54 protein-coding genes (1 of these 54 cut by a window edge) are annotated in these 57,671 nt (G+C 43.9%); 12 read left to right on the top strand and 42 right to left on the bottom strand.

The genetic code is table 11. The annotated features are described in order from the left end of the window. The 19 genes from KSP24_RS01220 to KSP24_RS01130 form a co-directional block, all read right to left on the bottom strand. Positions 1-455 carry the 5' portion of a nitrate/nitrite transporter gene (locus KSP24_RS01220; protein ID WP_025679251.1) on the bottom strand. Its footprint begins 742 nt before the window's first position, so the window shows 455 of its 1,197 coding nt (coding positions 1-455); the start codon lies at positions 453-455; the stop codon falls past the left edge of the window. Positions 456-661: 206 nt separating this feature from the next. Then, the gene (locus KSP24_RS01215; protein WP_040103856.1) at positions 662-1,309 is read right to left on the bottom strand and encodes a response regulator transcription factor; all 648 of its coding nucleotides are present in this window, start codon (positions 1,307-1,309) and stop codon (positions 662-664) included. A gap of 7 nt (positions 1,310-1,316) precedes the next feature. Then, positions 1,317-2,381 carry a PAS domain-containing sensor histidine kinase gene (locus KSP24_RS01210; protein WP_040103190.1) on the bottom strand — a complete coding sequence of 355 codons (1,065 nt, stop codon included), beginning with the start codon at positions 2,379-2,381 and terminating at the stop codon, positions 1,317-1,319. A 1-nt stretch (position 2,382) separates the two neighbouring features. Beyond that, positions 2,383-2,835, bottom strand: a complete 453-nt coding sequence (locus KSP24_RS01205) for a GAF domain-containing protein (RefSeq protein ID WP_013372380.1) — start codon at positions 2,833-2,835, stop codon at positions 2,383-2,385. A gap of 45 nt (positions 2,836-2,880) precedes the next feature. Continuing rightward, positions 2,881-3,564, bottom strand: coding sequence for a respiratory nitrate reductase subunit gamma (gene narI, locus KSP24_RS01200; protein WP_013372381.1), 684 nt, complete (start codon positions 3,562-3,564; stop codon positions 2,881-2,883). Next, a complete protein-coding gene (gene narJ, locus KSP24_RS01195; RefSeq protein ID WP_013372382.1) occupies positions 3,561-4,127 on the bottom strand; it encodes a nitrate reductase molybdenum cofactor assembly chaperone in 567 nt (188 codons plus the stop codon). Before narJ ends, narI begins: the two co-directional genes overlap by 4 nt. Then, a complete protein-coding gene (gene narH / locus KSP24_RS01190) occupies positions 4,120-5,709 on the bottom strand; it encodes a nitrate reductase subunit beta (protein WP_016324613.1) in 1,590 nt (529 codons plus the stop codon). Before narH ends, narJ begins: the two co-directional genes overlap by 8 nt. Further along, on the bottom strand, positions 5,699-9,373 hold the full coding sequence (locus tag KSP24_RS01185; protein WP_216974268.1) for a nitrate reductase subunit alpha: 3,675 nt from the start codon (positions 9,371-9,373) through the stop codon (positions 5,699-5,701). Before KSP24_RS01185 ends, narH begins: the two co-directional genes overlap by 11 nt. Before the next feature lie 198 nt (positions 9,374-9,571). Continuing rightward, the gene (modB, locus tag KSP24_RS01180; RefSeq protein ID WP_043886027.1) at positions 9,572-10,249 is read right to left on the bottom strand and encodes a molybdate ABC transporter permease subunit; all 678 of its coding nucleotides are present in this window, start codon (positions 10,247-10,249) and stop codon (positions 9,572-9,574) included. Further along, entirely contained in the window at positions 10,246-11,097 is an 852-nt protein-coding gene (gene modA, locus KSP24_RS01175) for a molybdate ABC transporter substrate-binding protein (RefSeq protein WP_216974267.1), read from the bottom strand. The genes modB and modA overlap by 4 nt, the downstream gene beginning before the upstream one ends. A gap of 44 nt (positions 11,098-11,141) precedes the next feature. Then, positions 11,142-11,849 carry a DUF542 domain-containing protein gene (locus KSP24_RS01170; protein WP_025679265.1) on the bottom strand — a complete coding sequence of 236 codons (708 nt, stop codon included), beginning with the start codon at positions 11,847-11,849 and terminating at the stop codon, positions 11,142-11,144. A 109-nt stretch (positions 11,850-11,958) separates the two neighbouring features. After that, a complete protein-coding gene (gene hemY / locus KSP24_RS01165; protein ID WP_216974266.1) occupies positions 11,959-13,380 on the bottom strand; it encodes a protoporphyrinogen oxidase in 1,422 nt (473 codons plus the stop codon). Next, a complete protein-coding gene (locus KSP24_RS01160) occupies positions 13,373-14,479 on the bottom strand; it encodes a TIGR04053 family radical SAM/SPASM domain-containing protein (protein WP_025679268.1) in 1,107 nt (368 codons plus the stop codon). The genes hemY and KSP24_RS01160 overlap by 8 nt, the downstream gene beginning before the upstream one ends. A gap of 15 nt (positions 14,480-14,494) precedes the next feature. After that, a complete protein-coding gene (locus KSP24_RS01155) occupies positions 14,495-15,283 on the bottom strand; it encodes a YwiC-like family protein (protein WP_043886028.1) in 789 nt (262 codons plus the stop codon). A gap of 123 nt (positions 15,284-15,406) precedes the next feature. Continuing rightward, positions 15,407-16,204 (bottom strand): hypothetical protein, encoded by a 798-nt coding sequence (locus KSP24_RS01150; RefSeq protein WP_064961992.1) that lies wholly within the window; start codon positions 16,202-16,204, stop codon positions 15,407-15,409. Positions 16,205-16,238: 34 nt separating this feature from the next. After that, positions 16,239-16,709 (bottom strand): hypothetical protein, encoded by a 471-nt coding sequence (locus KSP24_RS01145; RefSeq protein ID WP_025679271.1) that lies wholly within the window; start codon positions 16,707-16,709, stop codon positions 16,239-16,241. 50 nt (positions 16,710-16,759) lie between these two features. Continuing rightward, the gene (locus KSP24_RS01140) at positions 16,760-17,230 is read right to left on the bottom strand and encodes a DUF6097 family protein (protein WP_025679273.1); all 471 of its coding nucleotides are present in this window, start codon (positions 17,228-17,230) and stop codon (positions 16,760-16,762) included. 24 nt (positions 17,231-17,254) lie between these two features. Beyond that, a complete protein-coding gene (locus tag KSP24_RS01135; protein WP_231124499.1) occupies positions 17,255-17,965 on the bottom strand; it encodes a DUF1963 domain-containing protein in 711 nt (236 codons plus the stop codon). A gap of 11 nt (positions 17,966-17,976) precedes the next feature. Then, complete coding sequence (locus tag KSP24_RS01130) at positions 17,977-18,903, bottom strand: cell division protein ZipA C-terminal FtsZ-binding domain-containing protein (protein WP_216974265.1); 927 nt, start codon at positions 18,901-18,903, stop codon at positions 17,977-17,979. Positions 18,904-19,060: 157 nt separating this feature from the next. Here KSP24_RS01130 and KSP24_RS01125 point away from each other — a divergent pair, with 157 nt between their 5' ends. The 4 genes from KSP24_RS01125 (at position 19,061) to KSP24_RS01110 (ending at position 22,519) form a co-directional block, all read left to right on the top strand. Next, the gene (locus tag KSP24_RS01125; protein ID WP_025679277.1) at positions 19,061-19,810 is read left to right on the top strand and encodes an MORN repeat-containing protein; all 750 of its coding nucleotides are present in this window, start codon (positions 19,061-19,063) and stop codon (positions 19,808-19,810) included. 274 nt (positions 19,811-20,084) lie between these two features. Then, positions 20,085-21,170, top strand: a complete 1,086-nt coding sequence (locus tag KSP24_RS01120) for a WXG100 family type VII secretion target (protein ID WP_216974264.1) — start codon at positions 20,085-20,087, stop codon at positions 21,168-21,170. A 34-nt stretch (positions 21,171-21,204) separates the two neighbouring features. Next, positions 21,205-22,041: a hypothetical protein gene (locus tag KSP24_RS01115; RefSeq protein ID WP_216974263.1), complete on the top strand. Its 837-nt coding sequence runs from the start codon at positions 21,205-21,207 to the stop codon at positions 22,039-22,041. Then, positions 22,034-22,519 (top strand): DUF5381 family protein, encoded by a 486-nt coding sequence (locus KSP24_RS01110; protein ID WP_025679280.1) that lies wholly within the window; start codon positions 22,034-22,036, stop codon positions 22,517-22,519. The genes KSP24_RS01115 and KSP24_RS01110 overlap by 8 nt, the downstream gene beginning before the upstream one ends. A gap of 193 nt (positions 22,520-22,712) precedes the next feature. Here KSP24_RS01110 and KSP24_RS01105 read toward each other — a convergent pair whose 3' ends face one another. Both KSP24_RS01105 and KSP24_RS01100 read right to left on the bottom strand, forming a co-directional pair. Then, positions 22,713-23,888 carry an aminotransferase class I/II-fold pyridoxal phosphate-dependent enzyme gene (locus KSP24_RS01105; protein ID WP_013372403.1) on the bottom strand — a complete coding sequence of 392 codons (1,176 nt, stop codon included), beginning with the start codon at positions 23,886-23,888 and terminating at the stop codon, positions 22,713-22,715. Between the two features lie 66 nt (positions 23,889-23,954). Then, positions 23,955-24,794, bottom strand: a complete 840-nt coding sequence (locus KSP24_RS01100; protein ID WP_013372404.1) for a MetQ/NlpA family ABC transporter substrate-binding protein — start codon at positions 24,792-24,794, stop codon at positions 23,955-23,957. Between the two features lie 288 nt (positions 24,795-25,082). Here KSP24_RS01100 and KSP24_RS01095 point away from each other — a divergent pair, with 288 nt between their 5' ends. Beyond that, a complete protein-coding gene (locus tag KSP24_RS01095) occupies positions 25,083-25,640 on the top strand; it encodes a YdhK family protein (RefSeq protein ID WP_216974262.1) in 558 nt (185 codons plus the stop codon). Between the two features lie 114 nt (positions 25,641-25,754). Here the strand turns inward: KSP24_RS01095 and KSP24_RS01090 are convergent, their stop codons facing one another. Genes KSP24_RS01090 through KSP24_RS01075 form a run of 4 tightly spaced genes read right to left on the bottom strand, consistent with a single transcriptional unit; the run spans position 25,755 to position 27,949 of the window. Next, a complete protein-coding gene (locus tag KSP24_RS01090) occupies positions 25,755-26,042 on the bottom strand; it encodes an antitoxin Xre/MbcA/ParS toxin-binding domain-containing protein (RefSeq protein WP_058710296.1) in 288 nt (95 codons plus the stop codon). After that, a complete protein-coding gene (locus KSP24_RS01085; RefSeq protein WP_013372407.1) occupies positions 26,014-26,541 on the bottom strand; it encodes a methylated-DNA--[protein]-cysteine S-methyltransferase in 528 nt (175 codons plus the stop codon). Before KSP24_RS01085 ends, KSP24_RS01090 begins: the two co-directional genes overlap by 29 nt. A gap of 23 nt (positions 26,542-26,564) precedes the next feature. Then, positions 26,565-27,125, bottom strand: a complete 561-nt coding sequence (locus tag KSP24_RS01080; RefSeq protein ID WP_058710297.1) for a bifunctional transcriptional activator/DNA repair enzyme AdaA — start codon at positions 27,123-27,125, stop codon at positions 26,565-26,567. 20 nt (positions 27,126-27,145) lie between these two features. Then, on the bottom strand, positions 27,146-27,949 hold the full coding sequence (locus KSP24_RS01075; RefSeq protein ID WP_216974261.1) for an isocitrate lyase/PEP mutase family protein: 804 nt from the start codon (positions 27,947-27,949) through the stop codon (positions 27,146-27,148). A gap of 420 nt (positions 27,950-28,369) precedes the next feature. Here KSP24_RS01075 and KSP24_RS01070 point away from each other — a divergent pair, with 420 nt between their 5' ends. Next, positions 28,370-29,371, top strand: a complete 1,002-nt coding sequence (locus KSP24_RS01070; protein ID WP_025679287.1) for a chitosanase — start codon at positions 28,370-28,372, stop codon at positions 29,369-29,371. A gap of 210 nt (positions 29,372-29,581) precedes the next feature. Here the strand turns inward: KSP24_RS01070 and KSP24_RS01065 are convergent, their stop codons facing one another. Beyond that, complete coding sequence (locus KSP24_RS01065; RefSeq protein WP_025679288.1) at positions 29,582-29,953, bottom strand: hypothetical protein; 372 nt, start codon at positions 29,951-29,953, stop codon at positions 29,582-29,584. A 453-nt stretch (positions 29,954-30,406) separates the two neighbouring features. On the opposite strand from KSP24_RS01065, the gene KSP24_RS01060 reads away from it, so the two are divergent. After that, on the top strand, positions 30,407-31,096 hold the full coding sequence (locus tag KSP24_RS01060; protein ID WP_216974260.1) for an acetyltransferase: 690 nt from the start codon (positions 30,407-30,409) through the stop codon (positions 31,094-31,096). Here the strand turns inward: KSP24_RS01060 and KSP24_RS01055 are convergent. From KSP24_RS01055 to KSP24_RS01045, 3 genes are all read right to left on the bottom strand, one after another. Then, positions 31,052-32,224 carry an MFS transporter gene (locus KSP24_RS01055; RefSeq protein ID WP_216974259.1) on the bottom strand — a complete coding sequence of 391 codons (1,173 nt, stop codon included), beginning with the start codon at positions 32,222-32,224 and terminating at the stop codon, positions 31,052-31,054. The two genes, KSP24_RS01060 and KSP24_RS01055, sit on opposite strands and share 45 nt — an antisense overlap. Positions 32,225-32,304: 80 nt before the next feature. Further along, the gene (locus KSP24_RS01050) at positions 32,305-32,583 is read right to left on the bottom strand and encodes an ArsR/SmtB family transcription factor (RefSeq protein ID WP_013311367.1); all 279 of its coding nucleotides are present in this window, start codon (positions 32,581-32,583) and stop codon (positions 32,305-32,307) included. A 228-nt stretch (positions 32,584-32,811) separates the two neighbouring features. Continuing rightward, positions 32,812-33,549, bottom strand: a complete 738-nt coding sequence (locus tag KSP24_RS01045; protein ID WP_216974258.1) for an SDR family oxidoreductase — start codon at positions 33,547-33,549, stop codon at positions 32,812-32,814. 349 nt (positions 33,550-33,898) lie between these two features. On the opposite strand from KSP24_RS01045, the gene KSP24_RS01040 reads away from it, so the two are divergent. Further along, positions 33,899-34,828 (top strand): AraC family transcriptional regulator, encoded by a 930-nt coding sequence (locus KSP24_RS01040; RefSeq protein WP_216974257.1) that lies wholly within the window; start codon positions 33,899-33,901, stop codon positions 34,826-34,828. Between the two features lie 96 nt (positions 34,829-34,924). Here the strand turns inward: KSP24_RS01040 and KSP24_RS01035 are convergent, their stop codons facing one another. Together KSP24_RS01035 and KSP24_RS01030 are read right to left on the bottom strand one after the other, a co-directional pair. Further along, positions 34,925-35,560 carry a hypothetical protein gene (locus tag KSP24_RS01035; RefSeq protein WP_216974256.1) on the bottom strand — a complete coding sequence of 212 codons (636 nt, stop codon included), beginning with the start codon at positions 35,558-35,560 and terminating at the stop codon, positions 34,925-34,927. 87 nt (positions 35,561-35,647) lie between these two features. After that, positions 35,648-36,685: a LacI family DNA-binding transcriptional regulator gene (locus tag KSP24_RS01030; RefSeq protein WP_216974255.1), complete on the bottom strand. Its 1,038-nt coding sequence runs from the start codon at positions 36,683-36,685 to the stop codon at positions 35,648-35,650. 341 nt (positions 36,686-37,026) lie between these two features. Here KSP24_RS01030 and KSP24_RS01025 point away from each other — a divergent pair, with 341 nt between their 5' ends. Beyond that, positions 37,027-38,079 (top strand): 2,3-butanediol dehydrogenase, encoded by a 1,053-nt coding sequence (locus KSP24_RS01025; RefSeq protein WP_216974254.1) that lies wholly within the window; start codon positions 37,027-37,029, stop codon positions 38,077-38,079. Between the two features lie 118 nt (positions 38,080-38,197). On the opposite strand, the gene KSP24_RS01020 is transcribed toward KSP24_RS01025, so the two are convergent. Next, complete coding sequence (locus KSP24_RS01020; RefSeq protein WP_216974253.1) at positions 38,198-40,192, bottom strand: ABC transporter substrate-binding protein; 1,995 nt, start codon at positions 40,190-40,192, stop codon at positions 38,198-38,200. A 272-nt stretch (positions 40,193-40,464) separates the two neighbouring features. Between KSP24_RS01020 and KSP24_RS01015 the strand changes: the two genes are divergently transcribed. Next, positions 40,465-41,808, top strand: coding sequence for an amino acid permease (locus tag KSP24_RS01015; protein WP_013372423.1), 1,344 nt, complete (start codon positions 40,465-40,467; stop codon positions 41,806-41,808). A 7-nt stretch (positions 41,809-41,815) separates the two neighbouring features. Then, entirely contained in the window at positions 41,816-42,973 is a 1,158-nt protein-coding gene (locus tag KSP24_RS01010) for a VanZ family protein (RefSeq protein ID WP_216974252.1), read from the top strand. A 143-nt stretch (positions 42,974-43,116) separates the two neighbouring features. On the opposite strand, the gene KSP24_RS01005 is transcribed toward KSP24_RS01010, so the two are convergent. The 7 genes from KSP24_RS01005 to KSP24_RS00975 all read right to left on the bottom strand — a co-directional run bounded on the left by KSP24_RS01005 (position 43,117) and on the right by KSP24_RS00975 (position 51,335). Continuing rightward, positions 43,117-43,770, bottom strand: a complete 654-nt coding sequence (locus KSP24_RS01005; protein ID WP_064961978.1) for a nitroreductase family protein — start codon at positions 43,768-43,770, stop codon at positions 43,117-43,119. Positions 43,771-43,820: 50 nt separating this feature from the next. Next, positions 43,821-44,213 (bottom strand): MarR family winged helix-turn-helix transcriptional regulator, encoded by a 393-nt coding sequence (locus tag KSP24_RS01000; RefSeq protein ID WP_058711620.1) that lies wholly within the window; start codon positions 44,211-44,213, stop codon positions 43,821-43,823. Positions 44,214-44,506: 293 nt separating this feature from the next. Next, positions 44,507-45,883, bottom strand: coding sequence for an NADP-specific glutamate dehydrogenase (gene gdhA, locus KSP24_RS00995; RefSeq protein WP_216974251.1), 1,377 nt, complete (start codon positions 45,881-45,883; stop codon positions 44,507-44,509). A gap of 419 nt (positions 45,884-46,302) precedes the next feature. Continuing rightward, the gene (thrC, locus tag KSP24_RS00990) at positions 46,303-47,694 is read right to left on the bottom strand and encodes a threonine synthase (protein ID WP_216974250.1); all 1,392 of its coding nucleotides are present in this window, start codon (positions 47,692-47,694) and stop codon (positions 46,303-46,305) included. Positions 47,695-47,907: 213 nt separating this feature from the next. Then, entirely contained in the window at positions 47,908-49,251 is a 1,344-nt protein-coding gene (locus KSP24_RS00985; RefSeq protein ID WP_216974249.1) for a TldD/PmbA family protein, read from the bottom strand. A 3-nt stretch (positions 49,252-49,254) separates the two neighbouring features. Continuing rightward, the gene (locus KSP24_RS00980; RefSeq protein ID WP_216974248.1) at positions 49,255-50,649 is read right to left on the bottom strand and encodes a TldD/PmbA family protein; all 1,395 of its coding nucleotides are present in this window, start codon (positions 50,647-50,649) and stop codon (positions 49,255-49,257) included. 419 nt (positions 50,650-51,068) lie between these two features. Then, positions 51,069-51,335, bottom strand: coding sequence for a hypothetical protein (locus KSP24_RS00975; RefSeq protein ID WP_025365530.1), 267 nt, complete (start codon positions 51,333-51,335; stop codon positions 51,069-51,071). A gap of 108 nt (positions 51,336-51,443) precedes the next feature. Between KSP24_RS00975 and KSP24_RS00970 the strand changes: the two genes are divergently transcribed. Then, complete coding sequence (locus KSP24_RS00970; RefSeq protein ID WP_028542234.1) at positions 51,444-51,671, top strand: helix-turn-helix domain-containing protein; 228 nt, start codon at positions 51,444-51,446, stop codon at positions 51,669-51,671. 439 nt (positions 51,672-52,110) lie between these two features. On the opposite strand, the gene KSP24_RS00965 is transcribed toward KSP24_RS00970, so the two are convergent. The 3 genes from KSP24_RS00965 to KSP24_RS00955 are packed head-to-tail and all read right to left on the bottom strand — an operon-like array spanning position 52,111 to position 57,481. Continuing rightward, positions 52,111-54,654, bottom strand: coding sequence for a DEAD/DEAH box helicase (locus KSP24_RS00965; protein ID WP_216974247.1), 2,544 nt, complete (start codon positions 54,652-54,654; stop codon positions 52,111-52,113). A 3-nt stretch (positions 54,655-54,657) separates the two neighbouring features. Next, entirely contained in the window at positions 54,658-56,163 is a 1,506-nt protein-coding gene (locus tag KSP24_RS25535; protein ID WP_367949277.1) for a Hachiman antiphage defense system protein HamA, read from the bottom strand. A gap of 43 nt (positions 56,164-56,206) precedes the next feature. Then, positions 56,207-57,481, bottom strand: a complete 1,275-nt coding sequence (locus KSP24_RS00955; protein WP_216974245.1) for an MBL fold metallo-hydrolase — start codon at positions 57,479-57,481, stop codon at positions 56,207-56,209. Positions 57,482-57,671: the final 190 nt, after the last annotated feature.

Here is a 57,671-nt window from a genome sequence, read left to right as displayed (position 1 = left end):
GTCGCTACAATCGGAGCGGAGAAGGTCGTTACCGCTGTCCCCAGGTTGCCCACACCATACATCCCGTTGACAAAGCCATGTCTTTCCTTCGGATAATACTTTGGCAACGAAGTCACCCCAACCGAGAACACCGCTCCCCCAATTCCAAGGAACAAGCCACCGATAATTAAATCCGTCATCGTAGAAGCTTCACTGATATAGTAGACCGGAAACAAAAGCAAAACAAAGCTAACGAGAAAAACGATTCTTGCCCCGAAAATATTGGCATAATAACCAAGCGGAATGCGCAAAATCGATCCAAGCACGACCGGAATCGCCGTAACCATAGCCAATTTTCCGGGTGGAATAGCAATATCCTCCGTAATGAACGGCATGAGAGATGAAATGATGACCCATACCATAAATCCAAGAATCAGGTTCAATGTTTGTAGTGGCAACTGCATTTTTCTAATCATTTAACTCACCTTTTCAACTTTATTCTGTCGAATGTTTGATTTGTATTTTTCTGTTCCCATTGTAGCCGCTAGCCTTCCTTTCGAATATAGGGGACTCCCCTTTCCCGGTCAGGGGAGTCCCTGAAAATAAAAAAGCAGCTTCTCGTAAGAAGCTACTTGATTTATTCCAGGTATATTATTGGATGAAAGATGATCTTCTTCATCGGCTAAAAATCCAGCATTTTTTTCTTTAAGGCATATTGAACCAGTTCAGGCCGGCTTTTTAAATTCAGCTTTTCCATGATTTTAGCTTTGTTTGCTTCCACGGTCTTGACAGAGATGAACAGCTTTTCGGCAACTTCCTTGTTACCGTATCCCTTTGCGACCAGAGGGAGAATCTCCAACTCACGCTTGGACAGGATCTCATACGGATCCTCTGTTTGTGATGTTGTATCTTTTTTGATGAACTCACGCACGAGAGAAGTGGCCATTTTAGGATGGATATACGTCCCGCCCCCATGAATGGTGCGTATGGCAAGCAATAGCTCCTCATCGGGTGCATTTTTCAAAACATACCCTGAAGCACCGTTCTTCAAAATATGAAATAAATATTCTTCGTCATCATGCATTGTTAAAATCAGAATTTTAGTATCGGGGTGGTCCTCTTTAATTTTGCCTGTAGCGATCAATCCACTTTCGCCTGGAGGCATACTAAGGTCCATAATGAGAATATCCGGCTTATGTTTAGCTACCATAGTATACGCTTCAATACCGTCCGCAGCCGTTCCCACAACCTCCATATCCGATTGGAAGTTGAGGATCATGGAAAATCCACTTCGTACAATGGCATGGTCATCCGCTAATACAATTTTGATCAAGTTTCTATTCCTCCTCATGCCCAATCGGAATTTGTAAAAAGACTTTGGTTCCTTGACCAACATTAGAAAGGACGCCAAAACTTCCGCCTACCAGCTCTGCTCGCTCCTGCATACCATACAGACCAAGTCCCGTTCCAATAGGTTTGCCCCCTTTATCAAAGCCAATCCCATCATCCTCTACAGTTAAACGAAGCGAATGTTCATGCTCGGACAAAGAAACTTTAATGGTGTCGACCTGGGCATACTTCAACGCATTGAGCACAGCCTCCTGGCAGACGCGGTAAATGACTGTTTCTTTTTCACTTCCATACCGCTTTTGGGGAAGATCAGATACGAACTCAACCACTAGGCCAAAGCTTTGCTCGACCCGCTTAAAGTGGGAACGGAATGCCGCTTCAAGTCCAAAATCATCAAGGGTGGCAGGCCGGAGTTCCACAGACAGGTTACGGATATCATCCAGCAAGCGTGTCATGGATGCTTCCGTCTGCTTCATGTTTTTAATGAGCTGATCATCATTCGTCATGTATTTTAACACTCGTAGTTCAACAACCGCGCTCATCAATTCCTGGGCGACGCTGTCGTGCAGCTCTCTGGAAAGCCGTTTACGCTCGTTTTCCTGTGCTTCAATGACATGCTTCATCATTTTGTTTTGATATAATTTTTCCTGTGTCTGAAATTGCGGGGTCAAGTCTCTCAGCATCAGCACCCGGATTCCATTTGTAGAATCAACGGTGTGAAAAGAAGCGGCATAGGGAACCATACCATTGCTTTTTGTTTCCAAATAGACTTGAAAAGAAGCAAATTTGTCGGATTCAGGCACATTGAAGTAACAGTCAAGGCAGGTGCGGGGCTCTGTGTCGCTTGTATAACCCCTGCATGTTCCGCATAAAGCCTTGTCCTGTCCTTCATAGAGTTGAATGAGAACGTCATCGTCTACAATCTCCTCAGCCGCTGGGTTCATGGCTAGGGTTTTCCCTTCCCTATCAAAAAAGAAGATAGCTTCTGTGCTGTTCTCAAACATCTTCACCATTAGCGCACTCAAAGAGTCTGTCCCTATAGACAATGTCAATTCAAATCACTTCCTTCCCGTTCAACTCTCCAAATCCCTCATGTGCCAAGGCTTCCAAATCACGCATCATGGCTTCGGTCATCAGTTGTTCTTCTCGAAATCCACCCAATAGTACGCCCGCGACGCGAGCATCGTTCCACAGAGGCACAGCCCCGAGACTCTTGAGCTTTTCGGATTGAACGATCGGATAGTTAAATAGGTTCTCTGCCCCAACATATTGATGAACAGATGGAATAAAGACAGACTTCCCGGTTTTAAACACGACTCCTGCTATGCCCTTTCCAGATTGCAGCACAATCCGCTTAAATCGATCATTTAAATTGCCAGCGGCATTTTTCCATTTAATGACGTATTGATATTCGGCCGGTTCAACCAGAGCAAGTGCCATAAAATCATAACCGAAATGTTCGCGTATTCGCTCAAGCTCCCTTTGATAATCCATCTTATTATTCATCACTCTCTCCTAATAAAACTAGGAAAGAAGGCAGGGCCCGCTTTCCTAGTTCGATTTATGTCTTCTGTACAGGATATAACTTCTGCGCACATAATTCAACGGAACGCTCCACACATGTACAAGCCGGGTAAACGGCCAGAACGCAAAAATCGCAAAACCCATAAGTACATGAAGCTTGAAAGAAATCGGTACATCTCTCATCAGTGTCGGGTCGACACGGAATATGAACAGGCCGCGGAACCAGATTGAGATCGTCTCCCGATAATCGAATTCAGGCTGTACCGCATTCGTTACGAGAGTTGCAAACATCCCCATGCATACAAGCGCCAACAGCAATACATTTACAATCAAATCAGAAGCTGTACTTAAACGGCGCACATTACGAATTGTAAAACGTCGAGAGGTAAGTATCAACATCCCCAGGAACGTCATAGCCCCAAATATTCCACCAATATAGACCGCTCCAATGTGATATAGATGATCGTTTACACCCAGCGCATGCATCCAGGTTTTGGGTATGCCCAGACCAGACACATGACCAAATATAACAGGAATAATCCCCAAGTGGAATAAGAGACTTCCAATCATCAATTGTTTCTTTTCAATAAATTCACTCGATTTTGCCGTCCAATTGAACTGGTCAGTTCTATAGCGGAAGATATGACCTACGATAAAGATGACCACGCACATATAAGGGAAAATGACCCATAAAAACTGCTCCATCATCATAACGCGGCTGCCTCCTGTTCTACGCAAGCTTTAAGCGTTTCGCGCAGTCCCTTGACCAGATGAAAATACGGGCTTTCCATTTTTTCCAGTGCTTTAAGCAAATGATAGGTGCCGTCTTCCAAAATCGCGATGGGCATGCGGAAGTTTTCTGTCGTCTTTGCATCCTGCACCCATTCAGCGGCATATAAAAATTCACACATGAGCGGCAGATAATCAGGCAGCTCTCCATCTGGCATTTCAAGACCATACATTTCATAGAGGACCTTTAACTTGACCAGCATTTGTCCTCTTTCCTTTGCATCTTCGAACTTGAAGTAAGTCATATATAGTGCGCAATTTTTTTGAAAATCAAAAGTTTCCGTATACATTTCCTGGATTTCTTCCATACTAAACTCTTGCATCAAAGACCAGTACATATTAGCATGCGTATACGCAGGATGATCCGGATTAAAGGATGCTTCCAGAAAAGCCGGATGAAAATCCAGCTTTTCTGGGTACATGAGTTGTTGGGCGAAAAACCCGAATGAAGGCTTGAATTCATACAGTTTCGCTACATTAATCACGCCAAATACCCCCGTAGAAGTTTTCTTCATACATTTGCTTGCCTGTTTTCGAAGGCTCTTCCATTCCTGTGGAGCTTCCCAGGCTACAACCGCTACAGCCAGCTCCTTGAGTTCCACAACTATCCATAGTCCCTAAAGTATCACCGTAACCGGCAGCTCCTTGGGCGCGATATGGATTGGCATAACCCTCTTTATGCGATGTCGGAATGACGAAACGGTCCTCGTATTTGGCAATGGCCAGAAGCCGGTACATTTGCTCTGCTTGACGTGCTGTCATGCCAGTGCGTTCCAGACGGCTTTCATCGAAAGATTGTCCTGTGGACTGGGCGCGCATATAGGAGCGCATCATAGCCATCCGCTGCAGCGATTCTTTCACCGTCTGGGTGTCGCCCGCCGTCAACATATTGGCAAGATACTGAATAGGCGTGCGCATTTCTTCGATAGCTGGAAAGATCATATCCGGATTCTCGATGGAGTCTTTCCCTTCAAAGTAATTCATGATCGGACTAAGTGGTGGTACATACCAGACCATCGGCAACGTGCGGTATTCCGGATGAAGCGGGAATGCCAGCTTATATTCAATCGCAAGCTTGTAGACCGGTGAGTTCTGCGCTGCCTCAATCCAGTCTTGCGAGATCCCATCTTTTTTGGCCTGCGCAATCACTGCCGGATCACTTGGGTCCAAGAATAAATCACACTGTGCTTTATACAGATCTTTCTCATCCTCTTTAGAAGCAGCCTCTTGCACCTTATCCGCGTCATACAATAGAACGCCAAGGTAACGAATTCGTCCAGTACATGTCTCGGAGCAGACGGTTGGCAACCCGGCTTCCACGCGCGGGAAGCAGAAGGTACATTTTTCTGCTTTGTTCGTCTGCCAGTTGAAGTACACTTTCTTGTATGGACAACCCGTCATGCAATATCGCCAGCCGCGACATGCTTCCTGATCCACGAGCACGATGCCATCCTCGTCCCGTTTGTACATAGCACCCGAAGGGCAGGATGCGACACAGCTCGGATTCAGACAGTGCTCGCAAAGCCGAGGGAGATACAACATGAACGACTTTTCGAAATTGAATTTAATCTCTTCTTCGATTTTCTGAATATTGGGATCAAGAGGTCCTGTCACATGGGTGCCTGCCAAATCGTCTTCCCAGTTTGGTCCCCAATTCAGATCCATTTTTTCGCCTGTTACAGCAGATTGTGCACGTGCTACCGGAGAATGCTTCTGCTCTTTAGCGTTGGTCAAATGTTCATAATTGTAGGTCCACGGCTCATAATAATCTTTCATTTCAGGCATATCGGGGTTGTAGAAAATTTTACCTAGCGCTATCTTGGACAGCTTGTTCCCTGACTTCAGTTCAAGCTTCCCTTTGCGAAGCTGCCAGCCGCCCTTATACTGCTCCTGGTCTTCCCAGCGTTTTGGATACCCAATACCAGGTTTGGTTTCCACGTTGTTGAACCACATATATTCCGCACCTTTGCGGTTTGTCCAAGTTGTTTTACACGTCACGCTGCACGTATGGCAGCCAATACATTTATCCAGGTTCATGACCATGGCAATTTGAGCTTTAATCTTCAAGCCAGTTAACCTCCTTCATTTTACGTACCGCTACGTACACATCGCGCTGGTTGCCGATCGGACCGTAATAGTTGAATCCGTAGCTAAGCTGAGCGTATCCACCAACCATCTGGGTCGGTTTGAGATGAATTCTTGTTGGCGCATTATGACTGCCCCCGCGTGTATCCGTGATTTCGGAGCCTGGCACTTGAATGTGCTTATCTTGAGCATGGTACATAAACATCGTTCCTCTTGGCATCCGGTGGCTGACAACTGCCCGGGCGGTTACGACACCGTTACGGTTGTACACCTCCAGCCAGTCATTGTCGGCAATAGCATGAGTCGCTGCATCTTCGTTATTGATCCATACCGTAGGACCTCCGCGGAATAGCGTAAGCATATGCTGATTATCCTGGTAGGTGGAGTGAATATTCCATTTCCCGTGTGGGGTCAGATAACGAAGCACCAGTGAATCCTGACCACCCTTGATTTCCCGATCACGCGTGCCGAATACCATCGGTGGCAAAGTCGGTTTATAGATAGGCAGCGACTCCCCAAACTGCTGGAAGATTTCATGATCGATATAGAAATGCTGTCTGCCTGTCAAAGTCCGGAACGGAACGAGACGCTCAATATTTGTGGTAAATGGCGAGTAGCGACGTCCCTGTTTGTTGGAGCCACTGAATACCGGTGTCGGTATAACTTCACGCGGCTGCGCTGTAATGCTTTGGAACGTGATTTTCTCGGCTGCGCGGTCGGCTGAGATGTCCATCAGCTTCACCCCGTGATCCTTTTCCGCCTCTTCGTAGGCTTTTTGGGAGACACGACCATTGGTTGCCGACGACAGATGGAGAATCGTATCGGCCACTTGGCGAGCTGTCTGGATTTTCGGCAGTCCATCTTTGATGGACTCATCGTAATAGACCCCGTTCAGCTTCTTCAATTCCTCATATTCCTCCGCTACCGAGAAGCTAACGCCGTGCGCGCCCGTTTTTCCTGTAGCCAAATTGGGACCGAGCGAGACATACTTATCGTAGATTTTCGTGTAATCGCGTTCTACGATGCTGAAATTAGGCATAGTTTTACCCGGTACAGCAGCGACCTCGCCCTTCGTCCAATCCTTGACAAGACCCATCGGCTGCGAAATTTCGCCTATAGAATCATGTCCAAGCGGTGCAGTTACAAGGTCTTTATATATTCCCGGCAGATGCACTTTGGCCATGTTCGAGAAGGTTTCAGACAGCTGACGGTAAATATCCCAGTCTGAGCGGGATTCCCAAAGCGGATTTACCGCCGGATTAAATGGATGTACGAACGGGTGCATGTCTGTTGAGGACAAATCCGTCTTCTCATACCAGGTTGCCGCCGGAAGTACGACATCCGCGTACAATGGCGTTGTGGTCATCCGGAAATCAAGTGCGACCATCAAATCAAGCTTTCCTTCTACATCTTCCCGCCAAACGATTTCCTCTGGCTTCTGATCTTCGTTCGGTCGGGCAAGCAGTGCGTCGGAGGCTCCGAGCAAATGCTTCATGAAATATTCCTGTCCCTTGGCCGAGCTGGAAATGAGGTTGGATCGCCAAATAAAGAGTGAACGCGGGAAGTTCTCTGCTGCCCCTGGATCTTCAATAGCGAAACGGGTCTTACGCGATTTAATCTCTTCCACAGTGTGGTTAATGATTTCCTCGTTTGACTTCTTGCCTAATTGCGCTGCTTCTTCAGCGAATAGCAGGCTGTTTTTATTAAACTGTGGGTAAGAAGGCATCCAACCCAACCGGGCAGCAAGCACATTGTAGTCCGCCGGATGCTGGTAACTGACATCTCCCGCAGTCGGCGATTTCAATGTGTCGGTGCCACTTTCTTCATAGCGCCACTGTTCTGTTGCAAAATAGAAAAATGAAGTAGCATTTTGCAATCGAGCCGGTCCCTGCCAGTCTTTTGCAAAGGCAATCGTTGACCAGCCTTCAATAGGACGGCACTTCTCTTGACCTACATAATGCGCCCAGCCTCCGCCGTTGACACCTTGAGAAGCAGTCAGCACGACCAGGTTCAAGATGGAGCGATAAATGGTATCACTGTTGAACCAGTGATTGATACCCGCCCCCATAATGATCATAGAACGTCCTTGGGTGTCGATTGCGTTTTGAGCAAATTCGCGAGCAACTTGCACTACAACCGATGCCTTGACTCCCGTGATCTTTTCCTGCCAGGCAGGAGTATAATGACAAGCTGCATCGTAATAGTCCTTTGCATTATGAGGGCTATCATTACGAGCGACACCATACTGGCTCATCATCAAATCATATACGGTGGCTACGAAACGCTCTGAACCATCAGCCAGACGTACTTTTTTCGCCGGAATGACACGTTTGAACGTTCCGTTACCTGCGTTATCAAAATAAGGGAATACGATTTCTTCCCATTGCTCGTCATGACCTACCACCGTGAGCGCAGGTTCAACCTTTGTTCCGTCTTCCCGCTCCAAGATCAGATTCCATTTCTTATCTTGCTCCCAGCGCTGTCCCATTGTACCGTTCGGAACCATCATTTCGCCTGCTACTTCATCGAATATGACCGGTTTCCAATCTGCATGTTGTGAATCATCCCCCAGATCGCTGGCCCGCAGAAAACGTCCGCCTTTCCAGGCTCCTTCGTGGGGATCAAGCAGAATCATGAATGGCATATCTGTATATTGCTTGGCATAGTTAATGAACATAGGTTCCTGGCGTTCTTGATAGAACTCATCCAGAATGACATGCGTCATCGCCTGTGCCACAGCGGCGTCTGTACCTGGATTGGGTGCAAGCCAGTTATCAGCGAACTTTACGTTTTCCGCCAAATCCGGAGCCACGGATACAACCTTCGTTCCTTTATAGCGTACTTCCGTCATAAAATGGGCATCTGGCGTCCGGGTAAGCGGCACGTTCGAGCCCCACATGATCAGATAACCTGCGTTGTACCAATCTGAGGATTCAGGTACGTCCGTTTGCTCACCCCAAATTTGAGGAGAAGCAGGCGGAAGATCGGCATACCAATCGTAAAAGCTCAACATCTCCCCACCAAGCAGAGAAATGAACCGAGCTCCCGAGGCGTAGCTAATCATTGACATCGCCGGAATGGGGGTGAAGCCTGCAATCCGGTCAGGACCGTACTTACGGATTGTGTAAATTAATTGAGCCGAAATCAGGTGCAGAACATCATCCCAAGCCACACGAACATGGCCGCCTTTGCCGCGAGCCGATTTGTAGAGTTTGGCTTTCTCTGGATCTTCCACAATGCTGGCCCATGCGTCTACCGGATTGCTATGCTCCTTGAGGGCAGCTTGCCAGAGTCGCAATAACTTACCGCGCATATATGGATATTTCACACGTAACGGGCTGTATTCATACCAAGAAAATGAAGCCCCACGCGGGCATCCACGCGGCTCAAATTCCGGCATGTCTGGACCGCAGGAGGGGTAATCGATTTGCTGATTTTCCCAGGTGATGATGCCATTCTTAACAAAAACCTTCCAGCTACAGGAGCCGGTACAGTTAACACCATGCGTCGTACGAATCACTTTGTCATGAGACCAACGCTGGCGATACACGTTTTCCCATTCTCTATTTTTTTCTTCAAGGATTGACCAATTTCCAGAATAGCTCTCGATTGGCTTGAAGAAGTTGAGACTGTATTTTTTTTTCATCGGTGATCAACGCTCCTTTTCAGAATGAATCAGCCCATCGCAAACTCACGGGGAAGATTCATTCGCTTACTCTCATTATGTAATTCATTCATCTCCGTTCCCATTAGGGAATGTCCTATAGCGCTATAGAAAATCCCTCGTTCTATGGAAAGATACAAAAAAAGCCCCCTCTACCAGAGGGAAGCTTGTATGAATAAATTAATTGTTCTTTTGGCCTGTTAACAGGAGCATCATAAAGGAAATCAGTATAATAGAGCATGTCCATACCCAGGCCATAGGAAGATGACCAGAATCTACTGCAATATAGATGGCTGTGGGGATCGTTTGTGTTTTACCCGGAATATTTCCGGCAATCATCAGCGTAGCCCCGAATTCGCCCAGCCCACGGGCAAACCCGAGTATAAAGGCCGCTTTAAAAGAAGGGAAAATCAATGGAAAGGTGATATATCGAAAGACCTGCCATTCATTTGCCCCCATTGAGCGTCCCGCATTTTCCAAGTCCTGATCCACGGAAGCGAATCCCATTCTCAGTGTTCGATAGACTAGAGGAAAAGCCACAACCACCGCGGCCACAACCCCAGCCCACCATGAAAATACAATAGGCTCGCCAAACCATTGCTCCACCAAACGTCCAAACCAACTTTTTCGTCCGAGTAAGATTAACAGTAAAAATCCAACTACCGTTGGTGGGAGTACCAAAGGCAGCATAAGCACGGTTTCAACGAGTGTTTTCCCTTTGAATAATCCTAACCGCGACATGGACCATGCCGCAAACAAGCCTAATAGGATCACCAAAACGCTGGATAACAGTGCAACCTGTAACGATAATCGGATCGGAGGCCAATATTCGTTCCAATCTATAGCCTGCATGCTCACTTCGGTATGGTAAATCCATACTTAGCCATAATATTCAGAGCTTCTTGCGATTGAAGGTATTCATAGAAGCTTTCGGCTTCTTGGATGTGCTTGGAAGCTTTGATAATCCCGATAGGGTACTCAACCGTTGAATAAGTTTTAGAGTCCACCTCAAAGGCAATTTTCGCCTTTTGCGAAGTCAACGCATCTGTCTTATACACGAATCCGACATCTGCGTTACCCGTTTCCACATATTGCAGCACTTGTCTAACATCTTTTGCCTGAACGAGCTTGTCCTGTAGCACATCCCAAAGCTTTACGTTCGTCAGTGCTTCCTGTGCATATTTGCCTGCAGGAACACTCTCAGGAATACCGATTGCTACCTTTTTCACTTCGCTTTGCGTTAAATCCTTTACACTCGTGATGCTCATCGTCCCGTCTGCAGGGATCACCACTACCAACTCGTTCGTCAGCCATGTTTTTTGTTGATTGCTCTCGATTAACTGCTGATCTACGAGAGACTTCATGTTTTTCTTCGAAGCAGACAAAAACAAATCCGTTGGAGCTCCTTGCTCAATCTGCTTTTCCAGTGCACCAGAACCACCAAAGTTGAAATTCAATTTAATACCTTTATGGGATGATTCGTACAACGGTTGAATTTCTTTGAGTGCATCTGTTAAGCTCGCGGCTGCGGAAATGGTCAGATCAACAGTTTCAGCCTTGTTCGATGAATCTTGGCCGGAGACCTCATTCTGGACCGTGCTGCTACCACTTGAAGCTGATTGTTGCCCCGCACCGCACCCCGCAAGTAATAACACAATGGCAAAAATAAAAAAGAGTGCCTGACTATGTTTAACAAATTTCTTCATTTTATTGGCTCCTTACGTTCAGCCTGTCATTAAGTGAGAGTACATTATGAATGGAGTTGTGCCTGTCTGGTACGTTCAACTAAGGTACAATTCTCAAGAAGAATATGATTATAAATGTCCGCTTCCAGATCCTCCAAACGCTTCAATACAAGTCGATGCGTACCACAAGCTTCCTGCAGCGGCTCAAAGCCATTGGTAATCAAGCGCAGCTCCTGCAGTATATCCACAACCGCTTGATGCTCCTCTTGCAACTCGGATAAATGAAAGTGAAGTGCGTCCACACGCTCAAATGCCGAGTCTTGAAAAAACGCTTGAATCAACGGAAACAGGAGGCTTTCCTTGAATTGAATATGTATCGTTAACTTCTGTTTAAGCAAGGTATAAAGTTCATTCACTCGCTTTAGGTGCGAATAACGTTCGCCATGAACCCGCGTTAGTTTGGTAATATACGGTGTGAGCGCCGCTAGTTCTTCACATAACTTTGTGTGATACTCATTCTGAATATAGGCGATCAGTTCTTTAGGTTCGAGTGAGGAAGGTTGCATTTGCTTGTGCTGTGCCTGATTTTCCTCCACTTCATGCACCCGCGCCAGCAGTTCACCAGCGTGAAGCCCCCGGCTGGCAGCTGCTTCACGGAGCGATATTTTCCCGCCACAGCAGAAGTCAATCCGTAGTTTACGGAACAAGTCACTTGTTTTGGGTACTTCTTTCACAATGTCCGCTACCCATGTTTCTTCCGTTAACTGGCTCATTTTTCATTCCCCCATCTTACTTCAGTTTTATACTCAACTCTCATTCTATGTCTCTCTCAAGGCTGAACCAATTAGGGTGATCCCTTTTTCACTCGTGGAAAGAGCCTGATTATAAGAAACCTGAGACCAGCTGTTCAGCTGCTTCTTTGCCTTGAGCAATACAATCTGGAATGCCAACTCCTCCATAACCAGCGCCACAAAGAAACACATTCGGAAAATACTGTGACAAATCATGTCTCACCTTCGCCATCTGTTCTTGGTGCCCAATCGGATATTGTGGCATGGATTGATTACACCGACTGACCTCGGTCATTTCAGGTTGAGCATCGATCCCCATTAGATCTTTCAGGTCTTTGCGGGCTGCTTCCACTAGTTCCTCGTCTGTCATCTGAACCCATTCCTGTGCACCTGCATGGCCAATGTAAGTCCGCAAGAGTGTATACCCTTCAGGTGCGGTATGGCTCCACTTTGTAGATGACCAAGTACAGGCCGTAATCATTTTTCCTTCCTTACGAGGAACTAAAAATCCTGTACCCTCATAGGAAAGATGAAGGTCTGAATTTTTATACGCCAAGGAAATATTCGCTACCGAAACGTAATTGATCTTATGGAGCCAACTTACACTTGCGATATCGGAAAATAATTTAGCTGCCTCAAAGGCTGGAATAGCGCAGATTATTGCATCTGCATCTATGATTTGTCCTTGGTCCAGGACTACCTGATAACCGTTCTCTTTTCTTATGTCAGCCACACGCTGCTCCATCACAAATTGGACAGTGTCGAGCTTTTCCTTTAACCGCTCCACGATGGTCGATAATCCATGTCGATAGGAAAGAAACATGCTTTTCTTGGCAATTTCCGGCAATTTGTTAGGTGCACCCGACTTTCTCCCCGCCCCTTTAGCCATACCTATAATCAGACTTCCATGCTTTTGTTCCATCTGCTTAAATTGAGGGAAGGTTGACTTGAGGCTAAGAGAATACGTATCGCCAGCGTAAATACCAGATAACAAAGGCTCTGTAATCTGCTCCAACACCTCTTTACCTAGACGCCGCTTGATAAAATCTCCCAGAGATTCATCCATATCGCCTTGCTTGGCTGGAATGATCAAATCCATGGCTGCGCGCGCTTTTCCCAATGGAGAAATTAACCTTGTCCGAATGAAGGGAGTTAGCTTGGTTGGAATACCTAAAATAAAGCCCATCGGCATGGTGTGCAGCTTGCCTTTATGCAAAATGGAGGCCGACTTGGCCTTCGGATTTGTTGACACCAAATCAGCTTCCAGTCCCAATTCCATAGTCAAATCCAATATAGCCGTCTTTCTGGCCAGGAAAGCATCCGGTCCTTTTTCGATCATAAAATGATTTTGGCGAACCGTTTGCAGCTTTCCTCCCAGGCGATCGCTTTTCTCCACCAGTGTAATCTCCACTTCAAGCTGCCTGTCCTCTGCCAGCTTTTTCACATAAAAAGCGGCACTTAAACCGCTTATTCCTCCACCAAGGATCACAACTTTTTTAGCATTTTTATTCATAAGCGCACGTTTCCTTCCCCACTCCAGGCATATATGCACAATATGGATCACTCTCTAAGTAATCTCCTGTGATGGCAAAAGCCCTTGCTCTGGAGCCTCCACAGACTGTATTGAATTCGCAGACTCCACATTTTCCTTTAAGCAGAGATTTATCCCGAAGATTATTCATAATCGGAGAGTTCCGATAAATATGGGCCAAACTATCCTTTCGTACATTCCCGCATGTTAGCGGCAGGAAACCACTCGGGTACACTTCGCCGATATGACTGATAAAAACAAATCCATCTCCATCATTTACACCTTTAGGGGCACGCCCTAGAACATCTGCCCTTTTTTGTTCGAACGTTGCACTATGCTGTCCTGCTTTGTGCTTTTCCTGTAGGACCACCCTTCGATAGTGAGGTGCTTCGGTAGCCTTTACACCGTAGGGCATCTGTTGCTGTATCTGATACAACCACTTCATTACAGCCTCATGCTCATCAGGAGTAATCATATCTTTTTCCATACCACGCCCGGTGGGAACGAGAAAAAACAAGCTCCATAACACCGCCTGCATTTCCTTTACCTTCTCTGCAATTCGCTCCAGATCGTGAAGATTGTATCGGGACACGGTTGTGTTCACTTGGATAGGAATGTTCAATTCCTTCAAATAGCCAATTCCCCGCATGGTCGTATTATAAGAACCCACAGTCCCTCGAAAATGATCGTGAATGTCCGCGCATGAACCGTCCAGGCTAAAAGCCCACCGTGATAAACCAACCTGCTTTGCTTTTTCGACTGCTGCTCGTGTCACTTTCGGGGTAGCACTGGGCGTCATTGAAACCGATAACTTTTTTTCCTCAATTGCATATTGAGCCAGCTCAAACAAATCAGGACGCGATAACGGATCTCCACCTGTGAAAACCACTAATGGATGATTCATCTCGGCGATTTGATCAAGCAGCTTTTTGCCCTCTTCAAATGTCAGCTGACGAGGGTCAGGCTTATATTGGGCTTCCGCTCTACAGTGAAGGCATTTTAATGCGCAAGCTCTTGTTACCTCCCAAATGACGATAAACGGGTCTACGCGATAATCTCGTGGCGTTTGCAAAGATATCATTGATGTCTCTCCTTTTTAAAAATATAAAAACAGCACAGATACATAGAGCATCAATGAAAATCCAATTTCAGCCATGCCTACATGCTTTGCCTTTAACTCGAACTTAGGAAGCCATATAGCTCGTATGAACAAAATTAAAAATGGAATAACCAAAAACACCTTGATCCAGGCGGCAAACAGCACAATGATCAAATGATAGATAATAGACGCATAATAGTAACGTGGATTTTTTCTTTCACGGATGATCGTTTTAACATAAAGAGCCGTTCCTATGAAATAACACACCAACAGCAAAAACAGCTCTGTGGTTAGCGTCCAATCTCCGCCTTCTCCAATATGAACAACAGGATATATAAAAGAGCAGAAAAGCAGAATCGCGGCAATGTCATTTAACAAAGCACGCTCATTCTTCATTTTGGCGTAATACATATTAGCCATAAAAAAGAACAGAAGCAGAACTCCGTACCAGATCAACGCAGGTTTAACCCATACTAGAGAAGCTAAAAGAGGAAGGAGTATTGCTCCGTAAATAACAACAGGTTTACGGTATCTTTTACTGTTTCCTGTTTTGATCCATTGGAGAACAGGAAAACTAAATAAATAGATAAAAAACCAGCATACGAATAGAGGTATATGAATGAATTGTTTTGGAGAAGCAGCTAAGCCAAACAAAAATGGAAGAATGAGCATTGCCCAAGCTCCATGCTGATTGGGGATGTATCTACTGATCCCTTTCAAAGTCTTGATCCTTTTTTCACAATGTGTAACATCTTTGTAGCTACGGTTAATCGACTCATCATCCATTCCCCCAAAGTTCAATTTTTCACCCTACTTTAATTCTAAGTATTCTGTCCAATTGAACCAATCAGGGAGTTCCCTTATTTGTTTGGGGGAATAGCCTAACCTGAAGATAAACCTTCACTTTCTTTATAAAAACGTACCGAAGTAATAGTCGAGCGCTTCCTGTGAGTATCCGTCATCTCCTTGCCAGGCTGCTACTGAACAAAAATCATCATTGCCGCCGCGGCGCCTGCGAGGTGTGTCCCGTGGTGTGAGCAATCCTGCATATCCCCATACTTCCATAGCCACATCGCGTTCATTTTTACTGGATGGGAGCACATCTTTCCAGCGCTTCTCCAATTGTCGTGGACCGTTCTGAGCCTCACAGTCCTGAACCGCTTCCAGCATGTTGTGAAGTATTACAAGATCCTCATCAGTAACCTGGAACTCCTCCTCTTGACTGAACAATTCAAGGTCCATCCAGCAATAAAGAAGGTGATTCAGCCGAATACCTCCCCATTTGATTCGTTCAAAATTCAGTACATTCAAATCCTTATTGACGTATTCCTTATCGGACATTAGTTTATTAAAATTACAATCCCCACAGCTACTGTAGTTGGGCAGGACGACAGGCCGCTCCCTATAGGTGTGCAAAGGCAGTTTTGCGGTTAATGCCCAGCTCGATAAGGCGCTTCGTAAATGGACTTTTTTCGTGGAAAGACTGTGTAAAAACGCTGCTGCCACTCGCTCTTTTGTAGCCTTTTGCTGGTGCAGCTCATATAACCTTTTTATAATCTCATCATGTGTAATGGTGATCGGATCGAACATCAAGCCCATACTTTTGGCATATTCAAAATCCTCACCCGAAAAAGGTTCCCTCTCCTGCTTCCAGCCGCTGGAGGACCAGAAAGTGTTCATAAGTATTTTCTTAGCTTTTTTATCCATCACACTTCTCCTTACTCGTCTGACACTCTCACCTTCAACAATCATCTTTATACTTAAAAGCAATGGCCGTATTTCCCGACCGGGGGTCAAAATAAGAAGAGATTTTCCCCCAGTTCAGTTCATATTCCATATAGGGGTAAGGCTTGGTTTGACGATAGCTTGGCTTCATGGACAAATGTTGTTCTAACAAACGATCATGCTCCCTTTGCCGCTTTCTCTCCCCTTCCTCAGACCAATTATCCCATGAGGTTGGAAATTCGTTGCCCTGGAGCGAAATCTCCACAACAATTAGGGTTGTATCCTTAAAGCATACAGACACAAAAAAATGCCGGTGCAGCAAAGGAACCTGATCAAAATGGTACCAAATGTACCCATTTCCTAGCTTTCTTACAGAATGAAAATATTTCGTGTACAAAGCAGTCTCTAACAACTGATCTTCCGTTAAAGAAGAATAAATCGCGTGCTCATTATCAACTTGAATGATTCCCGATTCCCAGTCATTCATTGCTGCCACTCCTTAAGCTGGTATGACAATCTACTAGTTGCTCTCTAGCCTCATTTGTCCACATGTTGGAAAATGGCCTGCCAGGACCGATCCAGCACACGCGTATGTAATCGTCTGGCAAAAACATTTCTAACGATGGCAAGAACGATCACACCCACAAATACAACACTAAGTATGGTAATAGAGGGAACCCAGTAGTCGAACATGGCATTCACCAACACTTGCAGCAGATGTCGTTCCGGCTGCAAATATTCCACCGCCGCAACGATAACTGCTGCCAGCAATATAATCACAGATATGATCAAAAGCATTGTATTAATTACTTTGTATCTGGCAAGCCCTTGCTGAAAAATGCGAGTGCCGGCATATTGCTCCAGCAAGATGATCTGCTTGTGAAAATCATCCTCCACCTGCTCTACAGGCAGGTCGTGCTTCTGAATCAAGGCATGTGCTTTCTTCAGTTCGGATTGAATAAATAGACTGTTCTGGATGGCAGATCCTAACTGACCTAAAACATTCATCTCTTTTTTACCCCATTTCAATATTTAGTAAAAATCAAAGTACCCCCGCCAGATTCCTTCATTCTGATGCTTGGCAAAATAAAAGCTGCCCCCATCGACAATATTCAATCCAGCTTTGGCATCTGACGCAATCTGAAACATAAATTCATAGCCTTCGCCAAAGTCGATGCCTGGTTGAATAAAGCTGGGATAGCCACCGATTTTGTGAACCGCATGTATTTCCTCCACGATGTCCTCAAAATAGTCGGGTTCTTCCTCATCCATGTTGTTGAGGGCATCACCATATTCCTCAGGGATATCTTCCCCGTCCCAAACGGGATAGTCATTCTCTATGAGCTCGGGGAATAACGGGAATGCCTTGATATGCATAAATACCGGACTAAAATCTTTTTCTACCAAATTCTCTACCGACGTATACTCACGAATACACATATATCCTTCCATGTCCTCATGATCCAGAACATCGGGAGACAGGAAGACCGTCAACAGCTTGACATCACATATAGCTTGTGGAACAAAAGGCATAGCAGGCAAATACAATTGCATGATCGGAGCCATAACATTCCCCTGTACATCAACGGGTTGTTCTTCCGCCGGCAAAGCCACTGCAACTCTGCCAATCCAGCTCTGTTCCAGGGAATCTAACGGTCTGTGGCCCCCTGTATGAAAAATAGTAGCTTTACGCTTTAGAATCGTTCTTAGCTTCTCGATAGAGTTGCTGGACAACGAAATCACCCCTTTCTAGGCTAGAGTAGAAACGCAACAGCATACGAGCCTGCTTTAAATCCAAACTCACTTAATCGGTCTTCCATCCCTTGAATTTGACAAAGATAATCTTCCGGTACAGCTGGCAGATCCTGTTCATTGACTAATGTTCCGCCGAGTCTGGCGCGTGCATATTCGGCACTTTTCCACATCGCCTCAAACACAGCTTGCGGCTGCACCGTTCTTACCACATCCATACTGAAAATCAAATCTGCAAAGCGATCCTCTGCAAGTGTACTCAGCCAAAAAAATCCAGGCTCTGTTCCCGTATGTACGCTAAATAGTTCATCATTGCCTCCCGGACCGTGATGGTGTGCATGGAAAATATCCATATCTCCCCACTTCATTCCAAGGCTCAGCATGACATCCCAAATGTCCGCTCCACGATAAGATTGACCTTGATCCGCTACCAGCCTAAGCATGACAAAGTGTTCCCTCTCACCCTCCTGATCTGTAAAGGCTTGTAGCTTTTCCGCTTTTGCACGTGCATGGGCAGCATCCTCCCGAGGAAGCACACGAATGGTCCCCTTCTCCTGAAATCGCGCCGGTAGTGTGTTCATAAAATCAGCAACCTTGGCTTCTTCCAAACAAATCTGCATCTCTACATTGTTGAATATATCCACACAAATACAGATTTTATCATAACGGCATTCGCCTTCTAGTCTACGCCCGACGCTAGTCCATATCTGCAAATCTTGGACATGCCCGTATACGATATATCCTTTGAGCAATTGCAAAATGTCTTCATCTGACAACGTAAAACCATTGAATTCCACATCAATCAGCCAGTAGATATTAGAATCAGGCTCCACTTCATGGACTCCTTTTATTGTCTTTCTAGACCCATGATCCAACTCTACGGCAAGGATGCTCGATACATCCTCACTTCCATATTCAGGTAAAATCAAAATCCTTCCTCCTTATTACCTATTTTTTACTTTATAGTTTCCTATAATTCTCAATCTATATTAAACTATAAACCACCAAGCACAAAATAGGTTAAAAGTGCTGGGTTGTTGAACATGACTCGTAGAAACTCAAAGCTTCGAAAGGGGAGAACTCATGATGCAAAAACTTTGGCAAAAAGGAAAGGCTCTGTCCCTGCCTATAGTGGTGTCTGCATCGCTGATTTCAGGAACGCTGTTGGTAAATAATATACCTACGGTGAATGCGGCTGCGACCAAGGAACTGCTTCAGTTATCCGGACAGACGACTTACTACGGAGAGGTTGAGAATGGACAGCCAAACGGACGTGGTACGATCAAATGGAGCGAATACAAGCAGTATTCGGGCGATTTTGTGAATGGCAAGCGATCAGGAACTGGAAAATATATGAATCAATACACAGATGCAGATGGACAACATCATAAAGTCGTATACAACGGAACATGGAGCAATGACACGATGAGCGGTAAGGGTACGCAGACTGAAAAAGTGACGCAATCGGATGGAACGATCCGTTCGAATCAGATCCAAGTAGGTACTTTTCAGGATAATGGATTACAGAACGGCTACCAAGTGATCCATGCTGTAGCCGATCCAGACTATAGCTTCACTTATAAAAATGGAAAAGAAGTGCTAAACATCTTGCACAGTAATCAGGATCTGGTCCAAAGATGGCAGCAAGGAGAGCTCTTCTCCGTAAATTATAAAAATGGCTCTGTTCAAAAGGAATACTCCATGTTCCCTGAAGAGGTCGCAACCAAAGAACGTCAAAGACAAGCGGCCATCAAGTATCTCAAAGGGATTACCGCCAAGGTCACCCCTCACTTGCAGCAGTTTGAAAAGCTGTCCAAGCAGGTCCCTCTCAAATAAGTTAGAGTATCGCACAGTATATAAATAGCCTCTACGCAAGAAGCCCTCTCTTTCTTATAGAAATTCCTACAAGAAAGAGAGTCTTTTTCCATTTTCTTCATAAATGACATATAAGAACTTCGGATCATAACGACTCCTACTATTCTCCCTTATGCCCATCAATGAACTCATACAAATGACTTATTTTTCGCTCAAACCCCCTCCTTTTTTTGCTAACTCCCGCTAGAATCACTAAAATATAAAGTAATTATTTTAATCATCCGAGGTGGACATCATGGCTAAAATTATGGTTCCTCCTGAGAAACTAGAGGCGGTTTCCAGGCAGTTCGCGCAGGCACGTGAGCTGGGGGCACAAATTTGCGGACAACTGTCACAGCATATTCAAATGCTAGAGAATAGCTGGGCAGGAACGACACAGCAGCGCTTTTATCAGGATTTTCACAAAGCACGTGGACAAATGGACGCTTTTACTCAAACCGTCGGTTCTGTCAGCACAGAGCTGTGTTCGATTGCAGTAAAATTCAAGGAAATAGATACCCAAGCAGACACAGGGATTAACCAAGGAGATCAAAGCGGACAGATTAAGAGCAGTGAAGGAGCAACTTCCGGAAAAAAAGGAAACGATCCCGCAGATATAGCCATTAACAGCCTGTCAGAGGCCAATAAATGGCGAGGGCAACTGGGCTTTGCTGGAACAGCGATCTATAGCGGTCTGGCTTCCACACTTGTGCTCACCAAAACAGTAGAATTCAAGAAAAGTCTGAAAAATCCTACTCGAGCGGTTATACATAATGCGGCATGGGTGAAAGGCAAAGGTAACAATGCTTTTATGCGTAATTTGGGCAAAAGCATAAACCGCCAGTTCGCTAAACCAGGTATTGTGATGAAGGGCTTGAAAGGTTTCGATCGTTTAGCTGGAAAGCTGCAAATGGGTAAGCTCGGCCTTGGGTTTAACAAAGCCAACAGCTTTCCTCAGTGGACGCGCAACGTCATCGCCGGGGTGGAAAAAGGACGCTACGGCATAGCAACACGCCAAATTCCCGGCATGATCGCCAAAAAGCTATATCCAATTAATGCCACCATGAATATTGTGGGCGAAGGCATCAGTCTGGCTGGAAAATGGAAAAGCGGGAAGCTTACCGGAACGGATGTGGCTGTATCTGCTTCTAACGTAGCGATTAAAACCGCCGCAACTTATGGCGGAGCTGTCGTTTTGGGGTCCATAGGCGGTGCTATCGGCGGTCCGGTTGGTGCAGCCGTCGGTGCATACGTCGGCGGTACAGTGGGGAGCTGGGCAGGTGGAAAAGTCGCCAAATTCGCCGAAAAAGGGATACGCTGGGCCAGCAAACTATTTAAATAAACATACACTTAACAGATGGAGAAGGAGCCTGACTATGGACAAACAAACGGTAATTTTAACGCTTGAGGAACTAGGCTTTGCCTTGACCGCGCTGGGTGCAGAGGATATGGCTTCGGGTCTGCTCCAATCCTATTACGGGGAACTAACCGAAGATCGCTGGGAACTGCTTTTTCATGCTGCAACACATAGCCTCGTATCCAAAGGCTTGTTGGAACAGCAGGATGACGGGCAACAGCAGCTTGAATTTGATGCGTTCATTGTTGAAATGCTAGCTCATCTGGTACAAAGCCGCCAAATGCTGCGTGGATACAAGGAGCAGCAGGACAAGCAAAATACATTAACGATACACCATGGAAACGAACGTTTTCTGTATCACTTTTCCAGCCACAATGAACTCCATTTCTTTCGCTGGTCTTCTCCAGAAGACTGGCATCACGATATTGATCAATTGTTCGGCCTGTCGGCTCCCAGCTTCAATGGTCACAGCCGATACGTCGATCTGACAGAAGAACAGTGGAATGAGTTGACCTCATCCAACTTCACGATGCAGCAAATGGCAACGTGGAAACTTCAAGAGTTGGATCAACAAATGATACAAGACTGGCGAGAGGATTTTAATCGTAATCACTGCAGCCTGGATAATTTGAGCCAGATGGTATACACGGACACGGATGAAGAGGGTCCTTCCGTTACGAATCTGCTATTTGTTCTTAAAGGAACGAATGATGTGTGGGTTGTAAGAAATACAGAACTGGATATGCAGGCCACCCCATGCCTGCGAATTGAAAGTGTGACCGAATCAGACTGGAGAGAACGGATCACTCATTTCATTCAGACGTTTGTACCCGACGAGGCGGTATTCCGTGGATAAAATTGTATATCGCAGATCTTTGGCATTTTGGAAAGCCCTGGGCAGCTTGATGTTTGTGGTGATTTGTCTGTTTTTGCTGTTGCTCATTTTTATCGACGAAGATATCTCTGCTCTGCAAATCTTCTTTTTTATTACGTCCGCCATTATTGGAATTCCTTTTTTCGGTAGTTATTTGGTGGTCTGTTTGAGCAGAACGCTTCGTAAGGAACCCTTCCTGTTCATCTTTGACGAACACAGTATTTCCGATGGTATTCGAACTGTCCCGTGGTCTGCAATCACTAAAGTCGAATTCGAGGGGGCCTCCATCCGTAAATGGCTGCGCCCTCGCTTCCCCGCCTTTATTTTTTATCTGAATGACCGCAGCACCTGGGAAGTCAGCACCGATTATGTGTTGAATGATATGGAATTGAATCAAGCCGGGAAACAACTTCGAACTCTCATTAACCAGTATGGCAAGCCAAAGAAAATACGTTCCTGAACATTGCATGGACGCAGCACAATAACTTCCTTGCCTTGAAGATGACCCGTATAAAAAATCCCGTTCGCAATCCGGGTCATCTTTATCCCTTCGATTTGCGCTCTCAAACCTGCTATTTCTTCTTCCATGGCTCCGATATGGCTATACTCAAAGTTCGTTTCTCGATCCCTCCATGAATTTCTTTTATTCCAGCTTAAGCTTGAAAAACACCCGTTGCTGCGATGCGCTGTACCGCCTCCAGCAGTCTTTCTTCACTATTCACCAGACTGACCCTCACATGAGAAGCTCCTGCACGACCAAAGCCTTCTCCAGGGGCAACCGCAACATGCGCCTCATCCAATAAAAAGTTTGCAAAGGAAGCCGATGTATACCCCTCCGGCACCTTGAACCAGGCAAAAAAGGACCCTTGGGGAGCAGCTACATCCCAGCCAATATTTCGTAACGCTGCAATGAGAACATCACGTCGCCGCTCATATAACGCCGCGAGTTCCCGTACTGGCTCTTGGGTGCCCAGCAATGCGACAGCTCCTGCATCCTGTACCGCACCAAAAACAGTGCTGTAGGCATGCGTATGATAATGCTTGAGTGCACCAATGACGGACGCATTTCCAACCGCAAAGCCGAAGCGCCATCCAGCCATGTTATACGTTTTGGAAGCTGTATACGTCTCGACACCATACTCCTTGCCGCCAGGGATTTGCAATAGACTAATCGGCTTATGTCCGCCAAAGCCAAGAGCACCGTAAGCAAAATCATTCATAACCGGAAACTGGTACCGAGCAGCATAATCGAGTGTCTTCGTCAGAAAATCTACAGTAGCTACGGCTCCTGTCGGATTGTTCGGATAATTAATCATGAGCAGTTTGACCTGCTCTGCGATTTCTTCCGGCACGGTTGTATAATCAGGCAAGAATCCATGCTTCTCTTTCAGTGGAATCGTATGAATATGGGCTCTTGCCAGCGCAGTAGCGGAATAATATTGGGGATATGCCGGATCGGTGGTCAATAACCAATCACCAGGATTCAGCAACGCCTGTGGAATCCCCATTACACCTATGGCAGAGCCGTTGAATACGGCAACTTCCCGTTCAGGGTCCAGCTCCACCTGATACTCCCGTTTATAGAACGCAGCGACTGCCTCCAGCGTGCTTTTTTTTCCATGAAAAGGCGGGTAGCCCTGATTAATCGGTTGATCGACCGCATCCTTCAAAGCGCTGATGATATGCGGCGGTGTTGGCTGATCCGGGTTGCCGGCTGCCAAATTAATTACATCTATTCCTTTGCTTTTATACAGATTCACTTTGTCATCGATTGCGCTGAAATAGTTGTCAGGCAGAGCCTTGACGAGATCAGAGGATGAAAAAATCACGTTTATCTCCACCTTCTATCCATAAGATATAGACTGAGAATGTCAGCCCGCCAGGATCATACCCATTTATTTAAAATAGCTTGGCAGCTTGTAGCCTTCATACGCAGGATTCGATTTGATGTACTGTTGGAATTCATCTGAATGATATCCCTCAATAATGTCTTTGACAAATGGCTTGTCCTTATTCTTGCTGTCCACAGCCACCACGTTCGTGAACGGGTCTGTCATATTTTCAAGCTTTAATGCCGAGGTCAACTTCATTCCATTCGATACAGCAAAGTTCCCTTGTATAGCCGCAAAATCAACATCCTCCAGTACACGTGGCCCCTGTGCCGGGTCGGTAGCAACAAATTGCAGATGATGCGGATTAGAGGTGATGTCATTCACCGAGGTTTGCAATGGATCGATATTGTCCTTTAACGTAATCCAACCTACTTCCTTCAAAATGTTCAGCGCGCGCAGCATATTAACTGGCTCGTTGGGCAGGTTGATTTGGGCGCCAGCGCTGATTTCGTCAAGGCTGGTGTGCTTGCTGGAGTACAATCCCATTGGAGGAGTCGGGACCTGCACAGCACCAACCAGATCAATATTCTCCCGCTTATTCATAGAATCCAGATAGAGCGAATGCTGGAACACATTGGCATCAATATCACCATTAGCCACGGCTACATTGGGCTGAACCCCGTCTGTAAACTCTTTATATGTAATCTTATACCCCTTCTTCTCCAAATATGGAGCCACACCATTCTTAAACTGATCGCTATATGGGCCGGGATTAAAGCTGATATGCAGTGTTTTCTTTTCTTCACCAGCAGCGCCGCCCGACGTATTCTTGCTGCCACAGCCTGAAATAAAGAGCACGACTACTCCCAGTAGCAATATAAATGAAATCCATTGTTTCTTCATTTTGATGTCTCCCCCTGCTCCTTGATATGATCTACGTTTAGTGAGTTAAAATGTTTACAGCTTTTTAAAACATAGTAATTTGATATGTTTTGTAGATATTACAATGATTTTTTATTCACTGTCAACAATATTTAATTAGGCATCTTCCGCATAACTCAAAAGGATCACATCAGGCGCTCCGCTTGAAGGCAAAACACTTCACAAGTTTGTAATATAATTCTGTTTCAATTATACCCCCAGGGGGTATAATTGAGTGTGTAAATACAATCCTAAAGGAGCTATTTAAATATGAAAAAACAATGGGCTTTGCTTGCTGGTGCAGTCATGATTATTTTGAGTGGGTGCGGGAACAGTAACACGCCAGATCAGGAGCATACGACAAACAGCAGTCAACAGCACGACACATCAGATATGAACCATTCCACTTCCAGTGAGCTTCCTGCTGAGCTAAAAGAAGCTGAACATCCAGCCTTCAAAATTGGCAGTCAAGCGACCATGCAAGCCGATCATATGGCAGGCATGAACGGCGCTACGGCCACGATTGTGGGTGCTTATACGACTACTACTTATACAGTCTCCTATACTCCAACTACTGGAGGAGAAAAAGTGACTAATCATAAGTGGGTTATCCATGAAGAGATTAAGGATGCAAGCAGCGAGCCCTATGAACCGGGAACGGAAGTTATCCTGGCGGCAGATCATATGAAGGGGATGGATGGGGCTAAGGCTACCATAGATTCCGCTGAACCAACGACCGTATATATGGTAGATTACACGCCGACTACAGGAGGAGAGCCTGTCAAAAATCATAAATGGGTGACGGAGAGTGAGCTTTCAGCCAATTAGAACTCTTTTATCACAGGTTGCTTGTGATCGCCAGAGGGAGCACGGCAACGGCTCCCTTTGTATAGCTTGATTGGGGTTTGGACGTGTTCATATGTATCTCCTTGTGTCAGTTGTTTAACGCGGCATACGCAGAATGGCTGCCTTCAGTGCTTTGGTCCCTTCTTCGCTTTTTAAATAATCCGACGGTGTTTCGTGACCAAGTGCGGGAACCTTTCGATCCATCCAAGTCAGCAAATATTCGCCCATGTCAGGCAGCAGCACAATCTGAATCTCCTTTGGAATTTCACTCTTGGCCACCTTTGCTCTTACCGCTGGATCTACCTGATCATATCGCTCCTGATAGATTTGAACCATGTTGGCCCAGCTTTCCGGCTTAAACTCTTTCAAATATATCTCTCTCATCCATGAGCCCTCCTTTTGATCCCAGACAACGCTTCTCATGCTGAAGCAACCATTCTTTTCTCCATAGGCCCCCTGCATAGCCAGTTAGTTTCTGATTCGATCCGATAATTCGGTGACATGGAATCACAATGCTCAGCTTATTTTTGCCATTCGCACTGCCAACAGCTCGGATTGCTTTTTCATTTCCAATAGCAAGAGCAATATCTTTATAAGCTGTCGTTCTACCGTAACCTACGGTCACCAGCGCATTCCATACTTTTTGCTGGAAGTCTGTACCTTCAAAAGCATAAGGAAACGAAAATTTAAAACGCTCACCTTTAAAATACTCGTCAAGCTGGCTGGCGCATTCCTCTAATACTTGGACTGGAGCCTCTTCTGTAAGCCTCGTTAAGGGCTCATTCCGATTAGAGAACATAATAGAATAGACAGCCTCTTTGGTGCCCTGTATCTCTATCTCTCCAATCGGCGATACATAATTCAATACGGATAGCTTGCTCATAAAAAGATAACCACCTTCCATTCCTAATCTTTATGTAACTTCCTATACTCACTAGGAGAACATTGGTTCAAGCTGCGAAACGACTTATAGAAATTTGAGGGACTTTGGAAGCCTGTCTCATAGCAAATTTCAAGATTCGTAAGATCTGTATTTTTAAGAAGATAGGACGCCTTATCTACTCTTATATTTTCCAAATACGTACGCGGGGTTTCGGAGGTTTCCTGTTTAAAAATCCGATCCAAATAAAAAGGGCTTATTCCAACATGGTCTGCAATATCCTGCAATACTAGTTTTTCTTTATAATGATTGATTAAAAAAGCAACCACATTCTGGACAAGCCTGATATACGGCGAATGATCTATATGAGGCTGGCATCTTTTGCAAGCGCGAAAACCTGCTTTTTCCACGGTGTCCACATCAAAGTAAAACTCGACATTGATTTTTTTCGGTTTTCGGGATCGACAGGAAGGTCGGCAATATATACGGGTTGTTTTCACAGCGGTAAAAAACACCCCGTCATATTTACGATCACATGCTATAATTTTATCCCACATTTCTTCAAAAGAAAGACTAAGGTTAGCCATGATCGAAGATTCCGTCCCTTCTATAGTTCATACTCATCTAGTTCAGGATTTGCAAAATCATCATATAAATGTGATGTATCTCGAAGGTTGATCAACTGTTCCGCATTCTTTTGCAAAGCAACTATTATCTTATCAGAAAACGCATTTCCAAAGCTAAACCTTTTGACTCCTAACTGCTGAAGCTGGCGGACATTCGTCAGACCTGGCAAGGATAAAACATTAAGCGGAGCATGTATATGATATACAACTTTTCTGATCTCTTCATCATTCTTTAACCCTGGCACAAAAATGCCGTTCGCACCACTTTCCACATACGCTTTGGCCCTTTCTATGTTCTCCGAAAGTGGAGCTTCTATCTGCAAAAATGTATCCGTTCTTGCGTTTATAAAAAAATCTTTAAACCCATGAACATCCAAGGCAGCTCTTATTTTGGACAGCAGGTTACTGTGCGCCCTCACTTCTCGAAGCCCTTTTTGCTGTTTTAATGAATCCTCAATATTAATCCCTGCCACTCCGACATCGGCTGTCCTTAATACATGCTCAACAATCGTTGCTACATCCTTCCCATATCCTGCCTCAATATCTGCCGACACTGGAATCTGAACATGCTCTGCAATCGTCCGAATGATGCTTACATGCTGTTCAAAATCAATAAGCTCTCCATCTGAAAACCCAAGCGTATTGGCAATTCCCCAACTTGTCGTACCTATCGCCTTAAAGCCTGCTTTTTCCAGAGCCAGGGCAGATAGCAAATCCCAGGCGTTCCCTAGAAATAAAATTTCCTCTGATGTATGCAAATCGTTAAATTCTTGTATTTTGTTCAATTTATAACCTCCTGTTAGGTGATGTATCTCATTCTATCAAGAGGCTGTATTGGTTTTCGTCCTCATTCTTGCTTTTATGGTCTGTGTTAATCTAATTACTTGAATTCAAACGAGCTGTTAAAGTGTTCCTTCTGTTTTCCATACACTCTACGAATCTAATTTTGAATTAAAAAACAGAAGATTTAGGCCAATGTATCCAGTTAGAATTCACAAAACTGGAATAAAAATGGTTATTCGAGCACTGTTCAATCATATGTTTCTTATCTATAATCTTGCTAAATTAATTCGAGTTAGATGCTAATCTACGTAAGCTTTAAAAGTGTATTTGGTGTTGCTACTTACTACTGACACAGCATCACTTTTTTTATATGTAACATTTCTTTTAGCCTTTCACAATTACATTATTAGAGGAGGAGTTATATGTTTAAAATCAGGAGTAAACTCATTTCCCATAAAACGAAGTTTTTTATGATATTGCTAAGCTTTTCTGTAATCGCTTCATTCTCTAGCTTGTACGGCCCCTTACCCGCCAAGGCTCTTGCTGAAGAAAACGGAACTCCAGTACAAGAAACAAATGAATCAAATATACAGCAAATCCCCCTCACCAGCGAGGAGACTACTAGCCAAACAGCGGTTACAGCTATTGATCATGATGCTAATTTCTCACCTTCAACACTTCAGTTTCTGAAGGATAATACAGGACTCGACGGTGAGCAATGGGATAATATTATGAAGCTAGTGAACAAGCCAGAGCAGGATTCTTTGAAATGGACTGAATTCTATGGCTATGCCGAAGATATTGGCGATGATCGTGGATATACCATTGGTATTTTTGGAGCAACAACAGGCGGTTCCAATGATACGGGACCAGACGGTCCGGCCTTATTCAAAGCTTTTGATGCTGCTAGTGGAGCTAGCAATCCTTCCATTGCAGGTGGATTAGCCCGTGCTGGACTGAAGGGGAAAATGAGTGGCTCGATTTTAAAACTCAGCGATAGCGATAGTGTAATCAAAAAGAAGATCAAAGCTCTCCAAAATAATGAAGCTTGGAGAGAAGCCATGTGGCGTACGTTCTATGACACCTATATCGAATATAGTGTGCAGCAAGCCCGGAAGCGCGGATTTAATACTGCTCTGACGATTGGATCATTTGTCGACACTGCACTCAATCAAGGTGCTACGGGTGATGACGGTAGTCTTGAAGGAGTCCTCTCACGATCTGGCAATAGCACGAATGAAAAGACATTCATGACTAACTTCTATGCTAAGCGTACATTGGTTGTCGATACCAACGATTATAACCAACCTCCTAATGGTAAGAATCGGGTGAAACAATGGAGTTCTCTTTTAGCTTCTGGCGAAACAGATCTTAAGAACGCAGATGCAGCCATAATCAAAGTAACTAATTGGGAAATGAAGTAAATAACCATATACGTAATAAGGAGAGCATATCGTATGCCCTCCTTATTTTATTTTCATGAAAATAACATTCCATTCATTCTTCCATACAGTTCTTCTCATCGTTCTATTATGTAGGCATTGTGTACAAATAGAAAAACTGCTCCAGAAGCCCGAAAGTTGCAAGCTCCTGAAGTAGTCTTGTAAAATGTTTATTGTGTCGAATGGAGTCCGTTAGATGATCCGATAGCCAGCTGGCAGTCTGCCAGTACTGCGGATATTACGGATTTGCTGCAACGTCAAACGTTGATTGGTAGAGATAATAGATTCCACATCATTCCCGCGAATCAGATCATCCAGGTCGGCAATGTTGCGATTGCCTCTAAACACACGGAAGTTACCTCTAAACCGCGTGCCAGTAAAGAGTACAAGTGTAGCATTGCTGCTGGTAGAAAAGAAACGCAGACTTTCGATACCGTCGAGAATATTATCGGTATTACGAATGCCTAGGTTTCCTCTGAATACTCTCCTGGAACCCCGAAAATTTTCTTCGTTGTAAACTGTAAGACGTGGATACGTTTGAGATACATATGCTTTGTTGTCCATATTGTAATTCCTCCTTTCAACTTTATCTTATGCTTCACCATCCGATTGGCGCGGGCCTCGCAGCATCCATCTAAAAATGGTTATGTGATTGAATAGAGCAGATGCAGACTTGAAAAAGGAACATACGTTCTGTATAATCTAGCTTAGCAATTTGGAAAATCCTGAACTAACGGAGATGTAGACATGGACGATAAATTTATTGAGGAACTACGTGAAATTAGCAGGAACGACAAGCGAAGATCCGAATTTCTCATTAAGGGTATGAAAGAAACGCTTCAGGAAAGAAAAGAAAAAAACTTTATCGAAAGATGGATTTGGCGACAAAAGAATAAGAAGCTTATAGCGCGGAAGTTTAAGTCCTAGTAGATATAACAACAGTACTTCGTAGCAGTTTAATTTTCATAGCATATACAAGTACATTAGATCAAACCTCATTTTTAGGGAGGCAAATCCATGATTGAGCAGCTAGTCCCATACGACGATCTATTAAATCACAATCCATTTTTGGCTGATGAGGTTCGATATAATTTGCTTCATCGAATATGTGAGTCAGAAGAATCAACATGCCTTAAAACGTCTGATGGAAATATGATTTTCGCTCAATCACCCGGACATAAGGCTTGGCTATGGATTTCACAGCAAATCATCGGCAACCATCAGTTAACCTATATCGAACAACTATTACGTTATTTAAAAGGAAACAACCTACCAGGTGTCTGTGGTGATGTCGAAACCGTCGAGAAGTTCGCAAATGCTTACGCCGAGCGGCACACTGCTCAGGTACATACACACATGGTCATGGAATCTTATTTCTGTCCTGAATACAAAAAACCTTTAGGCGTTGGGGGAATTCTGCGACAAGCCATTTCAAAGGACGTACAGTTAGTTGCCCAGTTTCTAGCTGGCTTTGCAGAGGAGGCTTTAGACCATTCAGTTGATCCAGCAAGTCAAATTTCAGCTGCGGAGGCAGCAGAATTACTGATATTGCGTTTGGATAAACCCTCCTGCTGTAAGAGAGCATATGATTGCTCATTCAAAATAAACAAGCCCAGCGATGCCATCTATCGCTGGGCTCATCCTTCAATTATCTATAATTCTTTATTCTATCACACCCAATTCCGTGTGAACCGAAGATCTTCGTGAAAGTAAATATACAGCTACCATGGCGATGGCGACACCAGCTGCTCCAAACCAAGTGATAGAAGCCAGCGAAACCTGGCTAACAGCCACACCACCAATTCCAGCTCCGGCTGCCATAGCAAGCTGCATCATAGACTGATTGAGACTCAGCATCACACCGGAAGATTCCGGTACGAGAGTGACCAAGTTATATTGTTGAGTAGGTCCGGTTGTCCAGGCTGCGAACGACCACAGCATCAGTAAGACAAATAATACACCTAGAGAATGAGCGGCGACAGGAAGTAAAAGCAAGGAAAAGACATGCAACACCATGCCCCCGAATAATGTAAAGGAAATACCCTTTTTATCTGCGCTGTATCCACCGATTTTCGACCCGATCAGGCTGGCAATCCCGAAGGCAAGTAATACTGAGCTTAGCATATTATCCCCTACACCTGATACATTCAGCAAGTACGGTGAAATGTAAGTATACGCGAGGGAATATCCCCCTCCCCAAAAGAAAGTAATCGCCAATCCCAAAGCAACTTCAGGCTTCTTCAGAAGAGCAAACTGCTGTAGTAAGGGAATCGGTTGATCTCCTTTTAAACGAGGGATTGTCATAGCGATAACGATCAAAGCAATAATCCCTGTCAAAGCGATGCCGAGAAATACGGTTTTCCAGCCATATGCAGAAGATATCATTCTTCCAAGCGGCACCCCGATAATCAGCGAGGCTGTAAAACCCATAGTGACCGTAGCAATAGAACTAGCCTGCTTGCCAGCTGGGGCAATTTTCGCAGCAATGCTCAATGCTGTAACCACGACTATCCCTGCCCCGAGGGCCATAAGAATACGTGCAGCGATAAACATTACAAAACCCGGCAAAACAAAGGAGAGGACATTGGCTACGGCAAATAATCCGAGGGAACTCAAGAGCAGCTTGCGTCTGTCCCATTTAGCGGTTACTGCCATCAGAAACGGCGTGCCAATCGCGTAAGCAAGAGAAAAGACTGTAATCAGCTGGCCCGCTGCGGACACCGTAATCCCCATGGTTGTCGCAATCTGATCCAAAATGCCTGAGATAATATATTCGGATGTGCCTACCAAAAAACTAATAATTGCCAAAATATACACTTTCCACGTGCTCTGCATTTTGTAAATAACGCCTCTTTCCTTTTTATATTTTTATATTTTTATATTTTTACAAATATCGAAATTGAGACTAAAAAAAATTATGTGATCAGGAACGGGGCATATTTCTGTGCTGCTTCCACATCCAAACTGTAATAAATAAACGTCCCCTCTTTACGGTATGTGAGCAGCCCCGACTCTGCCATTTGCTTCAGATGGTGCGATAGCGTTGAAATAGCTACACTGTTTAGCTTCTCGCCCAGCACAGAGCAGCATTGGTCACTTTCCTCTTTTAACAGAAGTGCTATCTTGAGACGAGTCGGTTCTCCAAGTGCTTTATATATTTTTACAGCTTGCTGCATCTCTGTTGTATCTTTCACCCTGTTCGTCTCCCTTCAGTTCCAGCCTTAATTTCGATGTTTGTCGAAATTAAGTTAACACAAACTTTGGTAAAAGTAAACCCGTTATGGTAAAGTCACATCTTTTTTGAACTCTATAGTGTGAATAATGGTCTTTCTCATCTTATAATAAAATAATCCCCCATCCATAAAGATAGAGGACCAAACAATCTAAATGCAAAGATGAACTACGGATTTCATTTCATGGTGTTAATTCGGACTTCCCGTGGGTCTGACAATGATTTCATTCACATCTACATCTGTAGGCTGCTCCATGGCATACACAATGGAACGAGCAATGGCATCCGGCGAAATTGAAATACGGCGGTATTCTTTCATTCCCTGCCGGGCCTCTTCATCAGAAATACTGTCGGCAAGCTCGGATTCAGTTACTCCCGGTGATACCAGTGTTACACGAATATTTCCTCCAACCTCCATACGCAATCCTTCGGAAATGGCCCGAACTGCATACTTCGTTGCGCAGTATACTGCTGCAGTCGGAGTTACACTATACGCGCCAATAGAGGCAATATTGATAAACTGACCAAATCCTTGCTTTTTCATAATGGGAAGCCCTGCCGCGATCCCATGCAGAACGCCTCGTATATTAACATCAATCATGCGGTCCCATTCTTCTACCTTCAGGGCTTCCAATTTTGAAAGAGGCATCACTCCCGCATTGTTCACAATGACATCCACACGTCCAAATCGTTTTTCAGTATACTTAATGAACGCTTCCATCTGCTCCCTTTGGGTCACATCCAGTTGCAGATAATCAGCGTATCCCCCTTTTGAACGAATTTCAGAGGTAAGAACCTCCAATCGTTCTGTGCGTCTGGCCCCTAATACCACATGAGCCCCATGTTGAGCAAGTAAACGAGCAGTAGCTTCACCGATCCCACTGCTTGCCCCTGTAATAGCTGCGACTTTCCCTTTAATATTTAACATGCTTGCTCCTCCTTTAGTTTAAAATGTTACTGAAAAACGATAAGTTACCCACATCCCTATATAGGATACTGAGAAGCGTGTACACTTTTTTCCGCTTTGTTGCTCTCCATGACTATTTCACTCCTTTGCACTTTTATTTTTTCTTAATTGCTCATTAGGTGTTGTATCTGCATCTAATTATGAGAGGAATGTCCATCGGGCTGGTAGAAGAATCAGAGCAAATTATTGCCTAATCCTCCAAATACACTTAATATGAATTCAAATCGATATCGAAAAAAAAGCGCATCTTAAAGTGAATTGTCCACTGAAGAGTGAAGATTAGCTACGTTGTGAAAAAGGGAGGGTCCTAGTGAAAGCAACCGAAATTGAGAGTTCTACTACGGAAAAGCAAGCCGAATTGCCCAGTCTCATAGAACAATTTACAAGTCACGACGGAGTTCACGCTACAGATATCCCTTCACTTTACTTCGTCCGAAGTTCGAATACCACCGTTCCGATTTATCAGGTTCATGAACCCGCCTTATGCATTGTGGCTCAGGGGAGAAAAGTTGTGATACTCGCAGAGGAAAGTTACTATTACGGCACATCCGACTACCTTGTGGTTTCGGTGGATTTACCAATTTCCGGACAGGTGATACAAGCCTCAGCAGAAGCCCCGTACTTGTGCCTCCGGCTCAATTTTGATCCGCATCAGGTTTTGGATCTCATCAAGGAGTCTACTTTTCCTACTACCTCAATACCTGATTCCAGACGAGGCTTGTATGTAAGTCAAACCAACTCCCTACTGCTGGATGCCGTGGTAAGGCTCGTACATCTTTTGGAAAGACCGCAGGATATTCCGGTGCTGGCTCCATTAGTCAATCGTGAGATATTGTATAGGATTTTACAGGGGAAGCAGGGGGAATCCTTAAAACAACTGGTCATGACTGGCAGCCATTCAAGCCGGATCGCAGAAGTCATAAAGCGAATTAAACAAGATTATGATAAGCCGTTGCGAATTGAGGAATTGTCCCAACTGGCTAGTATGAGTCCTTCGTCGCTACATCGTCATTTTAAAGAGGTTACGGCTATGAGCCCCATGCAATATCAAAAACAATTACGTCTGCAAGAAGCTCGTCGCCTGTTGTTATCTGAATCAGCAGATGCGGCAGATGTCGGTTTTCAGGTAGGCTACGAGAGTCCCTCTCAATTCAGTCGTGAATACGCTCGCTTGTTCGGCCTGCCTCCAATTCGTGACATCAAGCGCTTGCGTGTAGATCAGGATCACCTCCAATCATAATCGCAGGATGTAAAAACAGCACAAAAAGCTGCCCCGGGTAGAGAAGCAGCTTTTCATTTTATATACTTCGAGGCAAAGCTCATCACTCATTCAGCATCAATAGGGATTATCCAGCTTGGCGAACAGGGCACGAATAACATCCTTCTCTGCCGCAGTCAGCTGCTGTCCTGCCTGCCATTGCTGAATCTCTTTCTTGACTTCCTTGGGGTCGCTATAGCTGAGAGCATACCCGATGCCCCCTATACCATGTACACGGTTGGTTTTGTCCATATTTGCCAATGCTCGGGTCATCGCAGTTTTGTCCCTTGTAAACAAATCTCCCATAAGATTATCGTATTCTTCAGTTAACGCTCCATCCAAGCCGGCAGTGCCCTTAATCACATTGGGGAAACTTTCCGAAGGAATCAAAGCACGCTGCTTATACAAATATTCGATAATTTCCATGCTTTGATGTTCACTGATTTCGTTCATCTTCCTCCAATCAATACCTGCCAATTGGTCCGTAATGTGACGTACCTTTACTTCATCATTGAGAGAGGAATCCTTATAAAAGGACAGCACAAGCTCCTCTTTACTTTGCTGGGCACGCTGCGTACTGACTGCGCTTTGCTTAGACACCTCATTGCTTGCTCCAGACGGCGCCGCAGGGTCAGCATGGGGAGTACACCCTATGATTACAGCCAGCAATAGTATAGTACAAGCTACAGAAACAAACACGCTACCTTTTGACACGAATCCACTCTCCTATCCACACCTTTTACACCTGCGACCGCTCATCTATTGGTATGACGGAGCAGGATTCAGATCTAGACTTATCTTCTACTCGTCACGCCCAACCGTAGGCTTACGGATCACGGAGACGCTGGATTCCCTGACAATCAAACGAGGCTCGAACTGTACACGCTCATAATCTCCCACGGTCTGGTCCTGAATTCGCTTAAGCAGCAGTTCCGCAGCCAGACGCGCCACCTCTTCCCCCATGATGGAAACTGAGCTGATCTGCGGGGTTGTGACCGTAGCCCACAAATTGTTATCAATACCGACCACTGCTACCTCTTGCGGTACTTTTACACCCAAATCCTTAAAGCGATTCACGATTCCTATAGCCACCATATCATTAACTGCATAAATCGCATCCGGCATGTTTTTCAAACTGTAAAAATAATCGGCTGCCCGCAGCCCGGTTTCAAAGGAAAAATCATCGCCAAAATACACAAGCGAAGGGTCCACGTGCTGGAGAGACTGCTCATAAGCAAAGTATCTCTCTTCGATTTTGTCCTTCGCCGCACCTGCATAAGCAATTCTCGTTCTCCCGATTTTAAGCAAATGCTCCATCACAAGTCTTCCCTCTTGCCGGGCCAGACTGACGATATCCGCCTTAACGTCTTCACCCAGCTTCTTACCATAGTTAATAATCGACACCGGAACGCTGGCTCTATTAATCAGATCAACCAACATTTTGGGATACGCCAGCGGCATAATGATGAGCCCGTCTACATGCAGCTTCTTAACCTCACGCACTGTTTCAAGCTCCATTCTGGCATTCCCGGCCGTATTGATCTGCACGACACGATAACCGTGCTGCTTGGCAGCCTGTTCTACAGACCAAGCAATCTCTGGAATGATCGCGTTCCGAATATCCGGTACAGCCAGCGCAATTTGCCGTGTCTGCCGCACCTTTAAACTCTGAGCCGAGGTATTGGGCGTAAAGCCCATTTCTTCAATTACTTGCAAAATAAATGCTTTCGTCTTGGGGCTGATGCCCTCACTATCATTAATAGCCCTAGAGACAGTCGCAATACCGACCCCTGCCCGCTTGGCTACATCCTCTATGGTTACTTTCTTTTGCTCTGACACACCCAAAATCCTTTCACGCTCGGAATCGTTTTCTCTCTATGCACATAAACTCTCTAATATAGATATTATACCACAGAATGGGTCTCTAAAAATTGAATTCGTTTTCTTCTAGCCTCTGCTTCACTTGCAAAATTCGCAAAAATTCTTTTGTACTAAGCAATGAGTCAAATATAGCGCCATAGTCACAAGTGATTATATTCACAAAAAAATCAAGTGCTTTTTGCATTAATTTGGTTTGACAATGTGTAAAAATTGTGACATATTATTTTTCGGAAACGTTTCCTAATTCATTCACTTTTATAGCGGCAATGATCATATAATCATCAAGGAGATGACAAAACATGCAAGCATTGAGATGGCATGGAGTAAAAGATTTACGTTTGGAAAACATTGAGCAGCCCGCTGCTCTTCCCGGAAAAGTAAAAATCAAAGTCGAATGGTGTGGTATTTGCGGAAGTGATCTCCACGAATATGTAGCAGGACCGATCTTCATTCCTGAAAATGCTCAGCATCCATTGACTGGTGAAAAAGCTCCGGTCGTGATGGGACATGAATTTTCTGGACAAGTCGTTGAAATCGGTGAAGGCGTAACCAAAATTCAGGTTGGCGACCGTGTAGTCGTTGAACCCGTTTTTGCATGTGGAGAATGTGATGCATGTAAACAAGGTAAATATAACCTTTGCGATAAAATGGGCTTCCTCGGTTTGGCAGGCGGCGGCGGTGGATTTTCTGAATATGTGGCTGCTGACGAGCACATGGTTCACAAAATTCCAGAAAGCGTATCTTTCGAGCAAGGCGCTTTGGTAGAGCCATCGGCTGTTGCTTTGTATGCTATACGTCAAAGCCAATTGAAAGTCGGCGATAAAGCTGTCGTATTTGGCGCTGGTCCTATCGGCTTGCTCGTAATTGAAGCGTTGAAAGCTTCAGGCGCATCTGAGATTTATGCAGTAGAGCTTTCCGAAGAGCGTAAAGCTAAAGCTGAAGAGCTGGGTGCTATCGTGCTTGATCCTAAGACTTATGATGTTGTGGAAGAGCTGCACAAACGGACCAACGGTGGCGTAGATGTAGCCTATGAAGTCACTGGAGTACCTCCTGTGCTGACTCAAGCGATTGAATCCACTAAAATCAGCGGACAAATCATGATCGTCAGCATTTTTGAAAAAGAAGCTCCGATCAAACCGAACAATATTGTCATGAAGGAACGCAATCTGACTGGTATTATCGGCTACCGTGATGTGTTCCCGGCTGTCATCAGCTTGATGGAAAAAGGATATTTCCCTGCTGACAAACTTGTGACCAAACGTATTAAGCTCGAAGAAGTGATCGAGCAAGGTTTTGAAGGTCTCCTGAAAGAGAAAAATCAGGTTAAAATCCTGGTATCTCCGCAATCCTAATATCGAATATAAATCAGATGTCTGCCCTTTGCAGGCATCTTTTTATATAAAAAAACGCTCTCCTTCCTGCGACATACTGTCGTCAAGATGAGCAGCGTTTTTTTGATTACCGTTTTGCTTACTTCATTACATTTTTCAGAACATCGTCAATCATTTGACTGTTTGCGATTGTACCTGTATACAACCAGCTGGAATCCTTACCAAAATCGTATACGTGCCCTTCTTTAACTGCCGATATTCCTGCCCAGACTGGATCTTTAATAATCTCATCCTTGCTCACTTTTTTGCTGTTCACGATAAAGATATAATCAGCGTCCAGCTCAGCCAGTTTTTCCAGGGATAAGTTACTCCAGTTCGCCTTGGCTGTTTTTGAAATCTCCTGTACGACCTGTGGAATCTTGAATCCCAAATCCTTGTATAATACATCACCGCTGGATAGATTCTGGTTCACCACATATACGTTTTTATCCGTTACCCACAATGCCGCAGCGGTTTTTTGTCCTACCTTCTGACTTAGCTTGGCTTTCGCTTCTGCTGCTTTTTTGTCGTACTCGCTCAATGCCTGCTTCGCTTCACTGCTCTTATTCAGCACCTCACCCACGGTCAGCAGCTCTTGGCGCCAATCATTATTCATATTACTACCTACAACATAGGTCGGAGCAATTTTGGAGTATTGATCATATTTGTCACCTTCGACCATACTCGCACTGTCCATAATGATCAGATCAGGTTTGAAGTTCAGAACCGCCTCGAACGGAAGATCTGAAGCGATGGCAGGAACATCCTTCAATTCTTTTTGCAGGTAAGCTTGAACTGAATTTTTACCTACCGACCATTGGGCTACCGGTTTAACACCCAACGCCACCAGATGATCCTCCAGATAAGAAGCGAGCACACGCTGAGGCTGAGCCGGAACCTTCACCTCATGCCCAAGTGCATCCTTCAGCACTCTTTCCTGTGATGTTGGTTCCGCTGATGTATTATTGTTCCCTTGCGAAGCGCCATCGGTTGCCGCAGGACTGGATGAGTCTGAGCATGCGCTCAGCAGGAGGGTAAAACTAAGCAATAAAATAAATGCCATGGAATGCTTTGCGTTTCTATTCATTCGTAAAATCCCTTCATCATGATTTTGATAATGATTATTATCCTCAATAACAGTATGCAGGGCGCCACTTTTCGAATCAATGGAACATTCAGACATGCTTGATGGATTATCCAGACGCATATTACTAATAAAAGCAGATGAATATAAGCTGTCCCGATAATGAACCGGGGATACACCAGTATATTTTTTGAATGCCCGGCTAAAGAAATAGACGTCCGGATACCCCACACTCACAGCAATATCCTGTAAAGTGGCATCCGTCTTCCGCAAAAGCTCCTTCGCCTTGTCCATCCGTAATTGAATCAGATACATAATCGGGCTGCAATCCGTTTGTTTTTTAAATAATCGGGTCAGGTGTCGCGGGCTGCATTCCAATAATCCAGCCAGACGTTCCAGCGTGATGGACTCCGCATAATGAGCCTGCATAAATCGAATCGCCTGTGCCACGACATCCCGCGTGGAAGTCCGAGCCTGCGGCTCCTGCCATTGACGCATACATTCATATGCAAAATCATAGAACCGACCCTGAGCCTGAATCTTCGATAACGCCTCTTGATCCTGCCAGGCGTCGGCCAGTAGTTGCAGCTTTTGATAAAGTATAACCGGATAGGACGGTCTGAAACCATAAGCTATCGAAGGATGATTATACACCGTGTTTCCCGAAAAAGAGTTTGCTTTATATAGTACAAGAATATATTCGATTCCGCATGGCGAGGGCTTTATATTCAGTTCAAAGCCTTTGCTGCCATGCAGTACATACCCTGAATGGGATTCATCCTCCCAATCACCAGCCAAGCGTACGCTACCTTGTAGCATAAACACAAAAGCATGCGCTGGGAGACGATACGATTGAACCAGCTCTCCCGCTTCCATTCGAATGTGCCGGACATCCATGACACGGATCGACGAGTGAAGCCATACGGACAGCAGCTTGTTCAGCTCATCAGCTTCATGTCCCTTACTCATCCCGGAATGGGAACCTGTCTGCTTTTGCCGATCCTGCTTCACGTATCCAAGCCTCCGCTTCTTAAATATCATACTTTTTTTCAAACCAACCTCATTATATATCATAAAGACAGAATGATATCATAATACAACAATCGTCAACGATATCATTCTGCCTCTGTTCACCAGTTTGTCCCCTATCTATGTCATTCTTCCTACCAGATCCTATTTCTTTCATTTCCTAATTGGATATTTTCATGTAGTATAAGTCTAATTGAAGTAACCCTGCTTGGGCTATGCTGAAGCTATACACTATGATGAAGGAGGATTTCATATTGAAATCAAATGAAGCAACTTTACACAAAAAGCTTCGACCACGGCATATTACCTTTATGGCTATGGGTGGAGTCATCGGAACGGGTATTTTTAAAGGAAGTACCGAGACGATTAGCCTGGCAGGACCTGGAGTTATTTTGTCCTATGTCTTCGCAGGACTCCTGCTCCTGGTCGTTATGGGCGCGATTGCCGAGATGGCTACCGTCTATCCCAACATGAATATGAAGGATTTTATTCGCAAGGCTTTTGGAGAGCGACTTTCTTTTATTATCGGCTGGTTGTATTGCTTCATGTGGCTGGCCGTCTGTGTCATTGAGGTCATTGCTGCTGGAAGCTTTCTGCAATATTGGTTGCCAGATGTTCCTCTATGGCTCCTCAGCTTAGCAAGTGCGGCTTTCATTATTGTCGTCAACATGCTGAGTGTCGGCGGTTTAGGGGAGCTAGAATTTTGGTTGGCGGGTATTAAGATCGCCATGATTATTATCTTTATCGCCTTGGGTGGCTGTATACTATTCGGAATTATTCCCACTGAAACTCCACCTTATCTGAGCAACTACGCGCAGCACGGCGGGTTTCTCCCCAATGGCTGGCTGGCTATCTTTTCGGCGTTGCTGGTCGTTACCTTTTCTTACGGAGGGTCTGAGCTGATCGGATTGACGTTGACGGAGACTGAAAATCCAGAAAAGGTACTGCCTAAAGTGGTTAAAAGTTTTATTCTTCGCGTTGTTTTGTTCTATACGCTGCCAATTCTCATTATTTGTGGCTTGATTCCCTGGAACCAATTGGATGCAAGTACCAGCCCGTTTGTACAGGTATTGTCTTCTGTAGGGCTTCAAGGCTCAGCTCATGTCATGAACTTTATTCTGATCACTGCTGTACTGTCTGCCGCCAATTCGGGAATTTACGGGGCTACACGCATGCTCCATTCGCTGGCGATTAATGGAGAAGGTCCCAAGTCACTCGCGCGCCTGTCTTCAAATGGAGTTCCGGTGAACAGTCTCAAACTGTGCGCAGTCATCCTGATTGTTGGCTCCATGGTCGCATACGTCGCTCAGGACGGGCTGTTCCGTATTTTGATGGCTGTACCTGGCTTTGTCGTGCTGCTTGTCTGGAGCTGTATCTGCCTGTCTCAATTGAAACTGCGCAAATCTTATCCAGTAGAGCCTACTTTCAAGATATGGGGATATCCTTATATAACGGCGGTAACAGTGGGATGCCTATGGGTCATTGCCTTCCTGTTCTTGATTGACCCGCAAAATCGGATCAGCATCAGTGTATGCGTGGCTTTTATGGCATTTTTAATCATCTGGTCTTTGGTGAAGTTCCGGAGAAAGCAGGCTTAAACAGCTCATGATTCAATCGTATCTGTTTCCAGTTTCATATGCTTTTCTAGCCTTCCCTGTTGCTGCGTTACTGTTTACACTACCATTTCTCATCGTGCAATATCGCAGACATGGCTATATTCACAAGGCTAGAGCGTGGCTGCTTTACTTGATGCTGTTATACTTGATGAACGCCTTCTTTCTGGTCATACTACCGCTTCCAGCATCGCGTCATAATGCAGCCTTGGCCGGGGGAGCGTTGCAATTGATGCCCTTGCAGTTCGTGCAAGACATTATAAGAGAAACATCCGTTTCACCTGCTCATCCCTCCAGTTATGTTCATTTGCTGAAGGAGCGTGCTTTTCTGCAAGTGGTTTTTAACGTGATGATGACCATGCCTTTCGGTATGTTCTTACGTTATTATTTCCGTGCACGATGGAGATGGTGTCTCATTCTGTCCTTCACCTTGTCCCTCTTCTTTGAGGTGACACAGTTGACAGGATTGTATGGATTTTTTGACCATGCGTATCGTGTGTTTGACGTGGATGATCTGATGGCTAACACATTGGGCGGTATGCTGGGCTTTCTGCTCGGCGAATGGTTCTCACGCTTCCTTCCCCGTTTGGAACATCTGGACAAGCACTTGGACATTACGACCAAACGGGTGTCCTATACGAGACGAGGAGTAGCCTATTTAGTGGATTCTATCCTTTGGGCGGGGTTGCTCAGCATTATGGAGTCCCTGCATGTATCTGCTGCTTTCTGGGTTTCCAGTGGAATTTACTTTATGGTGGTTCCTTACCTGACGAATGGACGAACTCCGGGGAAGTGGATGGTACGCATTCATCTTACAGGGAGAGGAAAAAGAGTTTCCCTGTGGGAGCTCATGAAGCGCTACAGTCTCTTGTATTGGTTGTATTTTGGACTGAATTACGTACTAGGTGGATCTGTACTGGGATCTCATCTGTCTCCTTGGATAAGTGTTCTGATCAGCCTTGTGCTGTTGGTGATGAACGGATGGTTCTTTTTCCATCTAGTCATACGCCTATTCAAGAAAGGCCTGTTATTTTATGAGGAGCTTAGCCATACTTCGCACCAGATTATATGGCCCAAGCGCTACCATCCTACTCAGAATGACATCGCTGACCCAACACAGACGTCGGGAGCGAATATAGTACAAAAATAACCAGAGGATCGACACGTCATCAAGCCCCGGATCTACATTGCATCCAGGCAAATAAAAAACAGGTGAGAGCAAAGAGATGTCCTTGCTCCACCTGTTTTTTTATGTTGCTTATATTTTATGTTGCGTATAGATGTTAACTCAACTTATTTCCACTGTGCAATTTGATCAATTGGTAGACGTGTGGACGGATGACCCTCGTTGATTCCTTTACCCATCGAAATGAGCATAACAGGGACATAACGGTCTTTGTCCATACCAAAGGCCTCAGCAATTTTATCCTTTTCATAACCGCCGATAGCATTAGTGTCGTACCCATGAGCACGTGCCACCAGCATAAGCTGCATAGACACCAATCCACCGTCAATCAGGACCGTTTCTCTGTTCACCACTGGATCAAGGGCAGCAAAATGGGCTGTTACCTTTTCCTGTTGCATTTCTTTAATGTCTTGTGGCATATAGCCCAGTTCTACAGCTTCTCCGAAGATTTGTTCGAAATTATCAAAGTTGTTCAGATCCCCAAACACAGCGATCACTGCCGAAGAGGTCTCCACTTGACGTTGGTTGAAACGAGCCAATGGCGCCAGGGTTGCTTTACCTTCTGGGCTATCAATAACAAGGAAACGCCAAGGTTGCAGATTAATGGAGGATGGTGCGCGTGTAGCTTCCGCTAGAATCTCTGTCATTTCCTCGCGGCTAATCTTCACGGACGGATCGTATACTTTTACCGAACGGCGTCCCAGTGCGATTTCCTTAAAATCATTCGTTTTTACAATATTGGATGTATTCGTATTACTCATTCCAATCTCTCCTTTGTTCCTCTGTGGGTAATCGTAATATGACAATGTTGTCAGTCCATACTGGATATATGACTATTCATCACTTGCAGCATATCGGCTAGTTGATTCCGCTGGGTCTCATCAAAGCTCTGTAGAAGCTGAGCTACAAACTGCGAGCGCTCCTGCTTAAAGATGACAATACGCGCACGTCCATAATCGGTCAAGCTTACCAAAGTAACCCTGTTGTCCTCTGGTTTCGTGCGTCGTGTGACCATTTCTGTCGCCTCGAGTTGTTTCAAATGGCGCGTTACGGCCGCACCGTCGATGCCAATCTCTTTTTGCAGCAGCGTTTGGCTAATCTCCTCCACTTGATACAACTTGCATAACAACTGCAATCTGGATGCGCTGATCCCCGCACACCGCTCAAACTTGGAGCTAATCTGCTTGTTCAGCAGCAGCAGCATATCAAAAATATACTCAGCCTCGGATGGTGTCTGGGTGATATCAATCTCTCCTCCCTTTAGCATATCGCTGGGTCTCGTGATTCAATCTTTGATCCATCAATTATTGATCTATCAAGTAATATACATCCTCTTTAACAATAAATCAAGTCCCTGAGAAAAATAAAGTGCCTCATTCCAAATAAAAGCTGAGCGACTCCCACGGAGCCGCTCAGCTTCAAGTTTGCTTTTATTAGCTAGGTTATTAATCATTGTACAGTTGAGAAAAGGAATTGTAGCGTTCAATTAGATTTCAATTAGATAATTCCGTGAGACAGCATAGCATCAGCTACACGCACAAATCCGGCGATGTTCGCTCCAGCCACCAGGTTGCCCGGTACGCCGTACTCCTCAGCTGCCTTCACGCTGTTAGCATAGATATTTTTCATAATATCATGGAGTTTGGCATCCACTTCTTCAAAGGTCCATGACAGGCGCATGCTGTTCTGCGACATTTCGAGCGCCGAGACTGCTACTCCGCCTGCATTAGCAGCTTTGGCTGGTCCAAACAGAACTCTGTTCTCCAAAAATACTTCAATAGCCTGTAGCGAGGACGGCATATTCGCACCTTCACCTATAGCTTTTACGCCATTGCTTACCAGCAACTGCGCTGCATGCTCGTCAATTTCATTCTGTGTCGCACATGGCAATGCAATGTCGCATGGGATTGACCAGATCCCTGAGCAGCCTTCTGTATAGATTGCGCCTGGACGCTCTTTTGTATACTCGCTAATTCGCAGACGATTCACTTCTTTAAGCTGCTTCACCAGCTTGAGATCAATACCGTCTGGATCATAAACATAACCATTCGAGTCGCTACATGCCACGACTGTAGCACCGAGTTGCTGGGCTTTTTCAATCGCATAAATGGATACGTTACCCGAGCCCGACACAACGACACGTTGTCCTTCAAAGGACAAACCTTGAGCTTGCAGCATCTCATTGACAAAATACACACAACCGTAGCCAGTTGCTTCCGTACGTGTAAGACTACCTCCGTAATGAATCCCTTTACCCGTCAGGACGCCGCCTTCATGTCCTCCGCGAATTCGCTTGTACTGCCCAAACATGTATCCGATCTCACGGCCACCTACGCCAATATCCCCTGCCGGAACGTCGGCATCTGGGCCAATATATTTATACAGCTCCGTCATAAAGCTTTGTGTAAAACGCATCACTTCGTTATCTGATTTACCTTTGGGGTCAAAGTCCGAACCGCCTTTACCACCACCGATGGGAAGACCCGTCAACGCATTTTTGAAAATTTGTTCAAAACCCAAAAATTTGACGATACCCAGATACACGGACGGATGGAAACGGAGTCCACCTTTATAAGGACCAATCGCACTATTAAACTGTACGCGGAAGCCACGGTTGACCTGTACATTGCCTGCATCGTCTACCCAGGGTACACGGAAGGTAATGACACGCTCTGGCTCCACCAGCCGTTCCAAAAGCCCCTGCTGCATATACTTAGGATGCTTAGCCAATACCGGAATTAGCGAATCCAAAATTTCCTTGACGGCCTGATGGAATTCATTCTCATGAGGATTGCGCGCGATAACCTTCTCAAAAACGGACTGCACATATTCAGCTGCTGCTTGTTGACTCTGCTCTGGACGGATCATGGTCATTATTTAATACACCCCTTTTATAATTAGCCCCTCTGTTAAATGACGGAATGACTTTATTCTGCACCCTTGAGAGTGGAACTTTATGTATTCATAAAATTTAGTTAACTATACATGATTTTTTATATAAATACATCCAATTCGCCTATAAAAGATTTTTGTATCCTTCATTAAATAACTCTATGAACCTACCATTGCCTGTTATATTCCTAAAGCCAAATCCCTTGATTTACGGGCTTTTTTCACGATTTCTAAGGCTTTCACACCTTACTTTGTATGGCATTATAATGTGAACAAATTGAAACTAAAACATACATTATATCTGGAAAATATGGATTATAAAAAAAGAGGCTAGCGCACAAGGCGCAGCCTCTTTTCTCATCAGCAAGAATGTAACCACTCACCGTTACGGAAATATTCTGTTACACATAAAAGGCTTCAAGCTGATGCACAATTTCGGCCTCGTCATGCTCTACCACCTGCTGGTGCTGCGGCTTGGAGAACAATTGTTCAATTTGCGCCGGGAACTCCTGCTTAATATCCACCAGACGGATCGCCTCATCGAATTTGGCCGGATGTGCTGTCGCGAAGGTCACACAGACTTCGTCCGCGCCATTATACGCCTCATACGCGGCAATACCGCAAGCTGTATGCGGATCGAGCAAATAATCGTATTCAGCCTTGTATTTTTTGATCAGCTCCAGACACTGCTCATTCGAAGCACCAAGCGCTTCAAAATCCTGCTGTACCCGTTTCAAATCCTCTGCCCCGATCACAATCCGTCCCTCGGTTTTGAGGTTATTCATGTATTCAGATACCTTGGCTGCATCCTCTCCGAGGAAGTAGTACAGGTATCTTTCGAAATTGCTCGCCACTTGAATGTCCATCGAAGGACTGTATGTGCTTTTGAAGTCTCCTGGCTTATATTCGCCTGTCTTCACGAAGCGCTCCAAAATATTATTTTCGTTCGTGGCAATGATCAGCTTATGGATTGGCAGACCCATTTCCTTTGCGAGAAAGCCGGAAAAGATATTGCCAAAGTTGCCGGAAGGCACGCTGACATTGATCTTCTTTGCACCCGATGACTCCTGCGCCCGGAAATAAGCATAGAAATAATATACCGTCTGCGCCAAAATACGCACAAAGTTAATCGAGTTAATCGCCCGCAGATGATGTTTGGCTTTGAAGTCCAAATCGGCAAACAGGTCCTTAATCACTTTTTGACAATCGTCAAAGTTCCCTTTTACAGATAGATTCAGCACGTTCTCATCGTCTACCGTCGTCATTTGCAGTTCTTGTACCTTGCTCACCTTTTGGTGTGGGTGCAAAATACAGATTTTGATGCCTTCCTTGCCTCGCACGCCTTGAATGGCTGCCGCCCCGGTATCGCCTGAGGTTGCACCCAAAATGTGAATGATTTCATTCTGCTTTTTGGACACGTAGGAATAAAATTCACCCATAAATTGCAGCGCCACATCCTTGAACGCGAACGTAGGTCCATGGAACAGCTCCAAAATAGACAGGGAATCGTTGATCTTCTTCACTGGCGTAACTTCCGGATGACGGAAGCTCGCATAGCTGCGCTCCACCAGTTGTTCCAAATCTTCACGAGGAATCTCATCATTGATATACAGCGCAAAAACTTCCAGCAGCAGCTCTCTGTAGCTCAATGTAGCCCATTGCTCCAGCGTAGCTCCCGACACGGTCGGAATCTGCTCCGGTACCATCAGACCTCCATCGTCAGCTAACCCCATGAGCACGGTATCAATAAATCCCTTGGCTTCTACTCGACCTCTAGTGCTTATATATCTCATATACATCCCCCAATAAAAATTCAATTCGAACCTTTTTCGAATATATTATTGTCTATAATACCCTGTCGCGGTGCTGTAACCAAGCCTTTTTTTCATATTTCAAAGACTTTCTCCTACTTTACCATACCCTGATGCATCAAGCATCTATCATCACTAGTCAATTAGAACGTCAGGAACAGGCCGTAAGTGTGAAAAGGAAGGCTACTCCAGCCATTACGAGCCTGAAATCGAGAGTGCAGCCAGCTTGAGCGAAGGAGAAGTGCAGCTTCCTGTAAAACGCAAATCGTTGCCAACTTCTTCTACCTGCTGTAGCACGTCAAAGAAGTTGCCTGATACCGTAATCTGATTGACCGCTCTGACCACTTGCCCTTGCTCAATCCAGTAGCCCAGACAAGCCAGCGAAAAATTACCAGACGCCGTATTCGTACCTGCATGCAGCCCTTGCAGCTCGACGATCATCAGCCCGCGATCCGTCTTGCGAATCATGTCTTCCAACGTAGACGTGCCTGGAGCCACGTACAGATTATGATACGACACCCCAATTTTACCGTTATAGCTGCCTTTGGAAGCATGAGAGGTACTCTGCACCCCAGCCTTGCGGGCTGTCTTGCGGTTATGGAAATACGTCCGTAGTTCGCCATCCTTGATAATCTCGTTGCGGCGTGTCGCACTGCCTTCGGCATCAAACGTACTGCCTGCCGGAACATTCTCCATCAGCGGATCATCGATCAGTGTGATATGTTCGCTTGCCACCTTTTGTCCCAGTTTCCCAGCTAAGCGTGAAAAGCCTTTATCCACTGACTCCGCTGAAAATACCGACGTATACGCAGCTAGCAATTGCGCTGCTGCATCATGACGGAAGATGACCGGATAGTTATCCGATTGAATCGTGTGCGCACCCAGCTTGGAAACGGCCTCTTGTACGGCTTTATGCGCCACATCCGCAATATCGATCTCCTCCACGCTCCGGAGCGAATAATCATGCCAGCCCCCGGTAACCGTCTCGCCATGGTCTGCTGCAATCACATACACATAAGCGTTCGCTAGGCTTTTACGACGATGGCAGTGTAACCCTTTGGTATTCACAATCAGGACTTCATTTTCACGAATGCTGACCGAACAATGCCGAGCCATCACAATCCGTGGGTCTGCGGCAAGCGCTGTACGCTCCATTTCCAGCGCCGCTTCAATCAGAATCTCAGGAACTGTGTCAGCAAGCGTTGAGGCATAATCAGGCTGCTCAGGATAGCTCTCAGAGCCTGCAAACAGCTCATCCTGCTCCTCGCTCTCCAATATGTCCGCGTTGCTGCGTGCTTCCTCCAATAAGAAGTCGATCACATCCGGTTCCAGCTTTTCCGTAGAGGCATAGCCCATTTTCCCGTTAATGACACCACGGAAGGAAAGTCCGCCATTCTCAACGATGGTATATTGGTCAATCTCTCCCTTCAGCACCTTTACCGAGGTAGAACGTCCATTTACATAGTAGATTTCCATATCCGCATAGCCCATTTCCCGACCTTTGGCGAACAACGCTTCCTGAAACTGCTGAATATTCATCGCCTATTCCCCTTTCCGTCCACCGACGGTCATCTCGGATACACGAATCGTCGGTTGTCCACAGTTCACCGGAAGACTTCCACTAACCGAGCCGCACATGCCCTGACCATGATCCAGATTGTTGCCGACCATATCAATATTTTGCAGGGTTTCAATCCCTTTGCCGATCAGCGTTGCGCCTTTGACCGGCTCGGCAATTTTGCCGTTGCGAATCATGTAAGCCTCTTCGACTGCAAAATTGAAGTCGCTCGTCGAAGTATTCACCGAACCGCCGCCCAGCGATTTGGCATAGATTCCGTACTCCGTATTCGCAATGATCTCTTCACGGGTCGAATCCCCGTTCGCAATAAACGTATTGTTCATACGGGATGCAGGCGCGAATTTATAGGACTGTCTTCGTCCCGATCCTGTCGCAGGTACACCCATCTGGCGCGAGCCCATGCGGTCGATCAGATATCCTTTTAAAATACCGTTCTCGATCAGTACGTTGCGCTGTGTTGGCGCCCCTTCGTCATCGATATTGAGCGAACCCCATGCATTCGGAATCGTTCCATCATCTATAGCTGTAACGAGCGGTGAAGCCACCTGCTGCCCGATTTTATTCGCAAACACGGAAGTTCCATGCGCCACCGCTGTAGATTCCAGCCCGTGTCCACACGCCTCGTGAAAAAGGACGCCGCCGAAGCCATTCTCAATCACGACAGGCAGTCTACCACTAGGAGCATATCCCGCTTTGACCATCGTGGACGCAATCCGAGCGGCGTGTCTGGCATTTTCTTCGATATTCAGATTCTCCAGAAATTCAGTCCCAGCATACGCTCCCGGCCCACGGAACCCGGACTGTCTATGCTCCCCATCCGTCGCAATCGCGCTTATTCTCATGCGTGTATACGTACGGGTATCCTCCACCAATAGCCCGTTGCTATTGGCGATCAAGACGTTCTGGATCGAGTTGCTAATCCCAACAGAGGTTTGCGTGATGGAAGGATCGTATTGGCTTGCCGCCTCATGCGCCCGTCTCATCATGTCGATCTTGGCGCGTTTCTGCAAACCGTCAGGAATGATCGCAATCGGATGTTGGTTAGGAATCGCATGAGGATGGAGTGTAATGGTGTGTGTACCTGGTGCTCCACCGCCGCGAATAGCCTTGGCGGCCGATTTGGCCAGTCGGATCAGGCTCTGTTCGCTCATATCGCTGGTGTACGCATACACCGAAAAATGCTCCTTCATAATCCGAATGCCAATCCCAAAATCCCGGCCTGACAGCGCCGTATCCACGATGCCTCCAGTCATGCCCAGTTGACCATTGGTGCGGTCCTCGACAAACACCTCTGCAAAATCCCCGCCCGTCTCCAGCGCGGCTTGCAGCATATCCTGAATCTGTGTTGGATGTATCATCACGTTCCTCCTCATTTTTGCCATGTTTCATATTGTACGTCTAAGCGATCAAGAACATATGCGGGTTCATGCTTATTTCCCATAACTTTACTATACATGATGTGGGAGTGGGTGTAACTATCTGGGTGACGGTGTTGGGAGGGGCGTGAAGATTTATGCGCGGGGATGGAGGGATTGAAATGAGAAAACCCGATAAGACCGTGAAGGGCCATGTCGGGTTAGCTTGAGTTGCTTGATTACTGGGTGAATTGAGCAAGTACGTGCAACTAAGGACGCTACGTGGACGGATCATTCTTCCGATCGCTGTTGCCCCCAGATTTTTTTGATTATATTTCTAACGGTAAAATCCGGGGTCAAAGGCGAACGCTCCGCTTCTTCAGAACGATTCCGTCCCCTCCGCTGTTATGCTTGGGTTTGTTTCATTTTGTTTCAATTTCTAACTGATTAGTTAAAATGCTTTTCTCTAAACGGATATAGTACAAAACATGGTTTAGTTCAATCTCCGTTGAGTGTAAATAATAGGTCGCTTCCTTAACTGAATCCATGCTCAACGCTCCTGCTTTGGCAGCGATAATGTTAAACGCATCTCCAAGTAATTTAATACAAGTTTGAATCCTCTCTGTGTATTGCTCTTCAAGTTCTACTAACTTTTCATACTCCGCTACCATGTCACTCTGAGAAGTCAAAATATTCCCCACCTTTTGGTACGTATATGAGTACCAGTTTTACAAAAATTATATGTTACGTTTATGCGTATCGTCAAGAAAAATTTGTAAAATAAGGTGGGAACCCTAATGGCAAAGAAAGTAGTTGTGAAAATAAACGAAATTACGAGAAAACACAATATCTCCTTGAGAGAACTATCACGTTTATCAGATGTTCGTCACGCCGCTCTCAGTGAACTTCAATCAGGTAAACGTGAGAGCATTAATTTTAATCATATCGAAAGAATAGCCGAAGCCATGAATATTGAAGATATTCGGGAAATTATTGATCTGGTTAGTGAGGTAGAACAAAATTAGTTGATTTTTGTTGTGTTTAAAGTGAAAATTCCTCCTCTAATACTTTAACAAACATAATAAATATCCCTATATCATATCGATTATACATTCCTATTAAAAACTCATTTTGGAAAAACCGTCCTTAAAGAGGGGAAAGTCATGTTTCGAAAACTAGGGGAAGTATGATGAAAAGGCCCAGCATATCTCCTAGGCCCTGAAACTTGAATATTAAATAATTTCAATGGAACAAATTTAGTGAAAAATGGCATACACAACATTGGAGAGCACATTTTTGACCTCTTCTTTGTCAGTGGATCGATAAGTCTTTGTGCGTTAGGGAAATACATTGGAAAGCCTTGTCCAACAAGGCTTTCTTTAACTTTCTTTGTTATACGTTCGAGTTTAACGTAATGCTCAACAAAGCAAAAGTGTGACCAAAAAACAACGGATATTGTTGCGGTTACAAAGTCATCTGTAATCCATAAATCTCTTTTTTTAAATAATTTGCTACATCAATTGATTCTACATCTAGATTCTTTAACCACTCTATACAAGTATCTGTAGTAATATTATCGTGAAATCCCATAATACGAGACAACTTGATTGCAGCTTCACGATGTAAACCAATTGCCATAAACTCTAATGCAGAAGTAGCGCAAGCTCCATACTCTAAATATGCCGATATATTTATTATTTTTTCAGAATCCTCTCTTCTATTAATGCTAATAAGGAAGGTTTTTAATACTTCGATATATGTTTGAGTATATTTAACTATTTGATATCTGATTGTTTTATTTATAAATTCAATCTGGTCTTTAACATGCTTAGTAATTTCTCTTTGTTCTCTGTTTAGAATCTGTCTATCGTAAAAAATAAGACTTGTCAAAGAAACGCCTTTCATCCATTTATCTCCTACTGTAGTGATTCTTTTAACCTGTTTTTCAGTCCATAAACTATCATTAAAGAAAACATTGATAGCATTAACTATCAAGTCAAAACGTTCATAGCCACTTTCGTTTAATGGGAAAACTGGGCAGAGATAATCAATCTCACTCTTATTATCAACCAAAAAATCCCACAATGCATTTATTTTCTGGGGCATAACCCCAGGATTCTTATTCAATAACTCTGTAGGAGGCTTAAATGCGTTTATTGTTGAACCAGTTATAGTGTCAATCTCTTTTAAAATATCTAAATTTTGATCTGTACTATACAAAGAATTTTCCAATCTTTCGCCAAGCAGATGCTCTTTAATAACTAGCGAGAATAACTGCTCGTTATAATCATCACTTTCTTGCCTTTTTGGATTTTCGCTCTTGATAAAATCTTTAAATTTTTCTGGTTCCTTAACTAACCTGATTTCAGAAGAGGGAATTATATCCTGATATCTTTCTCCTATAACTGGATTTGTGACCCAACTTTCTAATTCTATACATATAACGTTACCAGAAAAGTCATTTCCGATTCGTCCAGCTCTCCCCACTAAATTCCAAAAACTAAGGTTATCAATAGGGTTTTTTCTACCTTTTTTAGGTTTGTAAACAAAAATATTCTTAGCTGGCATGTTTACACCTTCTAATAAGGTTGACGTACAACTCACTATTTTTAAGAGTCCTAATTTAAATAGATCTTCAATACCGGATCTTATAATTGCAGGCAAAGAACCAAAATGGAATGCTAGTCCCCTTCTTATAAAATTTGCAAGTTCATAGCTTTCTGTAATATATTCTTCAATAAAGTCAGCAAAATCATTTAAACGCACATCATCTAGAAGAGGAAAATTTCCATTGTTATATAACTCTCTGATTACATCAGTGGAAAGCATTGGCTCATTTGAGTAGACAATTGAAGTTTGATTATTCCAAAGGTCTAATGTTGCACTGGAAAGAACTTTAGAAATTGTTTTACTTCCCGAATAAGTATAACTTTTCTTCCCTATAGCTATTTCTTCTTTGTTAAATAATGCGGTAACCAACAACGTATCTTCTAACAACTTTACTGTTATGATGTTCTGACGTACCAGTGGCAAATTATCTCTTTCATTTGCCCCATTCTCGAACTCAAATGTTTCCAATAATTTTTGTGGATTTTTAACAAGCGGGCTTGAAAACAGTATCTTTGTCTCTGGCCAGAGTAAACGAGAAAATTTAACTGCGTTTTCAAGTAATACTCCTCTCCCACCATATTGAATGTTATGAGCCTCGTCCACTACAATAATATTTGTTTTAACTCTGTTTACATCTTTTCTGTTACAAAGTTGATATAACCTTTCTTGAGTTAAAACTAGTATATTCGATCGTTCTGGATGCTCGATTAGGACTTCAATTTCCGAAGAACATCCTACAAAGATATTCTTTAGTCCCATTTCCGATATACTTGAAAGGAAATCGTTCATAACTTGCTTAATTAGTGCTCTTGTTGGCACAATATAAATAGCAGTAGTACCCTTCTGTTTAACTATCTTATCTAATAACACTTTGAGATATACAAATGACTTTCCAGCAGATGTAGGAGCAGAAATACTAATCCCATCTACCTCTTCCTCGATCATGTCAACTACTCTTTTCTGAAAATTAGTTAAAAGATAATCTTTCCCTGATAAATTTCTAGTGTTAGCATTCTCAAACACATGTGCTTCGAAAAGCGCCATCCCATTTAATTGTCTTTTATAATTACTTAGTTTATTTCGATCTTCTAACAATTTTATTCCAGGGTAATTTCCAAGTTTCCTCAATATTAATGAAGAAGCCATTACAATCGAATTCGACGGTTTGATCAAAGGAAGAGTGGTAGCAATGTTTAATGCTTTTTGTTTATTTTTAATTTTAACTGATCCAGCTAATATATTTGCAGACTCCAAAAGTATCCTAGTTTCTTCACCCGATAACTCTTCATCAGTTTGATTAAAGAATTCTAGTTGAATTTCCATTTTCTTTATTTTTTTTATTAAAAAATCTATATTTCCTGAGTATTCCATTCTATATATTAGGGACTCGAAGCTCATAAATCACACCTCCATTCCAATTTTATGCATAAATTGATTCTCGAAATCAATAATTTTATTAAAAGGAAGTATAAACCAATTAATCTTTACGTTTTTAATACTGCTTGTTTTTAATAATTGATGGCAAATAGATTCGTAGTTCTTCTTCAATTCACTAATAAAATATTGATTTAAATGTTTCTCTAAGGTTGGACCGTTTATTCCATCTTTTTCAAACATATTCAAAAGTTCAGAATTATAACCTGTAAATACAGTCATTTCTACGTTAACTTTGGTCCAATCCCTTGAATCAAAGAATTTGTCAATTAGAGTCTTCAACGGACCATGATTTAAAGTCTCATATGAATAATCATCATAAAAGAGAAAATCATTCTCCATATTCACTATTTCCTCTAATTCTTTAAGAATTGTAGTAATAGCTACTTCAAAATTATCATGTAGAATGCCTCCACCAATAAATAGCGCCAACTGCCCATTCTTCAAGCCTGCATGCACATCATCTGAAATATAATTCAGTTCTGTAGATGGGATGTCGCTTCTAATTCTTGTATACATTTTAGGCATTTCTAAAATTCCTTCTATCAACATCCACAAGAGCATAGAACCAAGTTTTCCACTTTTGCTAATTTCACTAACTATTTTATTATTATTCTTAAAAATCTCTAATTGTTTACGTAGGTCATTTGATGATGAACTAATAATGGTTAGACTATTAGCATACTGTTGTAAAACAAGTGTTAAATGTTCAGCTAGTTCACTAATTCTTTTATTTCCTGATTCATGATATTTTACATAGTAGAAATCAACATCCATATTCAATTCCTGATTTATCATCGAATGGTTTATTTTGTTGAATATATCGTTACATACTCTCTTTTGTATATCCAATCTTTGCTTCAATAAGTTATTGGAATTTGCTAGCGAAGAATTAATCAAAATTCCATTTTGTAGCAAGAAATTTGCACACTTGAAAAAGCTAACTGACTTCAGTTGATTCTTTAAAAGGCTGTACTCCTCTTTAATTAAGATACCAACTATTTTCTTATCAACCAATAATGGGGCACCTGATAGGCCTGAAAGACCGTACGGCCAGTCTTCTTTTATATAATTACTTGTTAATTGCTTATCATACTCTTTACTGTCATCAAAACTGCTATCAAAGTAGAGTTGCCCTCTGAGATAACAATAAGCATCTCCCTCGGCATCAGTATTCCAATCTTTGGGATACCCCATACTCTCCCATTCAATCTCCCTGCTATCATAACTATTTACGTCAATTGCTAGCCATTCTTCAATATGCGTTACTTTATCAGTAATTTCAAGCAGAGCCATATCATCTTCGAGTGAATCAGCTATTAAATTCGCATACCTTTTAAAAGATTTCGTACTTCCAGGATAAAATTCAAGTTCTATTGGCTCATTATTGTCAATATGCTCTTTTATACAATGTCTTGCTGTAATAGCACGTTTTTCATCAATTAAAAATGCAGTACCTTGGTTACGGCAGATAATTTTCGCTGTAGTTTTATATAAATATTTAATAGTATCTATGCTAAACTTCCTCCTTAACTTTTTCGTTTTTTTGAAATGAAATTATTGTAGGAACATCATCCAATGTGTTTGCCAAATCATTGGTGTAATGAATACTGTAGCTATACTTTTCCATCAAATTTGGAACATTAAATTTATTTAAAATCCTGAAAGGTTTATAGTTGAAAATTAGCTCCTTATCAGGGGTGTTGTCAGTCGATATTATTCTATAGATCGTTTCAATATCAGGATGACTAAAGTTCTTGCCTTTACCGTTTGTTGAAAAAATATATTTATTGGAATGTATCAGTTCTAACATACTAACACTAGTATTGTGTTTACTTCCGTGATGAGAAACTTTAACCATATCAAACCACATTTTCTCTTCTTTTCTCTGATTCAATAATTTTTTTAAATTATTTTCAATAATTTCCGAATGACAATCTCCTAAGAAAAGCAGTTTCTTAGAGTTGAACTCCAATATAAATGCAATAGAACTTCCGTTCACTTCTGCTCTATCTGGTTCAAAAGACTGTTGTGCTATTTCTTCCAATGTGTATCTAGTAGAATTTATATCTTGGACCTTTCTCTGTTTTTGTTCCATTTGGATATTCGACATATAAAATTCGAAAGCATCGTCCAATGTCTGATCACTATTAACTTTATCTTGATAACCGAGTGATGATAATTTCTCAGCCCATTTATTAGAAAGCAATTGAAGATTTTCAATATTAGGAGATAATAAAGTTATTGATAATTCTTCATTCGTATAGTTTACCTTGATCTCGTTTTCATCAACTACTACAGCTTTATGATTAAAGCTAGTATTCCACTTGTTCTCATAACCATTTTGTAGTATTAGTGATCCCAAAGTTGAGCCTTGCTTATATCCTATATCTGCTACTTCTCTTACTCCTATTTCCCGTGGATATCCTATGGAAAGAATGTTTTTCATTCCACTGTTAATAGAGAGTTCCCCTTTAGTTTGAATCTTATTAAACTGTAAGTGTCGAAAACTGTTATACCAAATTTCTCTTATGTCAATTGAATTTGGATTATCAGAATGACCGTTTTTCTTAAAGAATCTAACTCCGCCTAGAATATGATCTTCATCTACATGAGTAAAAATTAACAAAGATATACCCTCTGCTTTTATTTTCTGAAGCTCCTCACTAATAAACTTTTCATAGGTAGTAGCAAAGCCCATATCCACTAAAATATGATTAATTGCTTTCCCTCTACAAGAAATAAGAAAACTATCACCATACGATGCAGGAAACATTTTTACCTCTAACATATATTTTCTCTTCCTTTTTAAAATATTCATGACATTTGACTCAGTAATTAAGTCCTATATAAATAATAACTCAGTTTGACTGAAAAAAATGTCGAAAATTGTATTACATTATGTTTCAATAGATAAAATTAAGCACTATGTAAGCTTCTTTCTATATTTCACGTAAGAAACTTTCTATTAATCATTAAAA

Origin of the sequence: Paenibacillus sp. AK121 (assembly GCF_019042715.1) — a bacterium.
GTDB classification, from domain to species: Bacteria; Bacillota; Bacilli; order Paenibacillales; family Paenibacillaceae; genus Paenibacillus; species Paenibacillus polymyxa_C.
Note: the sequence above shows the minus strand (reverse complement) of the source record. Positions and strands in the feature narration are given on the sequence as shown.

What these genes read in the sequence shown, in the direction of transcription:
- KSP24_RS01205 (WP_013372380.1), bottom strand. Translation starts at nt 2,835, where the DNA reads ATGAATAATAAGATGGATTATCAAAGGGAGCTTGAGCGAATACGCGAA.
- narI (WP_013372381.1), bottom strand. Translation starts at nt 3,564, where the DNA reads ATGATGATGGAGCAGTTTTTATGGGTCATTTTCCCTTATATGTGCGTG.
- KSP24_RS01185 (WP_216974268.1), bottom strand. Translation starts at nt 9,373, where the DNA reads ATGAAAAAAAAATACAGTCTCAACTTCTTCAAGCCAATCGAGAGCTAT.
- modA (WP_216974267.1), bottom strand. Translation starts at nt 11,097, where the DNA reads ATGAAGAAATTTGTTAAACATAGTCAGGCACTCTTTTTTATTTTTGCC.
- KSP24_RS01170 (WP_025679265.1), bottom strand. Translation starts at nt 11,849, where the DNA reads ATGAGCCAGTTAACGGAAGAAACATGGGTAGCGGACATTGTGAAAGAA.
- hemY (WP_216974266.1), bottom strand. Translation starts at nt 13,380, where the DNA reads ATGAATAAAAATGCTAAAAAAGTTGTGATCCTTGGTGGAGGAATAAGC.
- KSP24_RS01160 (WP_025679268.1), bottom strand. Translation starts at nt 14,479, where the DNA reads ATGATATCTTTGCAAACGCCACGAGATTATCGCGTAGACCCGTTTATC.
- KSP24_RS01155 (WP_043886028.1), bottom strand. Translation starts at nt 15,283, where the DNA reads ATGGATGATGAGTCGATTAACCGTAGCTACAAAGATGTTACACATTGT.
- KSP24_RS01150 (WP_064961992.1), bottom strand. Translation starts at nt 16,204, where the DNA reads ATGGATAAAAAAGCTAAGAAAATACTTATGAACACTTTCTGGTCCTCC.
- KSP24_RS01145 (WP_025679271.1), bottom strand. Translation starts at nt 16,709, where the DNA reads ATGAATGACTGGGAATCGGGAATCATTCAAGTTGATAATGAGCACGCG.
- KSP24_RS01140 (WP_025679273.1), bottom strand. Translation starts at nt 17,230, where the DNA reads ATGAATGTTTTAGGTCAGTTAGGATCTGCCATCCAGAACAGTCTATTT.
- KSP24_RS01125 (WP_025679277.1), top strand. Translation starts at nt 19,061, where the DNA reads ATGCAAAAACTTTGGCAAAAAGGAAAGGCTCTGTCCCTGCCTATAGTG.
- KSP24_RS01120 (WP_216974264.1), top strand. Translation starts at nt 20,085, where the DNA reads ATGGCTAAAATTATGGTTCCTCCTGAGAAACTAGAGGCGGTTTCCAGG.
- KSP24_RS01115 (WP_216974263.1), top strand. Translation starts at nt 21,205, where the DNA reads ATGGACAAACAAACGGTAATTTTAACGCTTGAGGAACTAGGCTTTGCC.
- KSP24_RS01100 (WP_013372404.1), bottom strand. Translation starts at nt 24,794, where the DNA reads ATGAAGAAACAATGGATTTCATTTATATTGCTACTGGGAGTAGTCGTG.
- KSP24_RS01095 (WP_216974262.1), top strand. Translation starts at nt 25,083, where the DNA reads ATGAAAAAACAATGGGCTTTGCTTGCTGGTGCAGTCATGATTATTTTG.
- KSP24_RS01090 (WP_058710296.1), bottom strand. Translation starts at nt 26,042, where the DNA reads ATGAGAGAGATATATTTGAAAGAGTTTAAGCCGGAAAGCTGGGCCAAC.
- KSP24_RS01085 (WP_013372407.1), bottom strand. Translation starts at nt 26,541, where the DNA reads ATGAGCAAGCTATCCGTATTGAATTATGTATCGCCGATTGGAGAGATA.
- KSP24_RS01080 (WP_058710297.1), bottom strand. Translation starts at nt 27,125, where the DNA reads ATGGCTAACCTTAGTCTTTCTTTTGAAGAAATGTGGGATAAAATTATA.
- KSP24_RS01070 (WP_025679287.1), top strand. Translation starts at nt 28,370, where the DNA reads ATGTTTAAAATCAGGAGTAAACTCATTTCCCATAAAACGAAGTTTTTT.
- KSP24_RS01065 (WP_025679288.1), bottom strand. Translation starts at nt 29,953, where the DNA reads ATGGACAACAAAGCATATGTATCTCAAACGTATCCACGTCTTACAGTT.
- KSP24_RS01060 (WP_216974260.1), top strand. Translation starts at nt 30,407, where the DNA reads ATGATTGAGCAGCTAGTCCCATACGACGATCTATTAAATCACAATCCA.
- KSP24_RS01055 (WP_216974259.1), bottom strand. Translation starts at nt 32,224, where the DNA reads ATGCAGAGCACGTGGAAAGTGTATATTTTGGCAATTATTAGTTTTTTG.
- KSP24_RS01045 (WP_216974258.1), bottom strand. Translation starts at nt 33,549, where the DNA reads ATGTTAAATATTAAAGGGAAAGTCGCAGCTATTACAGGGGCAAGCAGT.
- KSP24_RS01025 (WP_216974254.1), top strand. Translation starts at nt 37,027, where the DNA reads ATGCAAGCATTGAGATGGCATGGAGTAAAAGATTTACGTTTGGAAAAC.
- KSP24_RS01010 (WP_216974252.1), top strand. Translation starts at nt 41,816, where the DNA reads ATGATTCAATCGTATCTGTTTCCAGTTTCATATGCTTTTCTAGCCTTC.
- KSP24_RS01005 (WP_064961978.1), bottom strand. Translation starts at nt 43,770, where the DNA reads ATGAGTAATACGAATACATCCAATATTGTAAAAACGAATGATTTTAAG.
- KSP24_RS01000 (WP_058711620.1), bottom strand. Translation starts at nt 44,213, where the DNA reads ATGCTGCTGCTGCTGAACAAGCAGATTAGCTCCAAGTTTGAGCGGTGT.
- gdhA (WP_216974251.1), bottom strand. Translation starts at nt 45,883, where the DNA reads ATGACCATGATCCGTCCAGAGCAGAGTCAACAAGCAGCAGCTGAATAT.
- thrC (WP_216974250.1), bottom strand. Translation starts at nt 47,694, where the DNA reads ATGAGATATATAAGCACTAGAGGTCGAGTAGAAGCCAAGGGATTTATT.
- KSP24_RS00985 (WP_216974249.1), bottom strand. Translation starts at nt 49,251, where the DNA reads ATGAATATTCAGCAGTTTCAGGAAGCGTTGTTCGCCAAAGGTCGGGAA.
- KSP24_RS00980 (WP_216974248.1), bottom strand. Translation starts at nt 50,649, where the DNA reads ATGATACATCCAACACAGATTCAGGATATGCTGCAAGCCGCGCTGGAG.
- KSP24_RS00970 (WP_028542234.1), top strand. Translation starts at nt 51,444, where the DNA reads ATGGCAAAGAAAGTAGTTGTGAAAATAAACGAAATTACGAGAAAACAC.
- KSP24_RS00965 (WP_216974247.1), bottom strand. Translation starts at nt 54,654, where the DNA reads ATGAGCTTCGAGTCCCTAATATATAGAATGGAATACTCAGGAAATATA.
- KSP24_RS00955 (WP_216974245.1), bottom strand. Translation starts at nt 57,481, where the DNA reads ATGTTAGAGGTAAAAATGTTTCCTGCATCGTATGGTGATAGTTTTCTT.